44 protein-coding genes (2 of these 44 only partly in view) are annotated in these 57,671 nt (G+C 53.5%); 31 read left to right on the top strand and 13 right to left on the bottom strand.

Going from position 1 to position 57,671, the window contains the following annotated elements:
* Positions 1-643, bottom strand: partial view of an ABC transporter substrate-binding protein gene (locus tag O1V65_RS22560; RefSeq protein ID WP_225741529.1) — the 5' portion only. The gene continues 941 nt to the left of window position 1, outside the view; 643 of the gene's 1,584 nt are visible here — the first part of the coding sequence; the start codon lies at positions 641-643; its stop codon lies beyond the left edge, outside the window.
* A 307-nt stretch (positions 644-950) separates the two neighbouring features.
* On the opposite strand from O1V65_RS22560, the gene O1V65_RS22565 reads away from it, so the two are divergent.
* The 8 genes from O1V65_RS22565 (at position 951) to O1V65_RS22600 (ending at position 13,874) form a co-directional block, all read left to right on the top strand.
* Positions 951-1,946 carry a GntR family transcriptional regulator gene (locus tag O1V65_RS22565; RefSeq protein ID WP_017492007.1) on the top strand — a complete coding sequence of 332 codons (996 nt, stop codon included), beginning with the start codon at positions 951-953 and terminating at the stop codon, positions 1,944-1,946.
* The gene (locus tag O1V65_RS22570; protein WP_017492008.1) at positions 1,933-2,628 is read left to right on the top strand and encodes a creatininase family protein; all 696 of its coding nucleotides are present in this window, start codon (positions 1,933-1,935) and stop codon (positions 2,626-2,628) included. Before O1V65_RS22565 ends, O1V65_RS22570 begins: the two co-directional genes overlap by 14 nt.
* A 62-nt stretch (positions 2,629-2,690) precedes the next feature.
* Positions 2,691-3,770, top strand: coding sequence for a ketopantoate reductase family protein (locus O1V65_RS22575; protein ID WP_017492009.1), 1,080 nt, complete (start codon positions 2,691-2,693; stop codon positions 3,768-3,770).
* Entirely contained in the window at positions 3,770-4,534 is a 765-nt protein-coding gene (locus O1V65_RS22580; RefSeq protein WP_017492010.1) for an SDR family NAD(P)-dependent oxidoreductase, read from the top strand. The genes O1V65_RS22575 and O1V65_RS22580 overlap by 1 nt, the downstream gene beginning before the upstream one ends.
* 254 nt (positions 4,535-4,788) lie before the next feature.
* Positions 4,789-6,090, top strand: coding sequence for an MdtA/MuxA family multidrug efflux RND transporter periplasmic adaptor subunit (locus O1V65_RS22585; protein WP_017492011.1), 1,302 nt, complete (start codon positions 4,789-4,791; stop codon positions 6,088-6,090).
* Complete coding sequence (locus tag O1V65_RS22590; protein ID WP_017492012.1) at positions 6,087-9,317, top strand: efflux RND transporter permease subunit; 3,231 nt, start codon at positions 6,087-6,089, stop codon at positions 9,315-9,317. The genes O1V65_RS22585 and O1V65_RS22590 overlap by 4 nt, the downstream gene beginning before the upstream one ends.
* Positions 9,314-12,439 (top strand): multidrug efflux RND transporter permease subunit, encoded by a 3,126-nt coding sequence (locus tag O1V65_RS22595; RefSeq protein WP_269130055.1) that lies wholly within the window; start codon positions 9,314-9,316, stop codon positions 12,437-12,439. The genes O1V65_RS22590 and O1V65_RS22595 overlap by 4 nt, the downstream gene beginning before the upstream one ends.
* Positions 12,432-13,874: an efflux transporter outer membrane subunit gene (locus O1V65_RS22600; RefSeq protein WP_017492014.1), complete on the top strand. Its 1,443-nt coding sequence runs from the start codon at positions 12,432-12,434 to the stop codon at positions 13,872-13,874. The genes O1V65_RS22595 and O1V65_RS22600 overlap by 8 nt, the downstream gene beginning before the upstream one ends.
* 114 nt (positions 13,875-13,988) lie before the next feature.
* On the opposite strand, the gene O1V65_RS22605 is transcribed toward O1V65_RS22600, so the two are convergent.
* The 3 genes from O1V65_RS22605 to O1V65_RS22615 are packed head-to-tail and all read right to left on the bottom strand — an operon-like array spanning position 13,989 to position 19,687.
* The gene (locus O1V65_RS22605) at positions 13,989-15,401 is read right to left on the bottom strand and encodes an efflux transporter outer membrane subunit (RefSeq protein WP_017492015.1); all 1,413 of its coding nucleotides are present in this window, start codon (positions 15,399-15,401) and stop codon (positions 13,989-13,991) included.
* On the bottom strand, positions 15,394-18,543 hold the full coding sequence (locus tag O1V65_RS22610) for an efflux RND transporter permease subunit (protein ID WP_017492016.1): 3,150 nt from the start codon (positions 18,541-18,543) through the stop codon (positions 15,394-15,396). The genes O1V65_RS22605 and O1V65_RS22610 overlap by 8 nt, the downstream gene beginning before the upstream one ends.
* A gap of 10 nt (positions 18,544-18,553) precedes the next feature.
* Positions 18,554-19,687 (bottom strand): efflux RND transporter periplasmic adaptor subunit, encoded by a 1,134-nt coding sequence (locus tag O1V65_RS22615; protein WP_026110545.1) that lies wholly within the window; start codon positions 19,685-19,687, stop codon positions 18,554-18,556.
* Positions 19,688-20,350: 663 nt separating this feature from the next.
* Here O1V65_RS22615 and O1V65_RS22620 point away from each other — a divergent pair.
* From O1V65_RS22620 to O1V65_RS22630, 3 genes are all read left to right on the top strand, one after another.
* Positions 20,351-21,961, top strand: coding sequence for a PTS transporter subunit EIIC (locus O1V65_RS22620; RefSeq protein ID WP_017492018.1), 1,611 nt, complete (start codon positions 20,351-20,353; stop codon positions 21,959-21,961).
* Positions 21,962-22,084: 123 nt separating this feature from the next.
* Positions 22,085-22,693: a hypothetical protein gene (locus O1V65_RS22625; protein ID WP_084912623.1), complete on the top strand. Its 609-nt coding sequence runs from the start codon at positions 22,085-22,087 to the stop codon at positions 22,691-22,693.
* Between the two features lie 118 nt (positions 22,694-22,811).
* A complete protein-coding gene (locus O1V65_RS22630) occupies positions 22,812-23,777 on the top strand; it encodes a hypothetical protein (RefSeq protein WP_017492020.1) in 966 nt (321 codons plus the stop codon).
* Here O1V65_RS22630 and O1V65_RS22635 read toward each other — a convergent pair.
* Positions 23,755-24,489 (bottom strand): GntR family transcriptional regulator, encoded by a 735-nt coding sequence (locus tag O1V65_RS22635; RefSeq protein ID WP_017492021.1) that lies wholly within the window; start codon positions 24,487-24,489, stop codon positions 23,755-23,757. The genes O1V65_RS22630 and O1V65_RS22635 overlap by 23 nt on opposite strands.
* A 205-nt stretch (positions 24,490-24,694) precedes the next feature.
* Entirely contained in the window at positions 24,695-26,449 is a 1,755-nt protein-coding gene (locus O1V65_RS22640; RefSeq protein WP_084912622.1) for an ABC transporter ATP-binding protein/permease, read from the bottom strand.
* Positions 26,450-26,610: 161 nt separating this feature from the next.
* Here O1V65_RS22640 and O1V65_RS22645 point away from each other — a divergent pair, with 161 nt between their 5' ends.
* The gene (locus tag O1V65_RS22645) at positions 26,611-27,327 is read left to right on the top strand and encodes a tetratricopeptide repeat protein (protein WP_017492023.1); all 717 of its coding nucleotides are present in this window, start codon (positions 26,611-26,613) and stop codon (positions 27,325-27,327) included.
* Positions 27,328-27,427: 100 nt separating this feature from the next.
* On the opposite strand, the gene O1V65_RS22650 is transcribed toward O1V65_RS22645, so the two are convergent.
* Positions 27,428-28,309, bottom strand: coding sequence for an MBL fold metallo-hydrolase (locus tag O1V65_RS22650; protein WP_269130056.1), 882 nt, complete (start codon positions 28,307-28,309; stop codon positions 27,428-27,430).
* A gap of 117 nt (positions 28,310-28,426) precedes the next feature.
* On the opposite strand from O1V65_RS22650, the gene O1V65_RS22655 reads away from it, so the two are divergent.
* A complete protein-coding gene (locus tag O1V65_RS22655) occupies positions 28,427-29,347 on the top strand; it encodes a LysR family transcriptional regulator (protein WP_269130057.1) in 921 nt (306 codons plus the stop codon).
* A gap of 1 nt (position 29,348) precedes the next feature.
* Here O1V65_RS22655 and O1V65_RS22660 read toward each other — a convergent pair whose 3' ends face one another.
* Positions 29,349-30,290 carry a LysR family transcriptional regulator gene (locus tag O1V65_RS22660; RefSeq protein WP_165428890.1) on the bottom strand — a complete coding sequence of 314 codons (942 nt, stop codon included), beginning with the start codon at positions 30,288-30,290 and terminating at the stop codon, positions 29,349-29,351.
* Positions 30,291-30,455: 165 nt separating this feature from the next.
* Between O1V65_RS22660 and lysA the strand changes: the two genes are divergently transcribed.
* Complete coding sequence (lysA, locus tag O1V65_RS22665) at positions 30,456-31,727, top strand: diaminopimelate decarboxylase (RefSeq protein ID WP_017492027.1); 1,272 nt, start codon at positions 30,456-30,458, stop codon at positions 31,725-31,727.
* Between the two features lie 64 nt (positions 31,728-31,791).
* On the opposite strand, the gene O1V65_RS22670 is transcribed toward lysA, so the two are convergent.
* Positions 31,792-32,127: a PTS lactose/cellobiose transporter subunit IIA gene (locus tag O1V65_RS22670; protein ID WP_017492028.1), complete on the bottom strand. Its 336-nt coding sequence runs from the start codon at positions 32,125-32,127 to the stop codon at positions 31,792-31,794.
* 192 nt (positions 32,128-32,319) lie between these two features.
* Here O1V65_RS22670 and O1V65_RS22675 point away from each other — a divergent pair, with 192 nt between their 5' ends.
* The 5 genes from O1V65_RS22675 (at position 32,320) to O1V65_RS22695 (ending at position 36,780) form a co-directional block, all read left to right on the top strand.
* Positions 32,320-33,666 carry a PTS sugar transporter subunit IIC gene (locus tag O1V65_RS22675; RefSeq protein WP_017492029.1) on the top strand — a complete coding sequence of 449 codons (1,347 nt, stop codon included), beginning with the start codon at positions 32,320-32,322 and terminating at the stop codon, positions 33,664-33,666.
* Between the two features lie 20 nt (positions 33,667-33,686).
* Entirely contained in the window at positions 33,687-35,123 is a 1,437-nt protein-coding gene (locus O1V65_RS22680) for a glycoside hydrolase family 1 protein (RefSeq protein ID WP_017492030.1), read from the top strand.
* 14 nt (positions 35,124-35,137) lie between these two features.
* Complete coding sequence (locus O1V65_RS22685; RefSeq protein ID WP_269130058.1) at positions 35,138-35,455, top strand: PTS sugar transporter subunit IIB; 318 nt, start codon at positions 35,138-35,140, stop codon at positions 35,453-35,455.
* Positions 35,456-35,538: 83 nt separating this feature from the next.
* Positions 35,539-36,312 carry an FCD domain-containing protein gene (locus O1V65_RS22690; RefSeq protein ID WP_017492032.1) on the top strand — a complete coding sequence of 258 codons (774 nt, stop codon included), beginning with the start codon at positions 35,539-35,541 and terminating at the stop codon, positions 36,310-36,312.
* A 3-nt stretch (positions 36,313-36,315) separates the two neighbouring features.
* Positions 36,316-36,780 (top strand): GNAT family N-acetyltransferase, encoded by a 465-nt coding sequence (locus O1V65_RS22695; protein WP_017492033.1) that lies wholly within the window; start codon positions 36,316-36,318, stop codon positions 36,778-36,780.
* On the opposite strand, the gene galR is transcribed toward O1V65_RS22695, so the two are convergent.
* A complete protein-coding gene (gene galR, locus O1V65_RS22700) occupies positions 36,777-37,781 on the bottom strand; it encodes an HTH-type transcriptional regulator GalR (protein WP_017492034.1) in 1,005 nt (334 codons plus the stop codon). The two genes, O1V65_RS22695 and galR, sit on opposite strands and share 4 nt — an antisense overlap.
* 338 nt (positions 37,782-38,119) lie before the next feature.
* On the opposite strand from galR, the gene O1V65_RS22705 reads away from it, so the two are divergent.
* The 3 genes from O1V65_RS22705 (at position 38,120) to lplT (ending at position 44,295) form a co-directional block, all read left to right on the top strand.
* The gene (locus tag O1V65_RS22705) at positions 38,120-40,378 is read left to right on the top strand and encodes a molybdopterin guanine dinucleotide-containing S/N-oxide reductase (RefSeq protein ID WP_165428892.1); all 2,259 of its coding nucleotides are present in this window, start codon (positions 38,120-38,122) and stop codon (positions 40,376-40,378) included.
* Between the two features lie 547 nt (positions 40,379-40,925).
* Positions 40,926-43,097 carry a bifunctional acyl-ACP--phospholipid O-acyltransferase/long-chain-fatty-acid--ACP ligase gene (aas, locus tag O1V65_RS22710; protein ID WP_269130059.1) on the top strand — a complete coding sequence of 724 codons (2,172 nt, stop codon included), beginning with the start codon at positions 40,926-40,928 and terminating at the stop codon, positions 43,095-43,097.
* Complete coding sequence (gene lplT / locus O1V65_RS22715) at positions 43,090-44,295, top strand: lysophospholipid transporter LplT (protein WP_269130060.1); 1,206 nt, start codon at positions 43,090-43,092, stop codon at positions 44,293-44,295. Before aas ends, lplT begins: the two co-directional genes overlap by 8 nt.
* A 45-nt stretch (positions 44,296-44,340) precedes the next feature.
* Here lplT and O1V65_RS22720 read toward each other — a convergent pair whose 3' ends face one another.
* The 3 genes from O1V65_RS22720 to mutH all read right to left on the bottom strand — a co-directional run bounded on the left by O1V65_RS22720 (position 44,341) and on the right by mutH (position 46,768).
* Positions 44,341-45,381 (bottom strand): NADP(H)-dependent aldo-keto reductase, encoded by a 1,041-nt coding sequence (locus tag O1V65_RS22720; RefSeq protein WP_017493610.1) that lies wholly within the window; start codon positions 45,379-45,381, stop codon positions 44,341-44,343.
* Positions 45,382-45,760: 379 nt separating this feature from the next.
* Positions 45,761-45,979, bottom strand: coding sequence for a YgdI/YgdR family lipoprotein (locus O1V65_RS22725; protein WP_269130061.1), 219 nt, complete (start codon positions 45,977-45,979; stop codon positions 45,761-45,763).
* A 102-nt stretch (positions 45,980-46,081) separates the two neighbouring features.
* On the bottom strand, positions 46,082-46,768 hold the full coding sequence (gene mutH / locus O1V65_RS22730; protein WP_017493612.1) for a DNA mismatch repair endonuclease MutH: 687 nt from the start codon (positions 46,766-46,768) through the stop codon (positions 46,082-46,084).
* Between the two features lie 697 nt (positions 46,769-47,465).
* Between mutH and rppH the strand changes: the two genes are divergently transcribed.
* The 9 genes from rppH to recC all read left to right on the top strand — a co-directional run.
* Positions 47,466-47,993 carry an RNA pyrophosphohydrolase gene (gene rppH, locus O1V65_RS22735; RefSeq protein ID WP_017493613.1) on the top strand — a complete coding sequence of 176 codons (528 nt, stop codon included), beginning with the start codon at positions 47,466-47,468 and terminating at the stop codon, positions 47,991-47,993.
* A gap of 11 nt (positions 47,994-48,004) precedes the next feature.
* Positions 48,005-50,251, top strand: a complete 2,247-nt coding sequence (gene ptsP / locus O1V65_RS22740; protein WP_084912614.1) for a phosphoenolpyruvate--protein phosphotransferase — start codon at positions 48,005-48,007, stop codon at positions 50,249-50,251.
* 339 nt (positions 50,252-50,590) lie between these two features.
* Positions 50,591-51,460, top strand: coding sequence for a prolipoprotein diacylglyceryl transferase (gene lgt / locus O1V65_RS22745; RefSeq protein WP_017493614.1), 870 nt, complete (start codon positions 50,591-50,593; stop codon positions 51,458-51,460).
* A 6-nt stretch (positions 51,461-51,466) separates the two neighbouring features.
* A complete protein-coding gene (gene thyA / locus O1V65_RS22750) occupies positions 51,467-52,261 on the top strand; it encodes a thymidylate synthase (protein WP_084912613.1) in 795 nt (264 codons plus the stop codon).
* A 260-nt stretch (positions 52,262-52,521) separates the two neighbouring features.
* Positions 52,522-53,013, top strand: a complete 492-nt coding sequence (locus tag O1V65_RS22755; RefSeq protein WP_225741550.1) for a prepilin-type N-terminal cleavage/methylation domain-containing protein — start codon at positions 52,522-52,524, stop codon at positions 53,011-53,013.
* Positions 53,007-53,576 carry a prepilin peptidase-dependent protein gene (locus tag O1V65_RS22760; RefSeq protein WP_017493616.1) on the top strand — a complete coding sequence of 190 codons (570 nt, stop codon included), beginning with the start codon at positions 53,007-53,009 and terminating at the stop codon, positions 53,574-53,576. Before O1V65_RS22755 ends, O1V65_RS22760 begins: the two co-directional genes overlap by 7 nt.
* A complete protein-coding gene (locus O1V65_RS22765; RefSeq protein WP_017493617.1) occupies positions 53,573-54,076 on the top strand; it encodes a YgdB family protein in 504 nt (167 codons plus the stop codon). The genes O1V65_RS22760 and O1V65_RS22765 overlap by 4 nt, the downstream gene beginning before the upstream one ends.
* The gene (locus tag O1V65_RS22770) at positions 54,066-54,419 is read left to right on the top strand and encodes a prepilin-type N-terminal cleavage/methylation domain-containing protein (protein ID WP_017493618.1); all 354 of its coding nucleotides are present in this window, start codon (positions 54,066-54,068) and stop codon (positions 54,417-54,419) included. Before O1V65_RS22765 ends, O1V65_RS22770 begins: the two co-directional genes overlap by 11 nt.
* Positions 54,420-54,525: 106 nt before the next feature.
* Positions 54,526-57,671, top strand: partial view of an exodeoxyribonuclease V subunit gamma gene (gene recC, locus O1V65_RS22775; RefSeq protein ID WP_192504094.1) — the 5' portion only. The gene runs 229 nt beyond the window's last position; the window shows 3,146 of its 3,375 coding nt (coding positions 1-3,146); the start codon lies at positions 54,526-54,528; its stop codon lies off the right edge, out of view.

Below are 57,671 nucleotides of genomic sequence, written 5' to 3' on the forward strand. Positions count from 1 at the left end.
GGTTGCGGACCAGCGTCATGGTGGAATTATGCTGCCACGACTTTAAGACAAACGGGCCGGATCCAATCGGATGTTCGGCGAATGCCGCCGCTTTGTCGTGGTCGGTCGCGCCCGGTTCCGCCTCAAACTGCTTCTCCGGCATGATAGCGGTATTGAACACCGTCAGCGCAGTCAGGATCGCCGGATCGGTATGCGACAGATGGATAACCACAGTATGCGGATCGCTTATCGTAACGTTATCGATTGCGCTGACTAGAAATTGCCACACGCCGTTGCCCGGCTTGGAGGCACGCTCAAGCGACCACTTAACGTCTTCAGCGGTAATCGGTGAGCCATCAGAGAATTTGGTGTTGGGGCGCAGGGTCAAGGTGACGCTTTTACCGTCTTCAGACAGTTTCCACGCCGTTGCCAGGCCTGGCTTGAAGCCTTTGCCGTCGTTGGTCGGTAACAGCAGCGTGTCGTAGAGATTGGATAAGATCCAGATATCGTTATTGCTTTCGTTAAGTACGGGTTCGAGGAAAATACTGTCGCCAAAGCGACCGTAGGTCAGTGTACCGCCGCGCTGTACTACCTCTGCGGCCTGGGCGGAAATCGCGTTGAGCGCGCCCGCGGCCAGTAGTGCAATTAAAGTCAATTTAGGCATAACTTTCATTACCTTGCCTCTCTGTTAGTCAGAATAAAATGTTTGTCAGGAACGACTATGCCGCCCTGAAAAACACCAGGGGCGGAGCCTGCAAAAATGGCGGTGATGATTGTGTTCTAGTTAACTAATACGATAATTGAAGCATTGGTCACAGATTGTCAATAATCAGCGCAAAAAAAATGCAACAAATGAGCTTTTGTTATTAAAGTTGGCGATTTTATCGCTATTTATTTTTTATAACATCTTGCATTGCCGTAAAAAACAGCATTATTGTATTAGCAGACCAGTACACTCATCAAGGCAGAGTATGGAATTCCACCTCGACCGTGACTCTTCAATCCCGCTGGGCGCACAGCTGCGCGGCATGATTGAATATGCGATCACCTTCGGCGCGTTAAAGCCTGGGGAGCAGCTTCCTTCGGTGAGGGAAATGGCCGACATACTCGGCGTCGCACCCATGACTGTGGCGCAGGTCTACCGCGAGCTCAAGGCGGCGGAGCTGGTCTACAGCAAGCCCGGTGCGGGCACGTTTATCGCCGATGCGTCGATGCTGGTGGGGTCTTCGGGGCTGAATCTCGACGAGCTGCATCAACATCTCGACGCGTTGATTAACTGCGGCATCCTGCTCGGTTTCAGCGCTACCGATTTAGGCGCCCTGGTCAGCAATCGCTTCAGCGAAAGGCAGCGGCAGCTGAAGAAGAAAACCGTATTTTTGATTGGTAATTTCATCGATTCGGCAAGGGATTACGCGCATTGCATTGCGGAAACGCTGGGTGAGATTGCAGTAGTAGAAGCCACAACCCTGACCGACCTGAGAAATGACGAACTGCTGCGTCAGCACGTTTCTAGTGCCGATCTGCTGTTAACCTTTGCCCACCGTCGGCGTGAGGTCAGCCAGCTGTTTCCGGGTCAGGCATTGATGAATATTAGTTTTATACCGTCAGAAACCACGCGACGTTCGCTGGCCTCGCTTGAGCCGCTGACCCGCACGCTGGTGGTATCGATTTTTCCAGAGTTTACGTCGCTGATGACTCACGGCGTAGCGCGTTTTGCACCACACGTTACCCAGGTCACCGTGGTCCACCGCGATGACCCTCAGCTTGGCGAATTATTAAAAGAGACCGATGCACTGGTGTACGCCACTGGCGCTCAGGATCTCACCGCTCAGTTGAGTGAAGGGCAGATTTCTTTTGAGTACAGGCATGTTCCTGATGCAGGAGAGATTCAGCGGGTCGTCGTTCCGCTGCTGCAGCAGGAAATTTTACACGCGTCCAACACCGGGGACCGCAATGAAAATCAGTGAAATGAACTGGCAGCAGTTAGAAAGCTATTTAACCACCGACGATCGAGTGATTGTGCCGCTCGGCAGCACCGAGCAACATGCTTTGCTCAGCCTGTCGGTGGACTCGATTTTGGCAGAAAGGGTAGCATCAGAGGCCGCAGAGCCTTATGGTATTCCTGTCTTCCCCGTAATGCCCTTCGGGATGACGCCCGCGTTTAGCGACTATCCCGGCACCATCAGTCTGAGTATGCAAACCTATGTCTGTCTGCTTAACGACATTCTTAACAACCTGAAGCGTCAGGGATTTCGTCGAATTTTGTTCGTCAACGGTCACGGCGGTAACTCGCCTGCGCAGAACATTTTCAGCGAATGGATGGTCAATAATCCGGGCGTGACGGTGCAGCTGCACAACTGGTGGAATGCGCCAAAAACCTGGGAAAAAGTGATGTCCATCGACCCCGTCGCTTCACACGCTTCGTGGATGGAAAACTTCCCGTGGACGCGTTTAGCCGGCGTAACGCAGCCGGACCAGCAAAAGCCGATGGTCGATTTGGTCGCTCTGCGGAAAATGGACCCGACGCGCGCCAGGGCTTACCTCGGAGACGGCAACTACGGCGGTTACTACCAGCGGGCCGATGACGAGATGCTGGCAATCTGGCAAACCGCACTGGCTGAAATCCGCGAGGTTATTGACGCGCTGTAGGCTGCCTTTCATGAATCCACGGCGCGAGACGCGTCAAGGTTTACCTCTCGGAGGAGGAACGCATGTCAGTAGCCACTCAGCTTGAAGAAGAGAGTTACCCTGAACAGCCTCAGGCCTTGGCACCGCTGGTCATTTGGGGCGCGGGCGCCATTGGTGGTGCAATAGGCGCCTCCTTTATCGAGGCCGGACAGCCGGTGATTTTTGTCGATAATGTCGCCGAACATGTCGCCGCTATCAATCTGCACGGTCTGCGAATTACCGGCCCGATGGGCGATAAAACGGTGCATGCGCAGGCGTTTTTACCCGAGCAGCTTGAAGGTTTACATTGCGGTGTGCTGCTGGCGGTCAAGTCACACCACACCGCCGCCGCCATTCATCAGATAGCGCCCCTCCTTGCTCCTGAAGGTTACGTCGTCTCGATGCAAAACGGCCTCAACGAGCGGGTCATTGCCGACGTGATAGGTGCCGAGCGCACCGTTGGCGCATTTCTTAATTTTGGGGCAGACTTCCTCGAACCGGGCGTCATCCACCACGGTGGACGCGGTGCGGTGGTCATCGGCGAACTGGACGGAATCACCCGGCCGCGCACCGAGGCGCTTTACCGCCTCCTTCAACATTTCGACCCTGCCGCTGTTCTGACGCCCAATATCTGGGGATTCCTATGGGCAAAAATGATTTACGGCGCGCTGCTGTTCGCCACTGCGCTCACCGACGACAGTATTGCCGACGTGCTGGCGATGCCGCGCTTTCGCCCAGTATTGACCCAGCTTGCGCGAGAAATCGGTGCAGTAGCGCATGCGCAGAACATCCTCCTGGAGGGCTTCGACGGCTTTGATCCTTCGGCGTTTCTGCCGAATGCTACGCCCGAGCACACCCAACAATCCTTTGACGACATGGTGGCGCACAATCGCCGCTCGGCAAAGTCGCATTCCGGCATCTGGCGTGATTTGGCGGTGCGTAAACGCCAGACCGAAATCGACGCGCAGATTGCTCCGGCTATCGATATCGGCATCGGCTTTAACCTGCCAATGCCGCTGACCACGCGACTGGTGCAGCTTATTCATCGGGTTGAACGCGGTGAACTGCCGCAGACCTTTGAAACGCTGGCGCGGCTTGAACTTCATGAGACGGGAACGCCTTAATGCAAAATCCTTTTGATTATTCGCACCGCACGGTGCTGGTGACCGGCGCGGCGCAAGGGTTTGGGCGTGCGATTTGTCTGGCGTTTGCCCAGCGTGGCGCGCGGGTGATTGCCTGTGATATTCAAAAACATCTTGTCGAGGAGACGGCGGCGCTGTGTGGTGAAACGGCGCTGGCGTATGAGGTCGACATTAGCTCGCCCGAGGCGATTAGCGTGCTGTTTAGCTCCCTTGAGGCGCGCCATCTGAGCGTCGATACATTGGTCAATAATGCGGGCGGTGTGGTGGGACAGCAGGGTCAGCCGCTTGAAGAGGTGACTTTTGCCCAGTGGCAGGCGATTGTCGCGGTTAATCTTAACGGGGCATTTTTGATGTCTCAGGCGGCGGTCGTGGGCATGAAAGCGCACAAGTTCGGCCGCATTATTAATATCTCGAGCCGGGCAGGGCTGGACATCAGCCTGACCGGCATTCAGGCCTACGCCAGCGCCAAGGCGGGACAGATTGGCCTGACGCGTCAGCTGGCGCATGAGCTGGGGCCGTGGAATATTACCGTCAATAATGTCGCACCCGGTTTTATCCGCAGTAATCCGTCAACGGAAAAACAGTGGGAAGCGATGGGCAGCGAAGGTCAGAAACGTCTCATCGACAATATTGCCCTCAAACGCCTCGGCGTGGCGGAAGATATCGCTCATGCGGTGCTCTATTTTGCCTCAGACTGGGCAAACTGGGTCACCGGGCAGATTCTGAGCGTCGACGGCGGAAAATAACTTTTTACGGCTCTCCTAACGTGAGAGCCTCATCAATTATCCCCATAGTTTTTATCCCTTTAATCACAAAACGTTATCATTTACATTGTTGTGTAAAGTATCTGTCTCCACGAATCATCCGGAGATGTTTACTTGCGCAATCTTTACGTTGCCCTAAAAACAGTCTCCCTGTAAATTCTGGATAATGGACCTTTCTGGTTGAACGACCTTTTTCAGCTGTTTTCTTCCCATCACTCGTGCGAACTAAGAAATTTATGCTGCCAACTGCCACATCTCGCTCTAAAAGCCGCAAAACTTTGTGGTTTATTCTCGCTGTAATCGTACTGGCGTTCGTAGCCTGGTTCTTCATTTTTCATAAAAGTGCGTCAAAAGGCGGAGCGCCTGAGGGCAATGCACATCACCGTGGCGGTATGCGCGGCGGAATGAGAGGCGGAATGCCGGGGATGGGAGGAGGCGCAACGCCGGTGCAGGCGGGTGTCGCATCACAGGCTAATGTGCCGGTGTATTTGCGCGCGCTGGGCACCGTTGTCCCGAACGCGTCGGTTACCGTCACCAGCCAGGTGAGTGGTCAGCTGATGAAAGTCTACTTTACCGAAGGGCAAAAAGTCGAAGAAGGCCAGCTGCTGGCGCAGATTGACCCGCGCAGCTACCAGGCGACGCTCGAACAGTATCAGGGCGACCTGGCGCAGAATCAGGCGCTGGCTAAAAGTGCCGAACTGACGCTGGCTCGCTACCGTAAACTTTACGCGCAAGACTCACTGGCGCGTCAGGACCTCGAAACTCAGGAAGCGACTGCCGGGCAGTATAACGGTGCAGTCAAAGCCGATTTGGCGCAGATCAATGCGGCAAAACTTAACCTTGTCTATGCGCGCATTACCGCCCCTGTCAGCGGTCGCGTAGGCCTGCGTCTGGTTGACCCGGGCAATATCGTCAGCAGCAGTTCGACCACCGGGATTGTTACCATCACTCAGACTCAGCCGATTGCCGTGACCTTCAGTGTGCCGCAGAGCAACCTGCAAACCATCATGAAAGCGCTGCACAACGGTCAAAACTTGCCGACTACGGCTTTCGATCAGGACGGCAGCAAGGTGCTCGCACAGGGAAAGTTGCAGTTTATGAGCAACCAGATCGACACCACCACCGGCAGCGTGGAGCTTAAGGCGATATTCGACAATAAGGATGACGCGCTTTATCCGAACCAGTTCGTGAATGCGCGTCTGCAAATTGGTACGCTGGAAAACGCCACGGTAATTCCTTCTGCCGCGCTGCAGTTAAGCTCCGACGGCGACTTCGTTTATGTGGTCAAGCAGGACGGCACGGTCGTGCGGCAGGCGGTAAAAGCCGGTCCTAACTATGGCGATGACCAAATCGCCGTGCTCTCGGGTGTCACGCCGGGGCAGCAGGTGGTGACCACCGGTATTGACCGCCTTAATGACGGCACCAAGGTTCAGGTGGTCTCCGCTGACAGCATCGCGGCCGCCGCAGCCGGGACCAAGAAAACCGATAAAACCGGCGTAGACAAAGCGACTACCGGCAAAGACAGCGGGCCGAAATGAATCCATCACGCCTCTTTATCCTAAGGCCGGTCGCCACCATTCTATTGATGGTGGCCGTGCTGTTGTCAGGGATTTTCGCCTACAACATGCTTTCGACTTCGGCGCTGCCGCAGGTTGACTATCCCACGATTCAGGTTACGACGCTGTATCCGGGCGCAAGCCCTGACGTCATGGCCTCGGGGGTTACCGCACCGCTTGAGCGTCAGCTCGGGCAGATGGCTGGCCTGAGCCAGATGTACTCTACCAGTTCGACCGGCTCTTCGATTATCACCCTGAAGTTCTCGCTGGACCTGTCTCTGGACGTGGCCGAACAAGAGGTTCAGGCGGCCATCAACGCCGCAAACAGCCTGTTGCCGAGTGACTTGCCGAATCCGCCGACCTATAAAAAGGTCAACCCGGCCGACAGCGCCGTTATAACGCTGGCGGTCACCTCAGATTCTCTGCCGCTGACCAAGGTGCAGGATCTGGTCAATACCCGTATGGCGCTCAAACTGTCGCAGATTTCAGGCGTGGGTCTGGTCACGTTGGCCGGTGGACACCAGCCTGCGGTGCGCGTTCAGGTGAATCCACAGGCGCTGGCGGCACATAATTTGACGCTGGAGGATATCAACACCCTTATCAGCAACAGCAACGTCAATGGTTCGAAAGGAGGCTTCGACGGCCCGCATCACTCGATTACTATCGATGCTAACGACCAGCTGCGCACCGCCGACGAGTACGGCAACCTGATTGTGTCCTATAACACCAGCAACGGCGCCGCCCTGCGTCTGCGCGATATCGCGACGCTGAGTGAAGCGCCGGAGAACCAGTATCTCTCCGCGTGGGCCAACAACAAACCGGCAATCATCATCAACGTGCAGCGTCAACCGGGTGCCAACGTTATTTCGGTGGTCGATGACATCAAGGCACAGCTGCCTAAACTGCAGGCGGCACTGCCGGACTCTGTCAAAGTCAGCATTATTTCTGACCGCACGCAGACCATTCGTGCCTCAATCAGTGACGTGCAGTTCGAACTGTTGCTGTCGATAGCGCTGGTTGTGATGGTGACCTTCCTGTTCTTGCGCAACGTTGCCGCGACGCTTATCCCGAGCGTCGCCGTCCCCCTCTCGCTGGTTGGCACCTTCGGCGTGATGTACCTGTGCGGATTCAGCCTCAATAACCTGTCGCTGATGGCCTTGACCATCGCGACCGGCTTCGTTATTGATGACGCCATCGTGGTGGTCGAGAATATCTCTCGACGACTCGAAGAGGGCGAAACGCCGATGCAGGCGGCGCTGAAAGGCTCGCAGCAGATTGGTTTTACCATCATCTCACTGACTTTCTCACTGATTGCCGTACTGATCCCACTGCTGTTTATGGGCGACGTGGTCGGTCGTCTGTTCCGCGAGTTTGCGATTACGCTGGCGGTGTCGATTATCGTGTCGATGCTGGTCTCGCTGACGCTGACGCCAATGCTGTGTGCCTACCTTCTTCGTCATATTCCGGAAGAGAAACAGAGCAAGTTTTACCGTAAGGGCGGGCAGGTATTTGACAAACTGATTGCCGGTTACGACCGCATGCTGACCGTGGTGCTTAATCATCAGCGTTTAACGCTGTTGGTCGCGCTGGCGACACTGGTTTTAACCGGTCTGCTGTACCTTATCGTGCCGAAAGGATTCTTCCCGTCGCAGGATACCGGCCTGATTCAGGGGATAACGATGGCCTCGCAGGACGTTTCGTTCAGCGAAATGGGCCGCAGGCAGCAGGCACTGGCTGAAATTATTCTCAAGGATAAAGACGTCGAGAGCGTGGCATCGACCATCGGCGTTGACGGTAATAACACCAGCCTGAACAGCGGTCGCTTGCAGATTAACCTCAAACCGATTGCCGATCGCGACGATCGTGCCCCGGCAGTGATTGCGCGCCTGAAGCAGGAAACGGCCTTGGTTGCGGGCATCCAGCTTTATTTGCAGGCCTCGCAGGACCTGACCGTCGACGACCAGGTTACGCCGAGCCAGTATCAGTTCATGCTCTCGGATACCGACAGCACTAATCTGGTGAGCTGGACGCCTAAACTGCTCGATAAACTCAGCCAACAGCCGGAATTTAACAGTGTGGTCAGTAACCTGCAGCAGCAGGGGCAGGTCGCCTATGTTGATCTCGACCGCGATGCGGCTTCCCGCTACGGCATTACCGCGTCGGACGTCGATACCGCGCTGTACAACGCGTTTGGTCAGCGTCTGGTGTCGACTATCTTTACCCAGGCGAACCAGTATCGCGTCGTGCTGGAAGTCGCGCCGAAGTATCAGCAGTCACCGGATTCGTTTAACGATATTTATCTGGCAGGCAGCAACAGTTCCAGCAGCTCGAGTTCTAGCTCGTCAAACTCCAGCAGCAGCTCAAGTTCGAGCAGTTCAAGCTCTGACAGCAGTTCGAGCACCAGCAGCACCAGTTCGACCACCACCTCTTCGTCAAGTACGCCAACGCCGATGGTGAAGCTGACCTCGATTGCCAGCATTCATATGCGCACCGGCGCACTGTTACAGGCGCGTTTGAACCAGATGCCGGCGGTGACGGTTTCGTTTAACCTCAACGACGGTTACTCAATTGAACAGGCGCAGGAAGCTATCAAGAAGACCAGTGAAGAGATTGGTCTGCCCGAGAGTATCAGCCTGAGTTATCAGGGAGCTGCCGCCTCGTTTGAAAGCGCTACCGGCAACACGCTGTGGCTGATTTTGGCCGCGCTGCTGACGATGTATGTGGTGCTGGGTATCCTGTATGAAAGCTTTATTCACCCGGTCACCATCCTGTCCACGCTGCCGTCGGCGGCGGTGGGAGCGCTGCTTTCACTGCTGTTTGCCAACACCGAGTTCAGCCTGATAGCGCTCATCGGCGTGATATTGCTGATCGGTATCGTGAAAAAGAACGCCATTATGATGATCGACTTTGCGCTGGAGGCGGAACATAAGCAGCATCTGTCGCCACGCGATGCGATTCATCAGGCCTGCCTGCTGCGTTTCCGCCCGATTCTGATGACTACCATGGCGGCGCTGATTGGCGCGCTGCCGCTGATGCTCGCGAGCGGCAGCGGGGCCGAGCTGCGTCAGCCGCTGGGTCTGGTTATCGTCGGTGGGCTTATCTTCAGCCAGGTACTGACGCTGTTCTCTACGCCGGTTATTTATCTGATGTTTGACCGACTGGCTACGCGCTGGCGTCCTGCCCGCCGTAAAGTACAGGAACAGGAATGAATATTTCCCGCTTCTTTATTTTCCGACCGGTGGCTACGCTGCTGGTAACCCTGGCCATCGTGCTGCTGGGGTTGCTGGGCTATAACCTGCTGCCTGTGGCGCCTTTGCCGCAGGTGGATTTCCCGACGGTGATGGTCTCGGCCAGCCTGCCGGGTGCCAGCCCGGAAACCATGGCTGCCACGGTTGCTACACCGCTCGAGAGGGCGTTGGGGACCATCGCGGGCGTCACTGAAATGACCTCGTCAAGCTCGCAGGGTTCGACGCGGATAGTGCTACAGTTTGACCTGGATCGCGACATCAACGGCGCGGCGCGTGACGTGCAGGCGGCTATCAATGCCTCGCGATCTCTGCTTCCCAGCAGCATGCCTTCATTGCCGACCTACCGTAAGGCAAACCCGGCCGATGCGCCGATTATCATGCTGGCGTTGACCTCAGCCACGCGCAGCAACGGCGAGCTGTACGACATTGCGTCGAGTCAATTGCAGCAAAAGATTGCCCAGATTAACGGCGTAGGGCAGGTTTCACTGACCGGGAGTGCTTTGCCCGGTGTGCGCATCGACCTGCGTCCGCAGGCGATCAGTTCTTATGGGATCTCGCTCGATACTATCCGTACCGCGATAGCCGACAGCACCACCAACCTGCCGAAGGGCGTATTGCAGGGCAACGGTCAGTCGTGGATGGTGGAAGGGAACGGTCAGCAGAGCACCGCAGCCCAGTACCGTCGCCTGATTGTGACCTATAAGAACGGCACCGCCATTCGTCTGAGCGATATCGCCAACGTGTATGATTCTGTGGAAGACAAGTACAACGTCGGCTACTTCAACGGCATGCCGTCGGTGATGATTGCGGTTACCCGTCAGGCCGGTGCCAACATGCTTGATACCATCGACGCCATCAAGGCCGCATTGCCAGAGATGGAGCACGAACTGCCGGGAGACGTAAAACTTAACCTCGGACTAGACCGTTCTCCCACCGTCTCTGAGTCACTGCGCGACACAGAGAAAACGCTGCTTGAAGCCACACTGTTGGTAATTGCCGTGGTATTTGTGTTCCTGCGTAATATTCGTGCTGTGTTGATCCCCGCGCTGGCATTGCCGGTTTCACTGATCGGCACCTGCTCCATCATGTACCTGCTGGGTTACAGCCTCGATAACCTGTCGCTGATGGCGTTGATTATCGCAACGGGATTCGTGGTCGATGATGCCATCGTGGTGCTTGAGAACATTACCCGGCATATTGAAGAGGGCTTGAGTCCCGTCAGAGCGGCGATTCGCGGTGCGGGCGAGGTCGGTTTTACCGTGCTTTCAATGACGCTGTCGTTGATCGCGGTATTTATTCCGATTTTGCTAATGGGCAGTATCGTTGGGCGGCTGTTCCGTGAATTTGCCGTCACGTTGTCTATCTCTCTGGTCATCTCGATGCTGGTGTCGCTGACGCTGACGCCAATGCTCTGCGCCCGCTTCCTGCGCCGCAGGCCGCCGGTAGAGAAACGCCAACCCCGTATCTATATGTTGATTGAGCGCTGGCTGAATAAGCTGTTGCAAGCTTACTCGCGCGGATTGAATTGGGTGATGCGTCATCAACTGTTAACGATGTTTGTTCTGTTGCTTACGGTTGCGCTTAACTTCTATCTCTATACCGTGGTTGAGAAAGGCTTCTTCCCGGAGCAGGATACCGGCATGGTGTTTGGGATGCTGCGCGCGGACCAGAACACGTCGTTCCAGTCTATTCAGCCACAGATGATCAACTACGCCAAAATTATCCAGCATGACCCCGATGTCGCGGCGGTAATGAGCTCGGCGGGCAGCGGCGGTTTCGGTTCACGTAATACCGCTAACTTTTTCATACGCCTGAAAGATTTTGATCAGCGCAAATCCACGGCCAACCAGATTGCCAACCGCATCATGATGGAAACCTCCAAGTTGCCCGGTTCGCAGCTGTTCCTGATGGCGGCACAGGATTTACGTATCGGTGGCCGTAGCGCGAATGCGGAATATCAGTACAGCCTACAGGCTGACGATCTAAACCTGCTGCGCGAGTGGGGGCCGAAAGTGAAGGCCGCGCTGACGGCACTGCCAGAGCTGACGGGCGTCGACTCTGATGCCCAGACAGGCGGTCAGGAAGTGATGCTAAACATCGACCGCGATAAAGCGACGCGCCTTGGTGTGAACGTTAAAACCATTGACGCAATGCTCAATAACGCCTTTGCGCAGCGTCAGGTGGCGACCATCTACAAGACGCTGAACCAGTATCACGTGGTGATGTACCTGACGCCGGACTTTACCAGCGATCCTGACGTATTGAAACAGATGTATGTGATAACCAGCGGTGGAAACCAGGTCCCACTCTCGGCGTTTGCTACCTTTAGTAGCGCCAATGCGCCTCTGTCAGTGGCGCATCAGGGGCAGATGGCGACCACTACGCTGGCGTTTAACCTGGCCGACGGCGTGTCCATTGAGCAGGCGCAGGCCGCCATCAAGACGGCGATGGCGCAAATTGCTCTGCCGGATACCATTCAGGCGGGTTATGCGGGCACGGCGCAGGCATTCCAGGCGCTGGCACAGCAGATGCCGTGGCTGATTCTGGCTGCGCTGGCCGCGGTGTATATTGTGCTCGGCATGCTGTATGAGAGCTATATCCACCCGCTGACTATCCTTTCTACGCTGCCTTCTGCGGGGCTCGGTGCGCTGTTGCTGATGCTGATAACCAATACGCAGCTTACGGTGATAGCCCTCATCGGTATCCTGCTGTTGATAGGTATCGTGAAGAAGAACGCGATTATGATGATCGACTTCGCGCTGGACGCCGAGCGTAGGCTGGGGCTCACGCCGCAGCAGGCGATCGTTCAGGCCTGTCTGATGCGATTCCGTCCGATCATGATGACTACGCTGGCGGCGTTTTTTGGTGCTCTGCCTCTGGCGCTGGGCAGCGGGGGGGACGCCGACTTGCGCAGCCCGCTCGGGTTGGCGATTGCGGGGGGGCTGGCATTGAGTCAGGTTCTGACGCTGTTCACCACGCCGGTGGTGTATTTGTATATGGATAGAAGCAGTCGTGCGACCAAGCGTTTGTGGGCGCGTATTCGTCCGCACCACACGCCAACTGGGGCGCAGGATCATGAATAATAGTTATCTCAATAAAGTGAAGCCGGTGATGACAAGTCCTAAAGCAGGTTCAATAGCGTTTCGTCTGGCTCCGCTGGCGCTGGCATTGATGGTCGTCGGCTGTGCCGTCGGCCCTGATTATCATCGTCCTGCGGTTACCATGCCGACCGAGTTCAAAGAGGCCAAAGGCTGGACCGCGGCCGCGCCGAAAGAGAATCAGACCAAGGGTGACTGGTGGGCGGTTTATCAGGACCCCCAGCTCTCCTCTCTGATGAGTCAGGTGCAGATTTCCAACCAGAACGTTGCTCAGTACGCCGCGCAGTACCGTGAGGCGCAGGCATTGGTGACGCAGGCGAGGGCGGAGCTGTTCCCACAGGTGACGGCAACGGTCGACAGTACCCGCAGCGGCACGGCGACAACCACCAGCAATCAGCACTCCGCCGAGCTTGGGGCAAGCTGGGAGCTCGACATCTGGGGCAAGCTGCGCCGCACCGAGGAAGAGCAGAAGGCCAATGCGCAGGCCAGCGCGGCAGACCTAGCCAACGCCACCTTGAGCGCACAGTCTGAGCTGGCGCAGGACTACTTTCAGCTGCGCGTGATGGATGCACAAATTGCGCTGTATGAGCAGAGTATTCAGGCCTATCAGCGCTATTTGACCGTGATTCAGAATCAGTATACCGGCGGCAACACCTCGCGTGCGACGCTGGCGCAGGCGCAGACGCAGCTTGAAAGCACTAAGGCCTCGGCGCTGCAGCTCCAGTGGGAACGTGCGCAGCTCGAGCACGCTATCGCTATTCTTATCGGCAGGCCTCCGGCGCAGTTCAGCCTGGCGGCCGAGCCTATCAAGTTCACGCTGCCGGCCATTCCGGCTGGGTTGCCTTCTCAGCTGTTGCAGCGTCGTCCAGACATTGCGGCGGCCGAGCGCACCATGGCGTCGGCCAACGCTGCCGTGGGCGTGGCGACCGCTGCCTATTATCCTGACATCACCCTGAGCGCATCGGGTGGTTTCAGCAGCTCGGTGCTACACAACCTGTTCTCACTGCCAAACCGCGTCTGGTCACTGGGACCTGAGCTCAGCCAGACGGTGCTCGATTTCGGCGCTACGCGCGGCAAGGTGGCTGAGGCTGCGGCGACTTACGATGCGGACGTCGCGTCTTATCGTCAGACCGTGCTGACCGCCATGGGAGAAGTTGAGGATTATCTGGTTGAACTGCGCGTGATTGACAGCCAGATGGTGGCGCAGAAGAACGCCGCGGACTCTGCCAAGGAGTCTGCGCGGGTGACCTACAATCAGTATCAGGCGGGGATGATCGATTATCTTGACGTTGCCACTACGGAAAACACCAGCCTGACGCAGCAGCAAAGCGTTCTGTCGTTGCTCAGTACGCAGATGGTCACCAGCGTGAAACTCATCGCCGCGCTAGGCGGTGGATGGCAAGCCCCGGACGAGAAATAATCCCGATAAAAAACGCCCGCCGAGGCTGGCGTTTAGCGCTCAGGGGAAATAAAAAAAGGCCGCAACGTTATCCGTTGCGGCCTTTTTTACAGGCTTAACAGCCAAGTGGAAGGATTATTTCTTCCAACCGCCGCCCAGTGCCTTGAACAGCGTGATGTCGGAGTTCAACTGAGCCAGCTTGACCGAAATCAGCGTCTGCTGCGCTGCGTACAGGGAACGCTGTGCAACCAGCACGCTCAGGTAGTTGTCTACGCCGCCTTTGAAGCGCTGCTGCGACAGGTCGTAGTTGCGCTGGTTGGCGTCGGTAGCCTGTTGAACAGATTTCAACTGGTTGCTGTAGGTTGCCTGACCTGCCAGACCGTCAGAAACCTCTTTGAAGGCCGTCTGAATCGCTTTCTCATAGTTAGCGATCTCGATTTTCTTCTCGGTTTTTGCGATATCCAGGTTCGCGCTGTTCACGCCGCCGTCAAAGATAGGAATACTGATTGACGGGCCGAATGACCAAGCGCCTGTGCCGCCCCTGAACAGATTGCTCAGGCTTCCGCTCTCGGTACCGGCAGAACCGGTCAGAGAGATGCGCGGGAAGAAGGCGGCACGTGCTGCACCGATGTTGGCGTTAGCCGCTTTCAGCGTATGCTCGGCTGCGATGATGTCCGGACGACGCGTCAACAAGTCTGAAGGCAGACCTGCTGGCGTTTGCGGGAAGTTCCAGTTGTCTTTCAGGCTAGCATTTTGCAGCAGGTTGACTGGGATCTCGGTACCGACCAGCAGAGTCAGGGCGTTTACGTCCTGACGAACCTGACGGGTGTACTGGGCGATATCAGCCTGTGCACTGCGTACGGTGGTTTCTGCCTGCGCCAGGTCCTGCGAGTTACTCACGCCCTGATCGAAGCTACGCTTGGTCAGGTTGTAAGAATCGGTCTGGCTTTTGGCCGTATCGATAGCCAGCTTCAGCAAGTCGTTATCCGCCGCCAGGCTCAGATAGCCTTCTGCCACTTCCGACACCAGCGTGATTTGCGTTGCACGCTGAGTCGCTGCCGTAGCCAGGTAGGTCTCGAGACCCTGGTCACGCAGGCTGCGTACGCGGCCAAACAGGTCGAGCTCGTAGGCGCTGACGCCCACGCCCGCCGAGTAATCACGGTAGGTTACCGGACCGGTAGACTGCGTTGAGTATAGGCCGCCCGGCAGGTGCGTTGCGGTTTCACCGCCCGTTGCATCCAGCGTCGGCAGCAGGGCTGCACGGTCAATCTGGAAGGTTGCACGCGCCGTTTCAACGTTTAATGCCGCGACCCGAAGGTCGCGGTTGTTTGCCAGAGCTAAAGTAATCACCTGCTTCATATCAGGCTGATTAAAGAACTGACTCCAGCCGATATCCTGTACCTTCCCAGCGTCAACGCCTTTGCTGGTCGTCCAGTCACTGGCAACCGGCAACGCCGGTCGCTCGTACTTGGGCTCCATGGTACAGCCGGCTAATATAGTCAGTGTCAGCGCCGAGAAGAGGGGCAGCGCAAAACGTGGTTTATTCATGGTTCGAAACCTCAGTATCTAAAAGCGGCTTATCTTGTTTTTTTGACTTACGGGTAAATAGGTTGACCACGACCACGTAGAACATAGGAACAAAGAAAATCGCCAGGAATGTTGCTGTTATCATCCCACCGACTACCGCAGTACCGATTGAGTGCTGGCTACCAGAACCTGCGCCATGCGAAATGGTCAGCGGTATTACACCCAGGATAAACGCCATCGAGGTCATAATAATTGGCCTGATACGCAGTTTAGCTGCTTCGATTGCTGCTTCGGTGATCGACCTTCCCTCTTTTTCGTGTAGCTCTTTGGCAAACTCAACAATAAGTATGGCGTTTTTAGCCGCCAGACCCACCGTCGTCAATAGGCCTACCTGGAAGAAGACGTCGTTGGACAATCCACGGAGTAGTACTGCACCGATAGTACCCAGTATACCCAATGGGACCACTAGGATGACAGAGAATGGAATTGACCAACTCTCATATAGTGCTGCCAGACACAAGAACACCACGATAATTGACAGTGTATACAGCGCAGGGGTTTGAGAACCTGCCGCCTGTTCTTCGTATGACAAACCGTGCCATGCAATCTTGAAGCCTGGTGGCAGTTTTTTGGCAATATCGAGCACCGCCTGAGTTGCATCACCCGAGCTGTAACCCGGTGCTGGTGAACCCAGGATCTCTACGGAGGAGACGCCGTTGAAGCGTTCGAAACGAGGAGAGCCGTATACCCATTTGCCTTTACCAAAGGCTGACCATGGCACCATCTGACCCGCGCTGTTGCGGAAGTACCATTTGTTCAGATCTTCAGGCGTGACGCGCGAAGCTGAACGACCCTGCATGTACACTTTCTTAACGCGGTCATTGAACATGAACTGGTTAATGTAGGTTGAACCCCACACCGCAGACAGCGTGGCGTTGATGTCGCTCAGGCTCAGGCCAAGCGCCTGTGCACGTTCGTCATCAATTTCCAGCTGGTACTGAGGTTCATCTTCCATGCCGTTAGGACGTGTCGCCATCAGGCGTTTGTCTTGTGAAGCCATGCCAAGGAACTGGTTACGTGCGGCCATCAATGCTGCGTGACCCTGCGCGTTGGTATCTTCGAGATAGAAGTCGAAACCGGTGGCGTTACCCAACTCCAGAACGGCTGGCGGCACGAAGGCGAACACCTTGGCGTCTTTCAGCGTAGCGAAGTGAGCCATCGCGCGGTTGGCAATCGACTGCACGCTGTTTTGCGTACCCGGTCGGTCATCCCAGCTCTTCAGAGAAACGAAGCCGATACCGACGTTCTGACCACGACCGGCGAAGCTGAAGCCGTTGGCGGTAAACACGGAAACGATGTTGGCTTTCTCGTTCTTCTGGAAGTAATCACGCACGTCGTCCAACACCGCCTGAGTACGTTCGGCAGAGGCGTTGGCTGGCAACGTCGCCTGTACGAACAGGATGCCCTGGTCTTCGTCCGGCAGGAAGGTCGTTGGAACGCGAGTAAACATGTAACCCATCACCACAACGATAACCAGATAAATACACATGAACAGGCGACGACGGGAAATAACGCCCGCAACGCTTGAGGTGTATTTAGCCGCGCCTTTATCAAAGTTACGGTTAAACCAGCCGGCAAAACCGGTGGTTTTATGGTCTTCAGAACCTTGTTTAATAATGGTGGCACACAGCGCCGGAGTAAAGATAAGCGCCATCAGTACCGACAGGGCCATCGCCGAAACGATAGTTATCGAGAACTGACGATAGATAATACCGGTTGAACCCGCGAAGAAGGCCATCGGGATCAATACGGCAGACAGCACCAGGGCAATACCGAACAGCGCGCCTTGAATCTGCGACATCGACTTGATGGTCGCTTCCTTCGGCGGCAGTTTTTCCTCATGCATGATACGTTCGACGTTCTCGACCACCACGATGGCGTCATCCACCAACAGGCCGATGGCGAGTACCATCCCGAACATCGTCAGGGTGTTTATCGAGAAGCCAAATGCATTAAGCAGACCGAAAGTACCCAACAGAACAACGGGCACAACCAACGTGGTTACCAGCGTTGCGCGCAGGTTTTGCAGGAACAGCAACATCACGAAGAAGACCAGGATGATCGCTTCAATCAGGGTTTTCACCACTTCATGAATCGATGCACTCACCACCGGTGAGGTCTGGTATGGATACACAACTTCTACGCCTTGCGGCAGTGATGACTTCAGGTTGTCGATCGTCGCTTTAACCGCGTTAGCGGTATCCAGCACGTTTGCACCGGTTGCCAGACGCAGGGCAATACCTGTCGCCGGGCTGCCGTTGTAAGCCCCCGCAATCGAGTAGCTTTCAGGGCCGAGATCAATGTTAGCAATGTCTTTCAGGCGAACCTGAGAGCCGTCCGCATTCACTTTCAGCAGCACGTTTTGGAACTGTTTAACGCTGGTAAAACGAGTTTTACCGATGATGGTGGCGTTAAGTTTTGAATCTTTAATCGTTGGCAGACCGCCGAGTGAACCCGAAGAAACCTGAACGTTCTGTGCAGAAATCGCGGTAGTCACATCGCTTGGAACCAGCGAGTACTTATACATCTTGGCCGGATCCAGCCAGATACGCATCGCGTATTCTGAGCCGAATACCTGGAAGTCACCCACGCCTTTAGTACGAACGATAGGGTCTTCCAGCTTGGTCACCAACAGGTTACCCAGGTCGGAGTTGCTCATCTTGCCGTCGGTAGACGCTAGACCGACAACCAGCATGAAGTTCTGCTGATATTTGGCAACGCGGATACCCTGGTCGACCACTTCGCTAGGAAGCTGGGATTCGGCCAGTGAAACCTTGTTCTGAACCTGAACCTGCGCGATGTCCGGATCGGTACCCTGATCGAAGGTCACGATGATGGTGGCACTACCGTCGCTGGCACTTTGCGATTCGATGTAGCGCAGGCCATCAAGACCATTCAGCTGTTGTTCGATAACCTGAACCACAGTGTTCTGGGTCGTCTCTGCGGAGGCACCTGGATAGGTTACGGCAACAGAGATGGCTGGCGGCGCAATGTTTGGGTACTGGTTAACAGGCAATTTCATTATCGATAGCGCACCGGCTATCATAATGACAATCGCGACCACCCAGGCAAATATCGGGCGGTTAATAAAGAAAGTAGACATCTGTGTTCCTCTATTGCGCGGATGGGTCAGTCATTGACAGATTTGCGTCCACTTTAGGTTCGGCGGCCTTGCGTTCGCTGCCGTTAACTTTGGCTCCTGGGCGAACGTTTTGCAGTCCGTCAGTGATGACTTTATCGCCTGCACTCAAGCCTGAAGTGACCAACCAGTTACCAGACATCATTGGACCTGTGGTGATGTCACGCTCTTCAACGGTGTTATTTGCGTTAACAATGTAGACGTAAGGCTTGCCTTTGTTGTTGTGCATAATAGCTTCCTGAGGCGCCAGAATACCGTTCTGGTCAACCGCCTGACTCAGCGTTGCGTGAACAAACATTCCCGGCAGCAGGACATCATCCGGGTTAGGGAATGACGCACGCAGCGTAACGGAACCTGTTCCTTCGTCCACGGTGACTTCGGAGAATTCCAGTTTACCTGGCAAGCTGTATTGGCTACCGTCTTCAAGAGTCAGCTGAACTTTGGCCGCGTTAGCACCGGCTGACGCCAGTTTGCCTTCCGCGAGGGCGCGACGCAGGTTAAGCAAATTGATAGAAGATTCGCTCACGTCAACATAGATTGGGTTCAACTGGCTGATTGTCGCCAGATCGGTCGTCTGACCGCTGGTTACCAGTGCACCTTCGGTAACCGAAGAACGACCGATGTGACCGGTAATTGGCGCATAAACCTTGGTGTATTGCAGGTTAACGCGTGCGGTCTCGAGATCGGCAGCGGCTTCGCCGGTGGCGGCGACAGCATCGTCATAAACCTGACGGCTGACGGCATTGGAAGAGACCAGACCTTTGTAGCGGGATGAGGTCGCAGCAGCGCTTTTATAAGTCGCAAGCGCTTTATCATATGCGGCCTGATAAGTTGCAGGGTCAATCTGATAAAGCTGTTGACCGGCTTTGACTTCGCTACCTTCAACAAAGGTACGCTTCAGGATGACGCCGCTGACCTGAGGGCGAACTTCGGCGGTTTTCACTGCATCGGTTCTACCAGGCAGACTGGTTGTCAAGGTAACGGGTTTTGATTGTAGGGTGACATATTCAACAGCAGGAGCTGGAGCAGCGGCTTGCGGGGCCGAACTTGACCCGTCACAAGCGGAAAGCAGTAGCACAGTACTGACAGAAAGAACCTTCAGGCGCATAGAATTCACTCTCTTAGGGGGGTTGAGAACAATCATTCTCAATAAGTCCCCCACTATACGAGAGGAGACCCATTCACTCTGTAAGCATTTGGTTGTTAGATATTGCTAAATGTTTCAAAAATTCATGACTATAAAAGTCAAACGCATCAGTGACTTTTGTGTACAAAGGCGTCTTTTTGGGTTTAAAAACTAATAGTTGGCTAGTAGTAACATTGTAAACTGCTTGGGTGGTACTTCACGGAAGGAAATTCTGTTTTAAAAAATTTGCACATATTCAAAAAAGTATGATCTTGATCAAAGTGAGACATACTTTTTAACAGTGACTTTACTCTAAATCTCTGCGGATATCAGATGAATGCCGTTAACGTAGCAGGCGAGAGCGAGCAGTTCTCACATTTGCATTGTTGCAGCCGAGGGTTTAAACCCGGTATATCGCAACCCAACGCCCACTGTCCGATGTGGGCTTTTTTTCGTCCCAATTTCGAACAAAATCTCATTGTCATAATCCTGATAACACTAGAGCTACATTGTAGCCTCATTTCGATTTGTTAACAAACTGTGATCTTATTCATAGTCCTGAACGCTTTGTCTATACAGCTATACATTATCCGCCTTTACTCAAGGTTGAGTGTTTTTTGAGCTCTGCCATTGAGGGAAAAGCAGATGATAAATCTGGGAAGCAAAATTCATGATTTAGGCAAGGCGCTAATGACGCCTATCTCCGTTATTGCTGCGGCGGGTATCTTTCTTGGGCTGGCTTCGGCATTACAGAACCCGAACGTGACGGGAGATACCTTCACCCATGTCAGGATGCTACAACTGGTCATCGGCTTCATTCGACAGGTTTCCAGTGCGCTATTTGCAAACCTGCCGGTGTTTTTTGCCGTCGCCACAGCGATGGGACTCGCCAATGCAGAGAAGGCGACCGCCGCCTTTTCCGCAGTGATCGGTTTCATCGGCATGCACGTCGGCATTAACTACAGCCTGTTAGCGCAAAATATTACCCCTGAAACGACCCGCGTCGCATACCTTACCGCACAGGGTATGCCCAACAGCCAGGCGCTTATCTATGCGTCTGAATTCACCAACATGCTCGGCATCTTTACCTACAACATGAGCGTGCTCGGTGGGGTGCTGGTCGGGCTTATCACTATGTTCCTGCACAACCGTTTCTACACCATCGTATTGCCCACCGCGGTGGCCTTTTTCGGCGGAAGGCGTTTTGTGCCGATCGTGACCATTGTCGTTTTGCCGGTGGTCGGTGTGCTGGTGTCGCTGGTATGGCCATCTATTGCTCTTGGGATTCAGTGGGTCGGTGAGCTGATTGGCCGCACGGGCGAGGTGGGGACCTTTATCTATGCCACCTCGGAGCGTCTGCTTATTCCAACCGGTCTGCATCATATTATCAATGAAACGGTTCGCTTCACTCCGCTTGGCGGCGTCGCCACCGTCGATAATCAAAGCGTGGTCGGCGCGCTGAATATTTTTAATGCCTCCCTGTCTCACCCGGGGGCCGTTAGCGATGAAGTGACACGTCAGGCAACACGCTTCCTGGCGCAGGGTAAAATCCCGGTGATGATGTTTGGTTTGCCCGCCGCCGCGCTTGCCATGTACCAATGCGCCAAGCCTGAGCATAAGGCGCGCGTCAAAGCCCTGATGTTGGCGGGGGCGTTGGCCTCTTTCACTACCGGTATCACCGAGCCGCTGGAGTTTTGCTTTATCTTCGTCTCACCGGTGCTTTATTTGCTGCACGCAGTGTTGACCGGGATTTCTTTTGTGCTGATGCAACTGCTGCAAGTGATGATCGGTAATGTGCAGGGTGGGGCGATCGACTGGGTGATTTTCGGCATCCTCGGTGGCACAAAAACCCACTGGTGGTATCCGCTTATTCTGGGACTTTTCTACGCGCCGCTTTATTACTTCTCGTTCCGTTGGGTCATTACCCGCATGCAGGTCAAGACGCCGGGCCGTGAGGATGAAAGTGAGGATATGCCATCGTCATCGGTGCCTTCCACCGCTACCGCGCAGACCGGCAGCGAGAAAACCACTAACATCATCAAGGGCCTCGGCGGGGAAGGCAACATCGACAGCGTCGATTGCTGCTTTACGCGACTGAGAGTGAAAGTCAAAGATATGTCGCAGGTGGTGGATAAAACGCTAATGACCACTGGCGCGATGGGCGTTAAGCGCGTGACGCAAAACGACGTGCACGTTATTTATGGTCCACAGGTCGAAAAAATTGCCAATGATGTGAAGATCGAGCTCGCGAGTTAATTGTTTCGTTAATTAAGTTTAATATAAACCGCTCATAAATTAGCTTGAGCGGTTTTTTTTGTTTTTAGGTAGTGGTAGTCGGAGTAATATTGGGAAACTCAATGGAAATATAAAGGACGTATTATGCAAGCCAGAGGAATTAGTGTTGCGATACGCAACATTATCAAGGAGTGCACGCCGAGAAAAAACATCAGTAAAAATTGTGGATTAATAATTAGTAATTTAACTCATTCCAGCAAGTGTATTTCGTCAAATATTAAGACCTTGCAAAATAATTTCTTGCCAATATTTCATGATAATGAAAAGGTTTTCCAGCAGCTGCGCGAAAAGTTTCAAAACCTCAATCCCGCTGTCCGAACTCAGGGAACTGATGCAGAGAAGCTGTCGGTAAATACCTTGAGGCCTGTGCTGATGATGGGGATTTTCGGTATAGCGTATAGGCGGTCGCTTTCTGAGGATAATAAAGTCAACTGGACCAAACCCGTCTTTACGCCTCGTCAGCTTGAGGAGAGCATTGTGCACCGACAGCCGATGCCTCGCTTCAAAATTTACGACGAAACAATGTTTAACGCCAGGCTTGATAGCCGTAAAGCCGCAGAGTCTGGTGAAAATGACGGCCAACGGTCAATTATTCTAAAAAGGGGCCATGTCGCTGAACGGGTGAAAATTTTTTCTGATCTCTCTCAGCCCGTGACGGCAGCCATGAAAGATAATGCGCAAGCGGGCAAGTAATTCAAGATTCCCCTCGGCATATTTTCACCTTTCGTTGATTATCATACCCTGAAATCTAGGTTAGAATTATTTCAGGTTGTTGCTAATATCTGCTCGCCTAAATTTTAAGGGATGTATTATGAAATATCCTCGCATTCTCAGTAATTATAATCAGACGCTATACACTATCTTCGAAAAGGCCGAGCCAGAACTAAAGAAAACGGCTTCGGTTAACATCCTCGGTGCAAGCAATCAGGGCAGCGATCGTACCTTGTTAAGTAATTCAGCGGTAAAAAAATTAGAGCAAAAGTCTCATCAAAGCTTTGACGAAATTTATGCAGAAATTGAAAACTCGATGAACAAGTTTAAAAAAAAGTCTGATATCTCCGCCTCGATAGTTATTGTTCAAGAGTGCATCGGTAAATTAAAAGACTCGACCGTTAGAATACTGAAAAAGATCGAGGAGACTAAGGCACGGAATGCTCATCCTGATCAACTCCTGACGCCAAACAGGCCCAGCCTGTTTACGGATAAAATTTTTCCAAATGGCACTACGCTGACGCGATTTAGTGATATCGGAAAATCACCGAGTGACGTGGCCGTGGCGAAGGCTAACGATCGCGAGATGATGGTGACGCGTAAAAAGGCCACGCGCAATCATAAGGTCTTTGCGCTGAAAACGCTGGAAACCGAGCCTCTATCGAATGCCTCCGAGAGCCGTTTAGGGACTGGCAGAATGGCAAGTCTGGTTAATTTTTATAATTCATTAGATAACGTCGGTAAGTATGACGGCAAGCCACTGTCAGTGGAGGAACCGCTAAAATCGCCAGTCAGCCCGATAGCGTCAGTTATCGCACAACCCTTACCTCGCTGGGCCGAACGAGAAGGGACTAACACGATTATCGTCGACGACAGTTCTGACGACTCGGACTCCGGCGTATCCGATATTTCTGAACTGCACGCCGAGCGCCTCAACGATTATTACAAGTCGAAACAGATCACCACCAAAAGCCAACATTTCAGGGATATCTTTAATCGGGGGATGACAGTTTCATTGCTTAACAGGGGATTCAATTATCCCGTCAGGATTGCGCCCGTATGCTAAAACTATAATAACGTTGATTATAATAAATATCGGCGACCTCAAAAGGGGTCGCATCAGCAAAGTAGGCGACGGAGCGAGCGTGTAAAATGGGCTCGTCGCGCGACAGCTCCAGCGCCTGCCGAATCTCATTGGCCGGTAACTCGGCCGATATCTGTTTGTGGCTGCCGGCGGGCTGAAAGCCTTTGTTACGCAGATAGTCATATTTTGAATGTTTCAGCGCCTCACGCGTCAGACAGGGAAAAGGCTCATACAGCATCCAGCCTTTCTCATAGACGAAAGGTCTGGCATCAAGCAGACGGAGCCGAATGATAAAATAGACCAGCGTTTCAGCACTGATATTGAGCTGTGTGGCAATATCCGCCCCCGCAGGCATTTTACGAAATTCCAGTATCCGGTTCTCGAGGGTCTGATTAAGCTCTTTGGCAATATCGCTGGCAGTAAAGTGACGGTCCAGAGGCAGGACTGTTTTTTGTTTGCTGTCTGGGTTGATGACGAAAGTGCCTCGGCCACGAAAGCGCACGACGCGACCTTGCCTGACGAGATAATCGACCGCCTTGCGCGCCGTCATCCTGGAAACGCCATAGATTTCACACAGGGCCGCCTCGGTTGGAATGGGGTCGCCTGGCTTAATCTCGTTAGCGTTGAGTTTTTCAGTAAGATGCTGTTCTATCTGTAGGTAAAACGGTATGAGCGAATTTTTATCAATGTTCATCAGCCCTCCTGAATCGTCCGTTAATTGTATGGTGAGCTATACAATTTGAACAAAACGGATAACGCATTCTGTGGCCTGGCGCTCAATAAATGCACATCGGCGGTGACCGAAAGGGGAAGCGGCTAGCGGACTAACATCAGGTGGCATTGCGGGGTAAAACGCCCCCGGCGCGGACTACTGCGCGGGGGCTGAGGCTGATACCTGTTTAGGCAGGCAGCGTGTCTTCATGCAGTCTGGAACGCATCAGGCTGCATTGGCCGTCGTCCTGTAGCTGGAAGCGCCAGCACTGCTCGTGGTATTTCGCCACGCTGTTGCGGTGCGCCACGCTAAGCACAGTCGTCTGCGGCAGTTTTTCCAGCAACAGGCTGTACATGCGCTGCTCCGTCTCGTCGTCCAGCGCACTGGTTGCTTCATCCAGATAGAGAATTTCCGGTTTGATAAGCATCGCGCGGGCAAAGGCCAGACGCTGTTGCTCACCCGGCGAGAGGCGCTGGCTCCAGTTGGAATAGTGATCCAGCACCGGCTGCAAATAGCTCAGATTACACCACTCAAGCACCTCGCAGAGTCGCTCGTCAGTATATTCCAGGCTGCTTTCTTCCGGATAGGTGAGGGCTTCACGCAGTGATCCAATCGGAATGTAGCTGCGCTGAGGCAAGAACAGCTGCTTCTTGTTGGCGGCAGTGTTGATTTCTCCCGTACCGTAAGGCCATACGCCGGCAATTGCACGTAGCAGCGTCGATTTACCGCAGCCTGATGGGCCCGCAACCAGCACGCGCGCCCCCGTCGCCAGAGAGGCAGAAACAGAGGAGAACAGCGGATTGCCGTTTGGCAAAGTCACCGTCAGGTTGTTCAACTGCAAATCGTCGTCTTTGGCATCGCCTAGCAGAATATTGCGAGGCTGGGTGTTGACCTGATCGATAGCGGCATTGAAGCCAGCAAGACGGTTAACGCAGGCTTTCCAGCTCGCTAGGTCGTTGAAAGCGTTGATAAACCACGACAGTGAGTCCTGCACCTGCCCAAACGCCGAGGAAATTTGCATCAGCAGGCCCATCTGAATGGCGCCGGAGAAGTAGCGCGGTGCGGCCACCAGAATAGGGAAGATAATGGCAAACTGGCCGTAGAACGAACTGGCGAAGTTGAGGCGTCGGGTGGTGCGCATCGATGACCACCAGTTGGAGCGGATGGCCTCGAAGTTGTCGGCCAGCTGCTTCTTCTCGCTTTTCTCACCGTGGTACAGCGCGATAGCGTCGCTGTTTTCTCGGATGCGAATCAGACCAAAACGGAAGTTTGCTTCGAACCATTCCTGGTTAAAGCTCAGCTTGACCAATGGGCGGCCTATAAAGCCGATAATTACCGATCCCACCAGCGCGTAGAGCAGGGCAAACCACAGCATGTAGCCGGGGATGGTAATAGCGTGCGACCCTAGCATAAAGCTGATCGGTCCACTGACCGACCACAGAATGGTGACGAACGAGAACAGGGTCACCAGACTGGAAAGCAGGCCGAGCGAAAGCGAAAGCGTACCCGAGGTGAGAGCGCTCAGGTCCGAGGCAATACGCTGATCGGGGTTATCAACCTGATGTTGATGCTCGGTGTAATAGTAGGCGTGATTGGTTAACCATTTATCCATATACTCGTTGGTCATCCAACGCCGCCAGTTCATCTGCAGGCCCTGCGTCAGATACACCTTGTAGATACTGACCACGATGAAAATCAGCGCCAGCCAGGTAAACTTAAACAGCTGTTGCTTGAAGACCGGAAAATTTTTATTCTGCAGTGCATCGTAAAACACGCGATTCCATTCATTAAACTGCACGCTAAGGTAGACAGACCCCAGCGAAAGAATGATGATTGCGGCCAACATGCTCCAGGCTTTCCACTTCTCTTCGGACCGCCAATAGGGCTTAATCAACTGCCAGACTGCACGCCACCGTGCCGTTTTCCCAGGTTTTTTAGTCATAAATAGCCATATAAAATAGTAATAAGTGGTGGTTCCTAATCATCCCAGAATGAGTGACAGTGTGCGAGAGGGCAATGCCCGACTTGTAAGGATGTTTTTCGTCCACCGCAGTTCTATACCTTTGCCACAGTGAATTTGTCAGCGATACAAAGGGGAGATCGATGAAATTTTGGTTGCCTGCGTGCTTGTTAGCAGGCTGGTTTATTTGCTCCAACGTTTGGGCAAAAATTGATGAACCAGATATTAAGGCCGACTGCCTCAAGACCGGGCTTTATGCGTCTTCAGGCAAAGTCGCTTACCAGCAGGGCGATTACGCCAAGGCGCAAAATCTGTTCCGCGATCAGGTCGCCTGGAGCGAGTTCTGCCACTTACCCGCGAGTTCAACGGCAACGGCCTATAATAATATTGCTTTAACCTACATGCATCAGAAGCAGTATGGCAAGGCCAAAGCCTGGTTAAGTTTGGCACCGCAGGACGCAAAAACGCAGTTTAACCTTGAGAAAATTCAGAGCAACCTTGACGCCAATCCGCCGTCAAACGCCCCGGCAGGGCTGTACTGGCAATATGCCGGAGAGGGAAGTTGGAATACGGTCGAGGTGAAGCCTGAGGAAAGTCAGTACGTGATTCAATTCAGCGGCATGTACATGGGGGCGATGTCGCTCTACTACGGGCCGAACACCGGTAATTTCTCAACGGTCACCGCGATAAAAAACAATCAGGCGGTTTATCACTCGGTAGATGACGCCAGTGCCGCTGGCACCGACTGCACCGTTAATCTGGATTTCGCAGGACAGAACCTGACGTTAAAAAGCGTCGGAGACTGTGGATTTGGCGACAACGTGATGGCGTCGGGGAAATTTATGAAAGTAGAGGATTAGGGGCCACGGCCCCAGACCCGCCAACGAGGGCTTAAGGCCAAGTCCTCTATGAGCAGATTGACCCCGAACTTAAGCCCGGTTTGCAATCAAAAGCTATTGTCTAGTTTGGCCATTTCATCTCGCCTTTCAGCACCTTGGCCGTCAGCTCCAGCGATCCTTCCTCTTTCAACTGCGGGTAATGTGTTTTCATAGCGGCGATGAGCTGTGCGGAGTCTTTCGCTTTTGGCAGTTCGGCCTCAAGCGTCTGCAAATACTGGCGAGTGAAGTTTACCGACGCAATATTTTGCGGTGCGCCAGGCAGGAAATGCCCCGGTATGACGATTTTCGGGTGCAGCGCAGCAATCTGATCCAGCGAGGTGAGCCATTTCTGACGCAGTTCCTTGGTCTGGCTGTCGGCAACCCAAACGTGCATATTGTTACCGTCCACCAGCACGCCGCCCACCACCGCTTTTAACGACGGGATCCAGACGAAAGTCTTCTCCGGCATCACGCCTTTGATCTCCAGCTCATGCCCTTCGAGTGAAAGCCTGTCGCCCTTCAGTACTTCAGGCACGATGACGCTTCTGGGTGCATTTTCGCCTAATTTTGGCCCCCAAAACGCTAATTTCCCGTCTTTATTGGCCTTTATCTCGTCAACCGTCGCCTGCGTCGCGACGATTTTTGCCTCGGGAAACGCCGCATGCAGGATGCTCAGCCCGAAGTAAAAGTCTGGATCGGATTGGCTGATATAAATGGTGGTCAGCTTCTTGCCGGTTGCCTTGATTTTATCGACCAGCTTTTGTGCGTCATTACGCTGAAACTGTGCATCGATCAGCATAAGGTCATTTTTTCCGCTGATTATTTCAGATGAAACGGCAAACAGGCTGTGTGCTCCCGGGTTGTAAACGTCAAGCGTCAGCGGAGCAGAAGGCTCGGCGGCACGCGCGGTCAAATTGCCGCCAAGCAGGACGGCAGCGGTCAGGGTGAGTGTCAGTAAACGCATGATGTTTCCTCAGAGGTTTATTATGTGTGGCTATCGATAAAGATTATAAGTTGCACGGATCGCGAGAAAAACCGGATACTACGCAACTGTTTGTTGCATAAATCGGACGAATAACACATGGACAGAATCATGGCTGCACAGGTTTTTGTGGCTATCGTCGAGCGCGGATCGATGATCAACGCCGCTGAAGCGTTGAATATGTCGCGTGCGATGGTGACCCGCTATCTTTCGGAGATGGAGAAGTGGTCGGGCGCTCGCCTGCTGCATCGCACCACGCGTAAGCTTAGCCTGACCGACGCCGGTGAGAGCACGCTGTTGCGTTGCCGCAAGCTGTTGCAACTCTCGGTGGAGATGGAAAGTGTGGCCGAGTCGGGTGACGAAGCGCTGCGGGGGTTGCTGCGCCTGAGCTGTTCGCAGTCGTTTGGACAAGGAGCGGTGGTGATCGCGGTCGCCGAGTTTTTACGTCGCCATCCGCAGTTAAATATCGACCTGCAACTTGAAAGCCGGGCGGTGAATCTGGTGGAGGACCGTATCGATTTGGCGCTGCGCATTACCAATGATCTCGATCCGAATCTGATTGCGCGTCCACTGTCGCACTGTGACTCGGTGGTTTGCGCTTCACCGGCCTATTTGGCGACCCACGGCACGCCGCGCAAACCTGACGATCTGGCGTTGCATAACTGCCTGACCTACACCTATTTCGGTAAAAGCCTGTGGAGTTTTGAGCGCGACGGTAAAAAATCCAGCGTACCGGTGAGCGGTAATCTGAGCGCTAACGAATCATTGGTGCTGCTGACCGGCGCGGTAGAAGGCGTTGGGATTGTGATGCAGCCGGTCTATTCCGCGGCGGCACTGATTGCCAGCGGACAGCTGGTTCGCCTTCTGCCCGAATGGCAGCCACAGTCGATGGGGATTTTTGCTATCTATTCGACCCGCAGGCAGATGCCGGTCGCGCTGCGGGCGCTGCTTGATTTTCTGGTGGAGTGGTTTGCCGCTAACCCACGCTGGATAAAGCAGGACGTGCAACTTTTGCGCTGAGTCAGTGGCGGAGCGCGGCGGCGAGACGCTGCGGTAATAACGCAGCCTGCCGGTGGCAGTGCTCGATAAAGGTATCCACCAGCGCCGAGGCCGGGCGATGCAGCGGGCGAATCAGGCTGACGGTGAAGGGGACTTGCTCGCTGAACGGGCGGGCGACGATGCGACCTGCGCCTTGATGCGGCGGTCGGGCATATTCCAGCGCGGTAAGCGGATTAACAATCGACACGCCGATCCCTTGCGCCACCATGCTGCACACCGACGCTGCGCTGTGCGTTTCCATCACCATGCGTCGTTGAACACCTTGTTCCGCGAACAGCGCGTCGAGCAGCTGGCGATAGTTGTCGGTGGCCGACAGGCTGATAAAGTTGAGTCCGCTGAAGTCCTGCGCAGTGATGACCGGCTTGGCCGCCAGCGGATGACTGACCGGCAGCACGCAGACCTCATTAAGCGTCAGCAGCGTTTGGCGCTGTGTGCCGGCCGGCGTGTGGGGGTTCTCGGTAATGCCTAAATCGTGGCGCTGCGCCGACAGCCACTCTTCCAACAGCGGTGACTCCTGCGGCACGATGTTGAAGCTGGCTTCGGGATATTGTTCCAAAAACGGCTGGCATACGGCGGGCAACAGCGACTGGCTAAACACCGGCAAACATACCACCGACAGCTGCGCCTGCTCGAACTGGCGAATGCCCACCGCAGCGTTAATAATTCTATCGAGGCCGTAATAGGATCGTTGCACCTCTTCAAACAGCCGCAGCCCCTGCGCAGTAGGATAAAGTCGCCCGCGAAGACGTTCAAACAGCTGCAATTTTAATAGCTTTTCACAGCGAGCCAGCTCACGGCTCACCGTTGGCTGAGAGGTCTGCAACAGCGCCGCCGCTTCGGTAAGGTTTCCCGTGGTCATTACTGCATGAAAAATTTCGATATGACGTAATGAGATGGCGGGCATGGTGGGTCACTCCTGGGCTGTATTGTCCCATATCATAAATGAATAGACTGCCGCTAAATAGATATTTTAACCCCGAAAAATAGGACGGCATAATGCCGGATAATTGATAAATCCTCAGACAACGAGCAGGCCGCTATTGCAGCGTTCGGCTTAACGGAGAACCTAATGCCTTTTGCACTGAATAATAATGAAAATGCGCTCAACAGCGCGAATCTGCTAAGCGCCGTCAAAGCGTTTGGAAGCCCAGTGTGGGTCTATGATGCGCAGGTTATTGAGCAGCGTATCAGCCAACTTCGCCAGTTCGACGTTATTCGTTTTGCGCAAAAGGCCAGCTCTAATACCCATATTCTGCGTCTGATGCGCGAGCAGGGCGTAAAAGTGGACTCCGTATCACTCGGTGAAATCGAGCGTGCGCTGGTGGCCGGTTTTAAACCGGGATACCAGCCGGGCGAACACAGTGAAATCGTATTTACCGCTGACGTGCTGGACCCGGCAACGCTTGCGAGAGTGACCGAGCTGTCTATTCCGGTGAATGCCGGTTCTATCGATATGTTGGAGCAGATTGGCCAGCAGAAGCCGGGCCATCCGGTTTGGCTGCGCGTTAACCCGGGCTTCGGTCACGGGCACAGCCAAAAAACCAATACCGGCGGCGAGAACAGCAAGCACGGTATCTGGTTTGGTGACCTGCCGCTGGCGCTGGAGAAAATTCGTGCCTACCAGCTTAAACTGGTGGGTATTCATATGCATATCGGGTCTGGCGTTGATTATCAACACCTTGAGCAGGTTTGCGACACCATGGTTCGTCAGGTGATTGAGTTGGGCCACGACATTGAAGCCATCTCGGCCGGGGGCGGGTTGTCGATTCCTTACCAGTTTGGCGGCGAATCTATCGATACCGACCACTACTACGGTCTGTGGAACCGCGCGCGTGAGCAGATTGCCGCGCATCTGGGACACCCTGTCAGCCTCGAAATCGAACCGGGCCGTTTCCTGGTGGCCGAGTCTGGCGTGCTGGTCGCGCAGATTCGCGCTGTTAAATCGATGGGCAGCCGTCATTACGTGTTGGTGGATGCAGGCTTCAGTGATTTGATGCGCCCGTCGATGTACGGCAGCTATCACCATATCTCCGTGCTGCCAGCCGACGGTCGCGACCTGAGCGAGCAGCCGCAGCGCGAATCTGTTATCGCCGGGCCGCTGTGTGAGTCCGGCGACGTATTCACCCAGCAGGCGGGCGGCGGTGTGGAAACGCGGGTTCTGCCAGAGGCCGATATCAACGATTACCTGGTATTCCACGACACCGGAGCCTACGGCGCGTCGATGTCTTCAAACTACAACAGCCGTCCGCTGATAGCCGAAGTGCTGTTTGAAAACGGCGTGCCGCGTTTGATTCGTCGTCGTCAGACTATTGAAGAGCTGCTGGCGCTCGAGAATATCTGATTGCTTCACGCGTCACGTTAACGTCAGCCGCGGCATCCAACATGTCGCGGCTTTTTTACACCCATTAATCGCCAACTTTCGCCGTTTGGCCGAACATCTCCTTTCTTAATAGCACAATTTCTTCGGCAAGGTCGCGGCAAAGCATCGCCGTCATCAGATGATCCTGAGCGTGCACCATAATAAGCGTCATGGGGATCTTGCCCGATCCTTCGTCTACTCCAATCAGCTGGGTCTGCACCTTATGCGCCTCGCGCGCCGCCAGCTGTGAGGCTTCAAGCTGTTGTGCCGCCTCCTGCCAGTCCTGCTGACGGGCGCTTTGAATCGCCATCATTGCGCACGAGCGGGCTTCACCCGCATTGATTAACAGCTCCATTACCGTTTGCTCAAGGTCAAAGCTCATAGTGAAATCCATATTGGCATACCAAAATTGGCGTAATTCATCATATTGGAATTCCAATATTCGCTTCTGAGAATGCGATCACAGAAAATAAGCCAGACTAAGGTATTTTTTGGCATACCAAATAGCGATAAAAAACCACTTTCTGTGCCCACAACACTTGCTGTGCTTACAACAATACGCAGAGGTAATGCCATGTCCTACAAAGACCGGTTTATTGATTCCCTCGGGGGCTTCGCGAATACCTTTAATAGCCTGAGATATATTATGGCGATTAAAGCGTCGTTTATCACACTGATGCCGGTCATTATCGTCGGCGCATTTTCAGTGCTTATTTCCAATATGGTGATGGATCCGAAAAACGGCCTCGCGCATTTCGAAAGCTTTGCCTTTCTCGCCACGCTCAAGCCGATCATGACCAGCATTAACTACGCCACGCTGAGCTTTCTGACTATCGGCGCGGTATTTTTGATTGGTATCGAGCTGGGCAAGATTAATGGATCGCGCTCGCTGTTTCCGGGCCTACTGGCCGTGATCTGCTTTATCTCCGTGACACCAACGACTCTCGACATGATGGTCAACGGCCATATGCAAGAGGTGAAAGACGTTCTGGCGAAACAGTTCTCGGATACCAAAAGTCTGTTCCTCGGAATGTTTATTGCCATTCTTTCCGTCGAGGTTTATTCCAGGCTTGAATCCTTTGACCGGCTGCGAATTAAAATGCCGGAAAGTGTACCGCCTAACGTTTCCGCCTCTTTCTCGGCGCTGATTCCTGCCATTATTACCGTGGTGCTCATCGCTACCTTCGGTTTCGTTTTCCATCGTCTGACCGGGATTTACCTCTACGACGCCGTCTATCAGGTTATTCAGCGCCCGCTGGAGTCGGTGATGCAAAGCCTGCCGGGGATCCTGCTGCTGATGTTTGTGGCGCAGCTGTTCTGGGTTATCGGCATTCACGGCAATCAGATGATCAAGCCTATCCGTGAGCCGCTGCTGCTCGGGGCCATCATGGTCAATATGACGGCGTTTGAGCAGGGCAAAGAAGTGCCAAATATTATCACCATGCCTTTCTGGGACGTTTACATGAGCATCGGGGGATCGGGCTGTACCATTGGCCTTCTGCTGGCGGTGCTGATGGCCACGCGCCGCAAAGAAATGAAAGAGATTGGCAAGCTTTCACTGGGCCCAAGCTTCTTCAATATCAATGAGCCAGTTATCTTCGGGATGCCGGTGATGCTCAATCCCATTCTGGCGATTCCTTTCATTATTACCCCGCTTATCACAGGCACCGTGGGGTATTTCGCGACAAGTCTGGGTTTCGCCGGGCGCGCCGTCGTGATGGTGCCTTGGACCACACCACCGGTAATTAACGCCTGGCTTTCAACGGCGGGCTCAATGGGCGCCGTGGTGACGCAGCTGATATGCATCGTGATTGCTACCGCCGTGTACTTCCCGTTTGTAAAAGTGGCCTCGCGCCGCGCCGAGCAGGCCCAGAAAGAGGCTTTGCAAAATCAATCCGCTGCCGTACAGCGACCGGTCTGACTTTAAAATGGAGATAAGTCATGAGTAAAGTTTCGATCAACATTCCTGAAGATTTTATCCTTGGCGCAGCCGCGTCGGCGTGGCAGACGGAGGGCTGGAGTGGCAAAAAAGCCGGTCAGGACTCCTACCTTGACCTGTGGTACAAAAACGATCGCCACGTCTGGCACAACGGTTATGGTCCGGCGAAGGCCACCGACTTTTATAATCGATACAAGGAAGACGTGGCGCTGATGAAGGCCAGCGGCCTCACGCATTATCGCACCTCTATCAACTGGGCGCGGTTTTTCACCGACTATGAAAACGGCATCGTCGATGAGGAGTACGCCCGCTATCTCGACAATCTGTTGGATGAGATGAAGCGCGAAGGTATCGAACCGATGCTGTGTCTTGAGCACTACGAGCTACCTGCCTATCTGATTGAAAAATATGATGGATGGAGCTCTAAGAAGGTGGTTGAATTGTTCGTGCTTTATGCCGAAAAAGCCTTCGAACGCTTTGCCGACAAGGTGGCGCGATGGTTCACCTTCAATGAACCGGTGGTGGTGCAAACCCGCGTCTACCTTGACGCGATTCGCTGGCCCTATGAGCAGAACACCAGCAAATGGATGCAGTGGAATCATCACAAGGTGCTGGCAACCGCCAAAGTGGTTTCGCTGTTTCGTAAAAGAGGCTATGACGCTCACGGCACGATTGGCGTCATTCTTAACCCAGAGGTGACGTATCCGCGTTCATCGGCAGCACATGACCGTCAGGCGGCGCACCTTTATGACCTTTTCTACAACCGCGTATTTTTAGACCCGTTAATCAAGGGCGAATACCCCCGCGAACTGCTCGACTTACTGGCCAAACACCAGATTCACTTCGCCTATTCCGAACAGGAGCTGGCGATTATTCGTGACAATACCGTTGATGAGGTCGGTATTAATCTTTATTACCCGCACCGAGTGAAAGCACCCAGTCGGGAATGGAATAAAGAAACGCCTTTCCATCCAGCTTATTACTATGAGCACTTTGAACTGCCCGGAAGGCGCATGAATAAGTCTCGCGGCTGGGAAATTTATCCAAAAATTGTTTATGACATGGCGATGCGGATGAAGACCGAATACGGCAATACGCCGTGGTTTATTTCCGAAAACGGCATGGGGATTGAGGATGAAGGGCGTTTTCGCAGTCAGGAAACCGGCGAGATACAGGACGATTACCGTATCGAGTTTATCGGCGAACATATTTACTGGGCGCTTAAGGCACGTGAAGAGGGCGCAAACTGCCTCGGCTATATGCTTTGGGCGTTTACCGACAATGTCTCGCCGATGAATGCCTTCAAGAATCGCTACGGGCTGATAGAGATTGATTTGGACCATGACCGTCAGCGCCGCCGCAAGAAATCCTCGCACTGGTTCAGCGCACTTGCCGCTGAGCGCAGGCTGTCGTTAACCCTGGATGATGAAGACAAATAACCCGGAGATTACTGATGAAACGTATCGTTTTAGCCTGCTCAGCGGGAATGTCGACCTCGCTAGTGGTCACCAGAATGGAAAAAGAAGCGGCCGCACGCGGGCTTGAATACAAAATCTATGCTATTGCGGAGCAGAACCTGCGTGATGAGCTTGAGGCTTACGCACAGGACGTCACTGCGGTGCTGCTCGGACCGCAGGTGCGCTTTAAACTGGCAGAAAATAAAAAGCTTACCGACCACTACCAGATCCCTATCGCTGTAATTGATTCTGTGGCCTACGGCACCTTAAATGGTGTAAAGGTACTCGATCAGGCGCTGGGTTTGGTAGACTAGGCCACAAAGAGGGCCGTCACTCGGCGAGAGGCGGCCCATCACGGGGCACATTTTGCGGTTTCTGCCGCTGGTAAGGTGAGAAAGTGGATAAGGCCGTGGTTTCGCAGGAAAGAAAGCAATATCAGGAAATAGGTCATGACCTGCGCGAAAAGATTAAACAGGGACATTTTGCCGTTGGCAGCCGGATGCCTCCTGAACGGAATATGGCGGAAACCTATGGCGTGAGCCGCACTATCGTGCGTGAAGCGCTGCTGATGCTTGAGCTTGAAGGCATCGTTGATATTCGTCAGGGGTCGGGCGTTTACGTGGTGCGTATTCCGCGAGAGGAAGAGGGGCAAGACGATTCGCTGTATCAGGGACAGATTGGGCCTTTTGAAATTTTGCAGGCGCGTCAACTGCTTGAAAGTAACATCGCTGCCTTTGCTGCCAAGATGGCGACGAAATCCGACATCGAAAATCTGCGTCGTACGCTGGAGCAGGAGCAGATTGCCATCGTCGCCAACGACGAAAGCGGCGACAACGACAGGCTGTTTCACCTGTTGATAGCCGGGGCAACGCAGAATCAGATGCTGCTCGATTCGGTGAAGAATATCTGGGCGCACCGGGATTCAAGCCCGTTGTGGAAACAGCTGCACAGCCATATTGCCACGCGGGGTTATCGTCTCAAGTGGCTTGCCGATCATCAAAACATTCTTGCCGCACTGCGACGCCGCGACGTCATGGGCTCCTATCAGGCAATGTGGCAGCACATGGAAAACGTTAAAAATACCTTGATGGAGCTGTCGGACGTCGATGCCCCGGAGTTTGACGGCTATCTGTTTGAGTCGGTGCCTATTTTTCAAGGCAAGTTGGTATAGCCGATGGTCACCGTCGTTAATTTGCACCTTTATCCGCAGCATCGCGAGCAGGTCATAGACTGGTTGTGGCAGGCCTTTGATGCTGATAATACGCGGGAATTTTTTGCCAGCGTGGTTGACAGCAGCCTGCGCGGTGCAGATTTGCCGCTGACCTTTATCGCGCTGGATGGCGACCAACTGGTTGGCACGGTGGGGCTGTGGCGCTGCGATTTGATAAGCCGTCAGGATCTCTCGCCGTGGCTGGCGGCCTTGTATGTCGATGAAGGTTGGCGTTCGCGCGGGCTAGGCCAAAAATTGCAGCATTTTGTGGCCGAGTACAGCCGTTCCGCGGGATTTGAACAGCTGTATCTATGGTCAACTTTCTCGGGATACTACGAGCGTTTCGGCTGGGACTATATCGGTAATGCGCTTGATTATCCGAATAAATCCGTGCGCCTCTATCACCAACATATCGCCCCTGCGCGTTAACTGTTAGGCACGCTCACCGAGTGACGGCGCACCAGCGTCGGGCTAAACATATTGGTGGTTTCAGGCAGCGGTAGTCCCTTGGCCAATGCCAGAGCGAGCTGTGCGGCCTGATTCGCCATCGCCACGACCGGATAACGAATGGTGGTCAGCCTCGGGCGCAGGTAGCGCGAAATCAGCACGTCATCAAAGCCAATCAACGAAATCTCGCCTGGGACATCAATCCCGTTATCGCTCAGCACCGAGAGCGCTCCGGCCGCCATCGGATCGTTATAGCATGTCACGGCGGTGAAGTTTTTGCCGTGCCCCAGCAGTTCGGTAATCGCCTGCTCGCCGCCCACTTCGTCCGGTTCAGCCGAGACAATCAGCCGCTCATCGACCGGGATCCCGTGCTCTTCAAGCGCATCGAGATAGCCCTGTAAACGGTCGCGTGCATCGGAAATATCATGGTTGGAGCAGAGGATGGCGATACGCTGATGCCCGGCCTGAATAAGATGGCGGGTTGCCAGCCAGGCGCCATAGCGGTCGTCGAGCGCCACACAGCGGTGTTCAAATTCGGGCAGCGTGCGGTTGATAAGCACCATGCCGGGGATCTGCTTCATCAGCGCCGACAGCTCGTCTTCCGCAAGCATCTTGGCATGTACCACCAGTGCGGCGCAGCGGTGGCGGATCAGTTGCTCGATAGCCTGTCGTTCTTTATCAACGTTATGGTAACCGTTACCAATCAGCAAAAAGTTGCCGGTGGAGTAGGCCACCTGTTCGACGGCTTTAACCATCGCCCCGAAGAAGGGGTCGGATACATCGGACACGATAAGGCCCAATGTTTCAGTAGATTGTTGCGCGAGTGCGCGGGCATTGGCGTTGGGATGATACTGCAAATGCTGCATCGCGCTCATCACGGCATCACGCGAGCTCTCGCTGGCTTTAGGGGAGTGGTTAATCACGCGTGAAACTGTTGCTACAGAAACACCCGCCAGTCGTGCGACATCCTTAATCGTAGCCATTTTGCCTATCCAACGTATTGAGGAGTAAACGTTTACATGGTTCAGTTTTGCGGAAAAACCCGGTCTCTGCAAGGGACGTAGATCGCAACTTCGCAAGCAAGCGCATTGAGACGGCGAATAATACTCGCCGTAAATCGATAAATTAAGCCTTTTAAGTTCCTGCACCCCGCTTTCAGCGATAAATGACTTAATTACACGCTCTTATCTTCAATTGTGCTTTGAGTCCGAGGAGCAGGATTGCTATTTTGTTAGCAATAATACTCGCTCAAGCCCGCGTGTGATGGGCGTTTGAGCGCGACTGCCTTATTTCTTTTGAAAACATCTGCACAGAGAGAATCATGTCTATAAAACGCTATCCTCAGCTTGCCCACTGGGGGGCTTATACGGCTGTGGTTGAAAACGGCCGCCTTATCCGCTGTGAACCTTATTCTGCGGATGCCGATCCCTCACCGATGCTTGATTCCATTCCCGCGCTGCTCTATTCCGACAAACGCATTCGCAAGCCGGCCATACGTCGCTCCTGGCTGCAAAAAAGAGAAAACAGCGACCGAACTCTGCGCGGTCGTGAGGACTTCGTGGAGGTTGACTGGGAGCTAGCCTTGGATCTGGTTGCGGAAGAGAACCGCCGCGTGCGCGACCGCTACGGTGCTGCGGGCATTTTCAACGGTTCTTACGGCTGGTCTTCTGCCGGGCGTTTACACCACGCTCGCTCATTGGTGCGCCGCTTCTATTTCACCGGCGGTGGCGGGGTGGATCAGCAGGGGAACTACAGCTGGGGATCCGCGCAGTTCTTCCTGCCTTACGTGATTGGTACCTATACGCCACTGACCGGCCGCGTGACGACGTGGCCCAGCGTGGTTGAACATTGCGATATTCTGCTGGCTTTCGGCGGCCTGGCGCTGAAAAACGCGCAGGTGGCCTCGGGCGGTGCAGTGGAGCATACCTTGAAGCCCGCGCTAGAGCAGCTTGCCAAAAAAGGCACGCCGATCGTCAATATCAGTCCGATGCGTGACGACTGCCCTGAATTCGTCAATGCGGAATGGATCCCGATCCGGCCAAATACCGATGCCGCGCTGATGATGGCCGTGGCCTATGAAATTCAACGTAGAGAAGCACAGGATCACGCGTTTCTTGCCACGTACTGCGTCGGTTATCCGCAGTTGGCAGCCTATCTTAACGGCAGCAAAGATGGCGTAGAGAAAACCCCCGACTGGGCCAGCGCCATCACCGGCGTTCCGGCTGAACGCATTGCACGTCTGGCTACGCAGCTGATCGGCAAGCGCAGCTTTATTACCTGTTCTTACTCGGTACAGCGTGCCCACCGCGGCGAACAGCCTTACTGGATGATGATTGCGCTTTCGGCGATGCTGGGGCAGGTGGGCCTGCCGGGGGGAGGATTCTCGTTTGGGCACGGCTCGATGAACAGCGTCGGTAATCCGCGTTTCGATACGCCGGGCCCGGCGGTGAGTACCGGTCCGAATCCGTCTGGCCTGTCTATTCCTGTGGCACGTATTAGCGATATGTTGCTTAATCCGGGCGAGTCTTACGAGTTTCAGGGCGAAACGCTGACCTATCCTGATATTCATCTGGTGCACTGGGCGGGCGGTAATCCTTTCCACCATCATCAACAGCTTAACCGGCTGGTTGAGGGCTGGCAGAAGCCGGATACGGTGATCGTGCAGGACAACGTCTGGACTTCGGCGGCAAGTATGGCTGACATCGTATTACCTGCCACGACCTCACTTGAACGTAACGACATCGGCGGTTCATCGCGCGATCGCTTTGTGCTGGCGATGCATCAGGCGGTTGCGCCGCAGCATCAGGCCCGTAACGACTACGATATTTTTGCCGATCTGGCCGAGCGTCTGGGGTACCGGGAAGCCTATACCCAGGGGCGTGATGAAGACGCGTGGCTGCGCCAGATTTATAAGCAGTGTGGGCAGGCGCAACAGGGAACTGAGATCGAATGGCCGGATTTCGAGACGTTCTGGGAACGCGGCTTTGTTGAATTACCCAAGCCTGAAAAAGATTATGTGTTCTTTGAGTCGTTCCGTAAGCGTCCCCGTGCTAATCCGCTGGGTACGCAGAGCGGCAAGATTGAGCTGTTCAGCCAGAAAATCGCCGACTACCAATATGAGGACTTTGCGCCCCACCCAGAGTGGCAGCCGCCGGTCGAATGGCTGGGATCTGAGACCGCCAAACGCTGGCCGCTGCACCTGATTTCAATTCAGCCCAAGGACCGCCTGCACAGTCAGCTTGACCAGACGCCGCTTGCGCAAAACAACAAGACCTCCGGCAAAGAAACATTGTTTATGCACCCTGAGGACGCCGCAACGCGCAATCTTAAAGACGGTGACGTTGTAAAAGTCAGCAACGAGCGCGGCAGCTGTCTGGCAGGCGTGTCGCTCAATGACGGCATTACGCGCAGCGTAGTACTGATGGCGACCGGTGCTTGGTTCAATCCGGGATTTGGCAAAAAATGGCACGAAACCGAGCAGGCGGGTAACCCAAACGTACTGACGCTGGACATCGGGACATCACGTCTGACGCAGGGTCCGAACGCCATGAGCTGCCTGGTAGAAGTATCGGCTATTTGATTCTCACCGCTGGTTACACTTTGCGGACTAATGTTGCGATTGCCCGCTGGTGGCCGTAAGGTCCCAGCGGCTACATTAGCAGTCCCAGAGGTATTGATTGGTGAATCATCGACATACATTGTGTGTTGGTACCGATTGAATTTGCACCAACCTACGCGGATGCGTAGGTTTTTTTTCGTCTGTAGTTTAGGATTTAACTTAGTTATCACATCTTAAAAACCTCTGCCTTACATTCGTTGTGTCAATTTTACAGTTGGTTGCAGTTTGCGCAGAACTCTTGCGATTGAAAGGTAGTGCAACGCGCTGATGTTCTCTAATGTTGGTGGTCCCAGAGGTATTGATTGGTGAATCATCCAACATGCTTTGCATGTTGAAACCGATTAAAATTGCACCAACCTACGCAGATGCGTAGGTTTTTTTTTGCCTGAGATTACGCCCTGATTTTTTTCTGAGAGTTCCTTACCTGTCGTCAAGTAAAGCTCCGTTATGATAACCTCGAAAATTACCTGTTCTCATTCGGATAGGTGCAAATTTAGAGGAGAACGGAATGCTCTATCGGTTGTTACATTCATTTTTTCGCGCCCTGTTTAAGGTCATATTTCGCGTTACCGTAACGCCGGATAAAGCTCAGTTGACCTATCCAAGAATGCTACTGACCCCCAATCATGTCTCGTTTATCGACGCGATGCTGCTGGTCCTGTTCCTGCCGATTAAACCGGTCTTTGCCGTTTACTCCACGATTACCGAACGTTGGTATATGCAGTGGCTTAAGGATTACATCGACTTTGTGCCGCTGGATCCCACCAAACCGATGGCAATCAAACGTCTGGTGCGTGAAATCGAGAAGGGACGTCCGGTCGTGGTATTTCCTGAAGGGCGCATTACGGTGACCGGCTCGCTGATGAAAATATACGACGGTGCCGCCTTTGTGGCCGCTAAATCGCAGGCGACAGTTATCCCTATTCGGATCGACGGCGCTGAGTTCTCGATTTTTAGTCGCCTGTTCGGCAGCTTCAAACTGCGCTGGTTCCCGAAAATATCCATCAACATTCTACCGCCGCAGAACGTCTTGATGCCTGATGCACCGCGTGCGCGAGAAAGACGCCTGCTGGCCGGACAACGGCTGCATGCCATCATGATGGAAGCGCGTATGGCGACGCGTCCGACGGAAACGCTCTACCAGGCGCTGCTCTCGGCGCAGACCCGCTATGGTCGCCGCAAGCCGTGCATCGCCGACATTTCGTTCAACGAAGACACCTATCAGGGGTTGCTGAAGAAATCGCTCGGCGTCAGCCGTATTCTGCAACGCTTCACCCGTGAGGGGGAGCACGTCGGTATGCTGCTGCCCAATGCCACCATCACGGCGGCCGCCATTTTTGGTGCATCGATGCGAAATCGTATCCCCGCGCTGCTCAACTACACCTCTGGCGCTAAGGGAATCAAAAGTGCCGTCAAGGCGGCACAGATTGAGACCATCGTGACCTCAAGGCAGTTTTTGGAAAAGGGCAAGCTGACCCATCTGCCTGAGCAAGTGACCGGGGTGAAATGGGTATACCTTGAAGACCTCAAGGATACGGTCACCAAAGAAGACAAACTGTGGATCCTGTTCCATTTGATTTTCCCGCAGCGCGCGATGCTCTATCAACAACCCGACGATGCGGCGCTGGTGCTTTTTACTTCAGGTTCTGAAGGCAATCCCAAGGGCGTGGTACATTCGCATGCCAGCCTGATAGCCAACGTAGAGCAAATCCGTACCGTAGCCGACTTCACTCCACGTGACCGCTTTATGTCGGCGCTGCCGCTGTTTCACGCCTTTGGTCTCACCGTCGGGCTGTTTACGCCGCTGATGACCGGCGCGCGCGTGTTTCTCTATCCAAGCCCGTTGCATTACCGAATTGTGCCCGAGCTGGTGTATGACCAAAACTGCACCGTGCTGTTTGGTACGTCGACCTTCTTGGGTAACTACGCCCGCTTTGCGCATCCCTATGATTTCGCTCGTGTGCGCTATGTGGTTGCCGGTGCTGAAAAGCTTTCCGAGGGCACCAAAGAGGTGTGGCAGAACAAATTTGGTCTGCGCATTCTTGAAGGCTACGGCGTAACCGAGTGCGCACCGGTGGTGGCCATTAACGTACCGATGGCGGCACGGGTCAATACCGTGGGCAAGATTCTGCCAGGCATGGAATCTCGCCTGCTGGCGGTTCCGGGGATCGACAAGGGCGGACGCCTTCAGCTGCGCGGGCCTAATATCATGAAAGGGTATTTACGCGTCGAGAATCCGGGCGTACTCGAACTGCCTGCGGCAGAGAATGCGCAGGGTGAGATTGAGGCGGGCTGGTACGACACCGGCGATATCGTCACGTTGGACGCCGAGGGCTATTGCGCGATTCGTGGTCGAGTCAAACGCTTTGCCAAGCTGGCCGGCGAAATGGTGTCGCTAGAGAGCGTCGAGCAGATTGCGATTCAGGCCTCTCCCGACGCCCAGCACGCTGCCACGTCGCGCACAGACAGCGCCAAAGGTGAGGCGTTAGTGCTGTTTACCACCGACGAAACGCTATCGCGCGACAGGCTATTTAAAAGCGCCCGCGAGCTGGGGATCCCCGAGATTGCTGTGCCGCGTGACATTCGCGTGGTGAAAGCGCTGCCGCTGTTGGGCAGCGGAAAACCTGATTTTGTGACCCTGCGCGAGATGGCAGAACAACCGGAGAGCAAAAATGAGTAAGCCCCTGGGGAGCCGATTTCCCCTGATGTCACGCGGGATGACGGCCGTGATTGTTGCGCAGTTCTTATCGGCCTTTGGCGATAATGCGCTGCTGTTTGCCACGCTGGCATTGATTAAACAGGAGCTCTATCCCGAATGGAGCCAGCCAGTGCTGCAAATGGCGTTTGTGGCGGCCTATATTATTCTGGCGCCCTTCGTCGGGCAGTTTGCCGACAGCTTTGCCAAAGGTCGTGTGATGATGTTTGCCAACGGCCTTAAACTGCTGGGTGCGCTGGTTATCTGCTTCGGGTTCAACCCGTTCCTGGGCTACGGGCTGGTGGGGGTTGGCGCAGCGGCCTATTCACCGGCCAAGTACGGCATCCTTGGCGAAATTACCTCCGGTGACAAGCTGGTGAAAGCCAATGGCCTGATGGAGTCTTCAACCATCGCGGCTATCCTGTTGGGTTCTGTCGCCGGTGGAGCCTTAGCCGACTGGTACATCACCGCCGCCTTGATGATTTGCGGACTTGCCTATGCGGCGGCCGTTGCGGCCAACGTCTTCATTCCGAAAATGACGGCGGCAAGGCCGGGCCAGTCGTGGAACCCTCGTCGCATGTCTTCGACATTTTTCCATGCCTGCCGTATTTTGTGGGGCAATGCGGATACGCGTTTCTCGCTGGTGGGTACCAGCCTGTTTTGGGGCGCGGGCGTGACGCTGCGTTTCCTGCTGGTTCTCTGGGTGCCGGTGGCATTGGGTATCAGCGACAACACCACGCCGACGCTGCTTAACGCGATGGTTGCGGTGGGCATCGTGCTCGGTGCTGGTGCCGCGGCGAAGCTCATTACGTTGAAAACGGTTAAACGTTGCCTGCCTGCGGGGATCGGGATCGGTGTCGTGGTCGTGCTGTTCACGCTGCAACACAGCATGTTGAACGCTTATCTTCTTCTGGCGCTTATCGGCGTTCTGGGCGGCTTCTTTGTCGTGCCGTTGAATGCGTTGTTGCAGCATCTTGGCAAAGAAACGGTTGGCACAGGTAACGCGATTGCGGTGCAGAATTTGGGTGAAAACACCGCCATGCTGCTGATGCTGGGGCTCTATTCGCTGGTAGTGATGCTCGGTGCGCCAGTATTGGCAATAGGCGTTGGCTTCGGGGTGGTGTTTGCGCTGGCGATTGCCGGACTCTGGCTGTGGCAGATTAAGCAAAAACGCAAAATCTAGAGTTAAAAAAGGGCGCCAGGCGCCCTTTTTTGCAACCAAACGCGTCTATGGAGCGGGAATAGTGAAGCGCTTATGAATCTCTTCCAGCGCATTAATCACTTCCTCGTCCAGGGTCAGGTCCTGACTGTCGATATTAATCTTCAACTGTTCCAGCGTCGTTGCGCCCAGCAGGGTGCTGGCCACAAACGGCTGTTGACGAACAAACGCCAGCGCCATCTGTGAAGGATCCAGATTCAGTTTTTTCGCCAGACCCACGTACTCTGCCACCGCCGCCTCTGACTGAGCAGAGGAGTAGCGCGTAAAGCGGCTGAACAGCGTATTACGCGCTCCCGCTGGTTTTGCTCCATTCAAATATTTACCGCTTAGCGTACCAAACGCCAGGCTCGAGTAAGCCAGAAGCTCAACGCCTTCATGCTGACTTATCTCGGCTAATCCCACCTCAAAGCTGCGGTTCAGCAGGCTGTAAGGGTTTTGAATAGAGACGATGCGTGGCAGGTCGTGTTTTTCAGCCAGCTGCAGATAGCGCATCACGCCCCAAGGGGTCTCATTCGATACGCCGATGTAGCGAATCTTACCGGCACGAACCTGTTCGTTTAGCGCTTCCAGCGTTTCGAGCAGTGTGACCGGTGAGTTATCCGGACTGTAGGTATAACCCAGTTTGCCGAAGAAATTGGTCGGGCGCTGCGGCCAGTGAAGTTGATACAGGTCGAGGTAGTCGGTATTAAGACGCTTCAAACTGGCGTCGAGTGCTGCGCGGATGTTCTTGCGATCCAGCACTTGTCCTGGGCGAATCGACGCATCGTTACCGCGTGATGGACCGGCAACCTTACTCGCCAGAATAATCTTCTCACGGTTGCCGCGGGCTTTTATCCAGCTGCCGATATAGCTTTCGGTCAGACCCTGGGTTTCTGGACGTGGAGGCACAGGGTACATCTCGGCGGTATCAATCAGGTTGATCCCGGCCGCGAGGGCATAATCAAGCTGCTGGTGAGCCTCGGCTTCACTGTTTTGTTCACCAAAGGTCATGGTGCCCAATCCCAGTACGCTCACTTCTAAAGAACTATGGGGTATACGGTGATATTGCATTGCCTGTCTTCCTTAGTGTCAGATAATGTCTGGCTGGCGCTTGAATGTTTTGGAGTCGGGCAGCACCCATACGGACGATGCCTTTTTATAGCCAAAAAAGCGCTTAGCGAAGCAGCCACGTAAGATTGACTATATACAAGCGACGCCGGAGGGGGAAGAGCAAAGGGGGAAAGCGCTCGTTTTGCTACGTGCAGTAGAGGGTTCATAAAGCTTAGGCTGGGGAATGTTATTTACTGCCTCACAAATGGGCCATAAATTTGCGCACAATGTGGTGAAAGTTCAATGTGGTGAAAGTTGATGATTAACGCTCAAGGAAAATACCGGCAATTGGAATAGCCGGTATTAATATTTTGATGCGGCAAACTCAAACGCGTTGATATCAGCGTTTCATGACCTCTGTCACCTGATCATTATTGATTTGCCTTTCATTACCTTGCGCGTCTTCATAGCTCAGCAATCCTGTACTCTTATCAAGTTCAGGCTTGCTGCTGGTCAATATCATGCTTCCGTCTTTTGTTGCCATTACGTAGTCGCTAGAACAACCCGCCAAGGCAAACGCCAGAGCAAATGCGCTGATGAGCTTAAATGAAGTTTTCATTGATAAACCCTTTGATTTGGTCTGAAAAGACCTTCCTATTAAGATTAGCAAATAATAAGCGCTAGCCAACTGTAATAGCCATTTTGGCAACCAGGAATAACCCTATAATAGGAAATGTCTGGCGAGTAGCTGCCGCGTAAAGCTTTTCTTTAAATAGAAACCGCGAGGCAATGTCATGATAGGTTGACCCTTTTCTCCGATTGCCTCGGTCCTTGCCTTATTGTTGGCCGCCTTTGGCCTGAGCTGTAATACCTCGCCGTGGCGGGCGGTAATGCTCTCGACTTTTCCCAGAACGATAAGATCCATTAATTCTTCCCAATCCTGACGTAGCTGTTCGTCCTCCTCATCGGATGGACTCCACAGCAGCGGGCTACCGATACGGCGTACTGAAAGCGGAATTTGGCGCTCTCCTTCAACGGGTATCCACAGAACTCGGGCAAGCTTGTGTCGCACATGGCTGCTCTCCCAGGTGACGCCGCTGTTGCCTGTCAGGGGCGCAACACACACAAAGGTGGTTTCTAAAGGTTTGCCCATTGCGTCGATAGGGATTGTTTTAAGTTCTATGCCGATTTCGGGAAAATCCTGCTCCGGTTTACTCCCGGCGCTGGCACCAAGATAAACCTCAAGAAGCATGCCAACCCAGCCTTTCTCGCGTTTCAAATCGGGTGGAATAGCAAGATTTGCCCGTTCTGCCAGTTCGCCCAGCGTGTACCCGGCCAGTGACTCGGCACGCGCTAACAGCGCTTGTTCATCCTCAGGCGGTGTCAGGGCGGGCAAAGGGATCGACATAAAAAAGTCTCGCTCTCGTCTGATTAAAAAATGTACTCACGTTTGCGCGCAGAAAAAATTAAATCTGCGAGCTGTGATTAACCTGAATAATAGCATGATTTGACGTGGGTTTTTTCTGCCACTTGCCCGATTATTATCCCCAACTTAACGAGTTGATCACCTGTTGACGGGCACAATGAACAGGATCTTCCACCTGGTTATCCACAGATTTGTGGGATAACCCACAGTTATGAGTAGCACTGTTTCGATTTACAGGCTTGACGAGGGGGGTTTTATAAGGTTTTGTCCCATATATAACCTGAAACTGACAAAACTCTGTGGATAAAATCAACATTGTGCGATCTTTCGCCACTTTAGGATCTCTGCTCATTTATGCTGGGGGTAAGCGTAGGTGAAACCCAGTGGATATCACAATATTGTCATGTTTTATATGAACTTTATTTTAAATTTTATCAGCCAAATACTGAGGTCAAAATTAGTTTTACCCGTCTTACTCTTATGTTCTTCACATATCTATCCACAGAAAAAGTGAATAAAATTGCTGAAAAATGACAAAGGCTGTTTATAACTTCGATATTTTGGGTAAGTTATCCCGTCAACCCCCTTTTGAACAGAGTTATAACCAGTGGTTTACCGCCTGTTGGTAGTATGAAACAATCAGAGTATCTATGCATTTTAAGCTTATTGAGGTAGTCCGGTGATCGATGATGATGGCTACCGCCCGAATGTTGGTATCGTAATCTGTGACAAGCAGGGGCAAGTATTATGGGCCCGTCGTTATGGGCAGCACTCCTGGCAGTTTCCACAAGGGGGAATCAACCCCGGAGAAACGGCTGAGCAGGCCATGTATCGTGAACTGTTTGAAGAAGTGGGACTAAGTAGAAAAGACGTCCGTATTCTGGCTTCGACTCGCAACTGGTTACGCTATAAATTGCCAAAACGTTTGGTGCGTTGGGACACAAAGCCGGTCTGTATCGGCCAAAAGCAAAAATGGTTCCTGTTACAACTCATGTGTAATGATGCAGACATCAATATGCAACGCAGCAGTACGCCTGAATTTGATGGGTGGCGCTGGGTGAGTTTTTGGTATCCGGTTCGTCAGGTTGTTTCATTTAAACGTGACGTTTATCGTCGGGTAATGAAAGAGTTTTCCACAACTGTGATGCCAATGCAGGAAGTACCCGTTAACCGTACAACCCCTGCTTATCGTCGGAAAAGAGGCTAAGTCACGAATAAATGCTCACGCGGTTGCGAGAAATAGTTGAAAAGGTAGCGATGGCGTCCAGCCTGAATGATGCGCTGGATGTTTTGGTTAATGAAACCTGTCTGGCGATGGACACCGAAGTGTGTTCAATTTATCTCGCTGATAACGATCGCCGTTGTTACTACCTTATGGCGACGCGAGGCTTGAAAAAGCCTCGCGGGCGCACTATTGCTCTTGCTTTTGATGAGGGTGTCGTCGGGCTGGTAGGCCGCCTGGCAGAACCCATCAACCTTGCCGATGCGCAGAGCCATCCGAGTTTTAAATATATTCCTCAGGTTAAAGAGGACTTATTCCGTTCTTTCCTGGGTGTACCGGTTATCCACCGACGCCAACTGCTGGGCGTGCTGGTTATTCAGCAGCGTGAGCACCGCCAGTTTGATGAAAGTGAAGAGTCTTTCATGGTCACGCTGGCCACGCAAATGGCCGCAATTCTTTCTCAGGCGCAGCTTAACGTTCTCTACGGGCGATTTCGACAGACTCGCGTTAAGGCGCTGCCAGCCTCGCCGGGCGTGGCGATTGGTACCGGTTGGCAGGACAGTAATCAGCCGTCACTCGATAACGTTTATATGGCTTCAACGCTCGATCCTGTTCGCGAGCGTGAGCGTCTCACCCGAGCTCTGGAAGACGCGGGGGCCGAGTTCCGACGTTTCAGTAAACGCTTCACCGCCAGTGCACAGAAAGAAAGTGCGGCGATTTTCGATCTCTATTCGCACCTGTTAAACGACGCAAGGCTCAAGCGCGAGCTCTTCGCCGAAATTGACCAAGGTGCCGTGGCTGAGTGGGCCGTCAAAAAGGTGGTCGAGAAGTTTGCTGCCCAGTTTGCCAGCCTGCAGGATACCTATCTTCGCGAGCGCGGCAGCGATCTGCGAGCGCTCGGACAGCGTCTGGTCTTCCATCTCGACGATACCGCACAGGGCGACACACAGTGGCCCGAAAACTTTATTCTTGTCGCCGATGAGCTGACGGCAACCTTGTTGGCGGAAGTCCCACAGGAACGTCTGAAGGGTGTTGTTGTGCGAGACGGTGCCGCCAACTCGCATGCGGCCATTCTTGTGCGTGCCATGGGCGTGCCGACGGTTATGGGCGCCGATATTCAGCCTTCCCTTTTAAATCAGCGACAGCTCATCGTTGACGGTTATCGCGGCGAACTGCTTATCGACCCTGAGCCGGTTCTCGTAACTGAATACCGCCGCCTTATCAGCGAAGAAATGGAGCTGAGCGAAAAGGCTGAAAGCGAAGTTGAGCAGCCAGCCAAAATGCAAAGCGGCGAGCAGGTCTTAGTCATGCTCAACGCGGGCCTTAGCGCTGACCACGAAAAACTGTTTGGTGGCCGGGTTGACGGCATCGGCCTGTATCGCACTGAAATTCCCTTTATGCTGCAAAGCGGCTTCCCTTCTGAAGAAGAGCAGGTTGCGCAATATCAGGGCATGCTACAGCTTTTCCCGGCTAAGCCTGTGACGCTGCGTACGCTGGACATTGGTTCAGATAAGCAGCTGCCTTATATGCCTATCAGCGAGGAAAACCCTTGCCTGGGTTGGCGCGGTATCCGCATCACCCTCGATCAGCCTGAGATTTTCCTGATACAGGTCAGGGCCATGCTGCGTGCAAACGCTGCTACGGGCAATCTGGGTATCTTGCTGCCGATGATAACCAGCCTCGAAGAGATTGATGAGGCGCGTCGCCTTATTGACCGTGCAGGCCGTGAGGTAGAGGAAGCGCTAGGCTATGCACAGCCTAAGCCGCGTATCGGCATCATGATCGAAGTTCCTTCGATGATCTTCATGTTGCCTCTGCTCGCTGGACGCGTTGATTTTATCTCTGTCGGCACTAATGACCTGACGCAGTACCTGTTGGCCGTCGACCGCAATAACACCCGCGTTGCTGGTCTTTATGACAGCCTTCATCCAGCCATGCTGCGCGTGCTCAGCCAGATAGCACGAGACGCTGCCAGTGCAGGCATTGAACTCAGCCTGTGCGGTGAGATGGCCGGTGACCCGATGGGGGCTTTGCTGCTTGTCGGTATGGGCTATCGTAACATCAGCATGAACGGGCGCAGCGTCGCCCGCGTAAAATACCTGCTACGCAAAATTGATATCTCCGATGCACAAGAGTTGGCGGAGCGTGTTATGCAGGCACAGTTCACCAGCGAGGTTCGCCATATGACATCGGCGTTTATGGAACGTCGAGGGCTTGGCGGTCTTATCCGCGGCGGTAAATAACGGTTAAATAGACGCTTTTCGCCGCAAAAAAGTCTCGTTTTTTTATTAAGTTGCAGCATGACGAGACTTTTTTTTACAGATCTTTTCCCCCGGCGTTGAACCAGACTTCCCCTCTCTTATGCTATGATTTGCCCCTCTGGCCTTAAGTCGTTCATCTTGATACCAATCGTACTTGAAGCTGCAGCTGTGTTGGCTATGCATGTTTACCTCGGTCATTTGCCCGAGTGAGCTTTCGGGAATCGCTTCTCTGCTGCCTTGCTGTAACCTCAACTGCTTTAGCTATCGCATTGATTGAACTCACTTTCAGGCCCACAACAACTTTTCAATTTGTGGTGATAGATGAGTAACAGCTATCTGGCGTTTCCCAAGTTTGATCCGGTCATTTTCTCTCTCGGACCGATTTCACTTCACTGGTACGGCTTGATGTATCTGGTAGGTTTTGTCTTTGCCATGTGGCTTGCCGTTCGTCGCGCAAACAAACCTGGCAGCGGATGGAAAAAAGAAGAAGTCGAAAACTTGCTGTATGCAGGCTTTCTAGGCGTCTTTGTCGGCGGCCGCGTAGGCTACGTCCTGTTCTATAACTTGCCTTTGTTCCTCGATAACCCACTGTATCTCTTCAAAGTCTGGGACGGCGGTATGTCATTCCACGGCGGTCTGATCGGGGTTATTATCGTCATGCTGTGGTTTGCACGTCGCACCAAGCGCACGTTCTTCCAGGTTTCCGACTTCATTGCTCCGCTGATTCCGTTTGGTCTGGGTGCAGGACGTCTGGGCAACTTTATCAACGGTGAACTCTGGGGTCGTGTCACTACCGATGTGCCTTGGGCAATGCTTTTCCCTGGCTCACACGATGAAGACGTTGCGATTGCCGCCGCCGATCCAAAATGGCAGCCGCTGCTGAACCAATACGGTGTTCTGCCTCGTCATCCTTCACAAATCTATGAACTGTTGCTTGAAGGCGTGGTGCTGTTTATCATCCTCAACCTATTTATTCGCAAACCGCGCCCAATGGGCAGTGTCTCGGGCCTGTTCCTGATTTTCTACGGTGCATTCCGTATCATCGTTGAACACTTCCGCCAGCCGGACGCTCAGCTCGGTTTGTTCGACGGTTTCATCAGCATGGGGCAAATTCTCTCCATACCTATGATCGTATTTGGTATCATTATGGTCGTCTGGGCCTACCGTCGCCCGCAGAAACAATTGTCTTGAGGTAATATGAAACAGTATCTGGAATTAATGCAGCGAGTGCTTGATGAAGGCACGCCTAAAGGCGACCGTACCGGCACGGGTACATTGTCGATTTTTGGTCATCAGATGCGTTTCAATTTGCAAGAAGGTTTTCCGCTGGTCACCACCAAGCGCTGCCATTTGCGTTCTATCATTCACGAACTGCTGTGGTTCCTGAAAGGTGATACCAATATTGCCTATCTGCGTGACAACAATGTCACCATCTGGGACGAGTGGGCCGATGAAGACGGTTCACTGGGTCCGGTTTACGGCAAACAATGGCGTGCATGGGGTACACCGGACGGCAAGCAGATCGACCAGCTTGCCAACGTGGTTAACCAGCTCAAGCAGGACCCTAATTCCAGACGCATTATTGTTTCGGCCTGGAACGTTGGTGAGCTCGACCAGATGGCGTTGGCACCTTGCCACGCTTTCTTCCAGTTCTATGTGGCAGACGGCAAGCTCTCTTGCCAACTGTATCAACGTTCATGCGACGTATTCCTCGGCTTGCCGTTTAACATCGCTAGCTACGCTTTGTTGGTACATATGATGGCGCAGCAGTGCGATCTTGAAGTCGGCGATTTTGTCTGGACCGGGGGGGATACCCACCTGTACAGCAACCACATGGAACAGACTCATCTGCAGCTGAGCCGTGAACCTCGTGCACTGCCTAAATTAATCATCAAACGTAAGCCAGCCTCTCTGTTTGACTATAATTTTGAAGACTTTGAAATCGAAGGTTATGATCCGCATCCTGCTATTAAAGCGCCGGTTGCTGTCTAAACCTTTTGTTTAGTCCCTAAGTGCATAAAGCGCTCGGCTGTTAGTCGGGCGTTTTTTTATCCTGCCTTCAGCTTTTCCTCTCTGCTTTTTTACTCTCTTTATTGCGTTTACCAACGCTTTTATCTGCCCGAATGTGTTTGGTGGAACCGCTATTCCAATGCGTTTGCAACCTTGTGCAAAAAAGAACTTTGTTTGGAATAGACGCCGATGGTAATGGCAATGCGCCTTTTCTGCTGCCGATATTTCCTTACACTCGCCGCATGAAAATACGACTCGCGGAAGGAGAGCAGGGAATGACCCTGATTGAAGTCATGATAGTTCTGGCACTGGTTGCCTCGATGAGCCTCTGGTCTTTGCACGGCTGGCGCGAGTATCAGCAGCAGCTACAGCTCGAGCAGCAGGCGCAAAGACTGCGGCTTTATCTTACGGGACTTCAGTCGATTGCCTATTCCCATAATCAGACCCAATTGCTGTGGGTCATTGATGGCCTTTCAGGATGTGTGGGAGCGGGTAAACGGCCCGCCAGCTGTCTGGTGGCTGAGGACCGTTATTTTCAAACAACGGCGCCGAACATTAGTGTGCGTGCCTATTCAGAGAAAATAATGGGTTTCTATGGGCTACGTAATATGGCTCAGGGCGGGCACATCAATGTGAGTAATGCTGCGGGTACTCTGAGGGTCGTTTTATCTGCTCGGGGGCGCCTCAGATTGTGCAGCTTTGGGAAACCCATGTCTGGCTTTCCGAAATGTTAAACGAAAAGGGTTTCACACTGCCTGAGGTGATGTTAGCAATGGGTATCGGCAGCATGCTCATTATGGGGGCGATGCAGTTTTTGCCGATGCTGAGGCAACGCACACAGCAGCTAAGCCAACATTACCAGCTCGATCAACTTCTGCGGCAGACTGCCCGAACTTTGCAAAAGGACTTTAGGCGTAGCGGTTTTTGCGCCGGAACCTGTAGCGGTAAGTCGATAGTTATAGGTCAAGCCAGCGGGGAGGCTAAAAACTCCTGCATTGTCGTCGCCTATGATCTCAATCGCAACGGTCGATGGGAGCCGGTGGGACATGCTGAGTCAGAGTATTTTGGTTTTCGGCTACGCAGCGGCATGCTGGAAAGTCAGCGTGGCGTTAATGGCTGCAACGCGATTGGATGGGAGCGCATGCTTGACCCATCAGAGGTGAGTTTTAGTCAGTTTCAGGTTGCAACTACGCTTGGTGAAGGAGGGGATCCGCTCATTATTTTGAATATGGCGGCAAACTGGAAAAAGAATCCGGCGATTAGTACCCGCCTTGATACGTGGGTAAAAGTGCAATGAACAAGCCTGAGCCTGAAGCACACCACTCGCAGCAAGGCAGCGCACTGATACTGGCTATCATGATGATGATGGCATTTGGCCTAATGGGGTTAAATATGGTGAATCAGCATCTTAATGCTGCACTGGCACTCACTCGCAGCGAAAAAAGTTTTCTTCAGTCTTGGGAGCTTGCCGTCTCCTCATTAAATTGGGGGCTTAACAGGCGCTGGGTCTTACAACCTGTCGAAGGGTGGCAGTGTGCGCAATCAGTGACCGAAAACGTCAGTCTTCCTGGAGAGATAAGCGCCACTCTGCGTAGCTGCATAAGAAATGCTGAACGTGATGAGCTGTATTTACTGCGGGGTGAAGGAAAAATTCAGCCTGACTCTGTGCCGGTCTTGCTTTACCAACTGGTGACCCTCAAGACAGTTGATGCCACTGAAAGCCGGGTTATACCGATACAAAACGGCTGGCTGGACTTTTGCCCTTTAAAGGATGAGAGGAAATGTGATGACCCATAATCAAAGGCTCCACCCACAGGCAGGTCTCAGTCTGCCTGAAACGATGCTCGCAACCTTGCTGCTGTCGGTTTCTGTCCTGGGATTACTGAATTATTATCAATCCCTTACTCAAGGATTCTCAAGACAGTGGCAAGTAAGACAGGCCTGGACAGAGGCCCATGAACAGCTTGAAAGCTTCGCGGTGCTAAACGTGGGTAAAGCACTGGATAAACCGGGATGGAGTGCGCAAATTACCCGCATTCAAACCTCTACAGATTGCCAATGGGTTACGGCACGTGTAGAAACCCCGTTGCACTATACCAGTCGGTTAAGTCGCATGATTTGCAGACCCATTGTTGATTAGCCGCTCGAAATTAACAGATGTTTCCCTGCTTGCTTTGCATTAGGGGAGTCGCTCGGTAAAGTATGAATTAATGCAGTTGTCGTCCGTGGACCTCAAGGAAACCGATATGTTCACCGTCTACCATTCCAATCAGTTGGATCTTTTAAAAATACTGACAACCCGACTGATTGAGGGGCGTCCTTTGGACAATCCTTTTGAGCAGGAAGTCATACTGGTCCAAAGCCCAGGAATGGCACAGTGGCTGCAAATGGAACTCGCTCAGTCTTTTGGTATTGCGGCCAATATTGCTTTCCCACTGCCGGCGACTTTTATTTGGGACATGTTTACCCAGGTTCTACCCGGAATCCCCAAGGAAAGTGCGTTCAGCAAAGATGCGATGACCTGGAAACTGATGTGGCTATTACCAGGCAAACTCTCTGAGCCGGAATTTGCACCGCTGCAAAATTATTTGACCGACGATCGCGATAAAAGAAAAATTCATCAGTTGGCCGCGCGGGTCGCAGACCTTTTTGACCAGTATCTAGTTTATCGCCCTGAATGGCTGAAAACCTGGCAACAAGGCCGTTTAGTTGATGAAGAACTTGACCCCTCGCAGCTGTGGCAGGCTCATCTTTGGCGGGCTCTTTGCGAGTACACCGAAGAGCTAGAGCAACCCGAATGGCATAGGGCCAATCTTTATGAGCGTTTTATTGCGGCCTTGAACAAGGCGGATGTTTGCCCACCTGGCTTGCCAAAAAGGGTTTTCATTTGCGGAATTTCGGCGCTGCCCCCGGTCTATTTACAGGCGCTGCAGGCGCTGGGTAGACATATCGATATCCATCTAATGTTTACCAACCCTTGCCGTTACTATTGGGGAGATATTCAAAATTATGCCTTCCTCGCTCGTTTACAGAGCCGTCGGCGTCGACATTATCTTGAGTCCGGTGAAACATCACTCTTCAGAGATCCCTCGCAGGCCCAACAGTTGTTTAATGAAGAGGGTGAGCAAAACCTCAGTAATCCACTGCTGGCTTCATGGGGCAAGCTGGGCCGCGACCATATGTATTTGCTGTCACAGGTCGATGAGATTCAGGAAGTACATGCCTTTGTCGACGTAGGGGACGAAACGCTGTTGCATGCTATTCAGCAAGATATGTTAGACCTAGAAGACCGCGCCGTTATCGGCATGACGCCCGAAACGCTGAACAGTAGCGAAAGCAAAAGACGGCTGCAGGTGGGGGACGACTCGCTGAGTGTGCATATCTGCCACAGTCCTCAGCGCGAAGTTGAGGTGTTACATGACAATCTGCTGGCAATGATGGAGGCCGACAAACATCTTACACCTAGAGATATTATCGTCATGGTCGCCGACATAGACAGCTACGCACCCTATATTCAAGCCGTGTTCGGCAATGCACCGAGAGAACGCTATTTGCCATTCGCTATCTCAGACCGCAAGGCAAGCCAGTCACACCCAGCCTTGCAGGCCTTTGTTTCCTTACTCGATTTGCCGCAAAGCCGTTTTACCTCAGAGCAGGTTCTGGCATTGCTCGAGGTCCCTGCGCTGGCGACGCGTTTCTCTATTGATGAAGAAGGATTGAGGCTGCTGCGCCAATGGGTGGGCGAATCGGGTATTCGTTGGGGGCTTGACGACGATAACGTTCGCGAGTTGGCGCTTCCGGCCACAGGCCAACACACTTGGCATTTCGGCTTAACACGTATGCTGCTTGGCTATGCGATGGACAGTCGAGCCGGTGACTGGCAGGGCGTATTGCCCTATGACGAATCGACCGGGCTTGCCGCAGAGTTGGCAGGGCATCTGGCTGAGTTACTGATGCAACTCAGCCAATGGCGTATTCGTCTTGCCCAGTCTCGTACGCTGGAGGACTGGTTACCGATATGTCATGAACTTCTGAGCACCTTTTTCTCCCCGGAAGGGGAGACGGAGATTGCTCTGGCGCTTATCGAGCAGCAGTGGCAAAAGGTCCTTAATCAGGGACTGGCGGCGCGTTATCCCGATGATGTTCCGCTCTCTATCTTGCGCGACGAACTGGCATCGCGTTTGGATCAAGAGAGGATCAGCCAACGCTTTCTGGCCGGACCTATCAACTTCTGTACCCTGATGCCTATGCGTTCAATTCCGTTTAAAGTGGTTTGTCTGCTGGGAATGAATGACGGCATCTATCCTCGAACGTTGCCGCCGCTAGGGTTTGACCTGATGGCAAAGCAGATGAAAAGGGGGGACCGTAGCCGTCGAGACGATGACCGCTACCTGTTCCTTGAGGCACTGCTTTCGGCACAGGACAAGCTGTACATCAGTTATATCGGTCGTTCAATTCAGGACAACAGTGAAAGATATCCGTCGGTGTTGGTTAGCGAGCTGCTTGAATACATTGGGCAAAGCTACTGCCTGGAGCAAGATCTTAGTCTTAACGCTGACGAAAGCGAAAAGCGGGTGCGTCAGTATCTCGAACACTGGCATTCACGTACGCCCTTTGACGCCAGCAACTTTGATAGCACCAGTGAAGCAAGGAGCTATGCAGCAGAATGGTTGCCGGCAGCGGGAGGTCAGGGGAAGCCGCTGACGGACTTTACCCAGCCTCTAAGCGACCTGCCACTACACGAGATAACGCTTGATAACCTGCTGCGCTTTTATCGCCACCCGATCAAGGCCTTTTTCCAAATGCGGCTCAACGTCAGCTTTGTCGTGGAGGAGACCGAGTTATCAGACGAAGAGCCCTTTATTCTGGATAATCTCAACCGCTATCAGCTGAATACTCAGCTGCTGAATGCGCTTATTGAAGAACAGGATGCTAGCGTGTTGTTCAATCGCATTAAAGCCTCGGGGGGGCTGCCTTACGGTGCTTTTGGCGAGATTTTCTGGAACAGGCAGTGTGAGGACATGACCGAACTTGCCGAACAGGTCAGGGAAGCACGAACAGAAAGCGGCAGCCTGGAGCTTTCGCTTCCGATTGGCGATATCCAGTTAACGGGCTGGATGCATCAGGTACAAAGTGACGGCCTTCTTCGCTGGCGTCCAGCCGCATTGCTTGCACGCGACGGTCTTCTACTGTGGATTGAGCACGTCGTTTACTGCGCCAATGGAGGTACGGGCGAAAGCCGGATGTTTGGCCGCAGCGGCACGGCTTTCCATTACGCCAACCTGAACCGCGAGGAGGCGATGATGCAGCTACAAACCTTGATAGAGGGTTATAAACAGGGGCTGAACTCGCCGTTAAAACTCCTTGGAAAAAGCGGCTGGGCATGGCTGGA

It is taken from the genome of Rouxiella badensis (assembly GCF_026967515.2).
In the GTDB taxonomy this organism is placed as follows: Bacteria; Pseudomonadota; Gammaproteobacteria; order Enterobacterales; family Enterobacteriaceae; genus Rouxiella; species Rouxiella badensis.

Coding starts and splice junctions, on each gene's coding strand:
- O1V65_RS22600 (WP_017492014.1), top strand. CDS start 12,432: ATGAATAATAGTTATCTCAATAAAGTGAAGCCGGTGATGACAAGTCCT.
- lgt (WP_017493614.1), top strand. CDS start 50,591: ATGAGTAACAGCTATCTGGCGTTTCCCAAGTTTGATCCGGTCATTTTC.
- thyA (WP_084912613.1), top strand. CDS start 51,467: ATGAAACAGTATCTGGAATTAATGCAGCGAGTGCTTGATGAAGGCACG.
- O1V65_RS22705 (WP_165428892.1), top strand. CDS start 38,120: ATGTCTATAAAACGCTATCCTCAGCTTGCCCACTGGGGGGCTTATACG.
- O1V65_RS22695 (WP_017492033.1), top strand. CDS start 36,316: ATGGTCACCGTCGTTAATTTGCACCTTTATCCGCAGCATCGCGAGCAG.
- ptsP (WP_084912614.1), top strand. CDS start 48,005: ATGCTCACGCGGTTGCGAGAAATAGTTGAAAAGGTAGCGATGGCGTCC.
- galR (WP_017492034.1), bottom strand. CDS start 37,781: ATGGCTACGATTAAGGATGTCGCACGACTGGCGGGTGTTTCTGTAGCA.
- O1V65_RS22640 (WP_084912622.1), bottom strand. CDS start 26,449: ATGACTAAAAAACCTGGGAAAACGGCACGGTGGCGTGCAGTCTGGCAG.
- lplT (WP_269130060.1), top strand. CDS start 43,090: ATGAGTAAGCCCCTGGGGAGCCGATTTCCCCTGATGTCACGCGGGATG.
- O1V65_RS22620 (WP_017492018.1), top strand. CDS start 20,351: ATGATAAATCTGGGAAGCAAAATTCATGATTTAGGCAAGGCGCTAATG.
- O1V65_RS22760 (WP_017493616.1), top strand. CDS start 53,007: ATGTTAAACGAAAAGGGTTTCACACTGCCTGAGGTGATGTTAGCAATG.
- O1V65_RS22630 (WP_017492020.1), top strand. CDS start 22,812: ATGAAATATCCTCGCATTCTCAGTAATTATAATCAGACGCTATACACT.
- O1V65_RS22770 (WP_017493618.1), top strand. CDS start 54,066: ATGACCCATAATCAAAGGCTCCACCCACAGGCAGGTCTCAGTCTGCCT.
- aas (WP_269130059.1), top strand. CDS start 40,926: ATGCTCTATCGGTTGTTACATTCATTTTTTCGCGCCCTGTTTAAGGTC.
- O1V65_RS22610 (WP_017492016.1), bottom strand. CDS start 18,543: ATGTCTACTTTCTTTATTAACCGCCCGATATTTGCCTGGGTGGTCGCG.
- O1V65_RS22595 (WP_269130055.1), top strand. CDS start 9,314: ATGAATATTTCCCGCTTCTTTATTTTCCGACCGGTGGCTACGCTGCTG.
- O1V65_RS22575 (WP_017492009.1), top strand. CDS start 2,691: ATGTCAGTAGCCACTCAGCTTGAAGAAGAGAGTTACCCTGAACAGCCT.
- O1V65_RS22625 (WP_084912623.1), top strand. CDS start 22,085: ATGCAAGCCAGAGGAATTAGTGTTGCGATACGCAACATTATCAAGGAG.
- O1V65_RS22670 (WP_017492028.1), bottom strand. CDS start 32,127: ATGAGCTTTGACCTTGAGCAAACGGTAATGGAGCTGTTAATCAATGCG.
- O1V65_RS22570 (WP_017492008.1), top strand. CDS start 1,933: ATGAAAATCAGTGAAATGAACTGGCAGCAGTTAGAAAGCTATTTAACC.
- O1V65_RS22720 (WP_017493610.1), bottom strand. CDS start 45,381: ATGCAATATCACCGTATACCCCATAGTTCTTTAGAAGTGAGCGTACTG.
- O1V65_RS22580 (WP_017492010.1), top strand. CDS start 3,770: ATGCAAAATCCTTTTGATTATTCGCACCGCACGGTGCTGGTGACCGGC.
- O1V65_RS22605 (WP_017492015.1), bottom strand. CDS start 15,401: ATGAATAAACCACGTTTTGCGCTGCCCCTCTTCTCGGCGCTGACACTG.
- O1V65_RS22660 (WP_165428890.1), bottom strand. CDS start 30,290: ATGCCCGCCATCTCATTACGTCATATCGAAATTTTTCATGCAGTAATG.
- O1V65_RS22675 (WP_017492029.1), top strand. CDS start 32,320: ATGTCCTACAAAGACCGGTTTATTGATTCCCTCGGGGGCTTCGCGAAT.
- O1V65_RS22765 (WP_017493617.1), top strand. CDS start 53,573: ATGAACAAGCCTGAGCCTGAAGCACACCACTCGCAGCAAGGCAGCGCA.
- O1V65_RS22585 (WP_017492011.1), top strand. CDS start 4,789: ATGCTGCCAACTGCCACATCTCGCTCTAAAAGCCGCAAAACTTTGTGG.
- O1V65_RS22725 (WP_269130061.1), bottom strand. CDS start 45,979: ATGAAAACTTCATTTAAGCTCATCAGCGCATTTGCTCTGGCGTTTGCC.
- mutH (WP_017493612.1), bottom strand. CDS start 46,768: ATGTCGATCCCTTTGCCCGCCCTGACACCGCCTGAGGATGAACAAGCG.
- O1V65_RS22655 (WP_269130057.1), top strand. CDS start 28,427: ATGGACAGAATCATGGCTGCACAGGTTTTTGTGGCTATCGTCGAGCGC.
- O1V65_RS22565 (WP_017492007.1), top strand. CDS start 951: ATGGAATTCCACCTCGACCGTGACTCTTCAATCCCGCTGGGCGCACAG.
- lysA (WP_017492027.1), top strand. CDS start 30,456: ATGCCTTTTGCACTGAATAATAATGAAAATGCGCTCAACAGCGCGAAT.
- O1V65_RS22590 (WP_017492012.1), top strand. CDS start 6,087: ATGAATCCATCACGCCTCTTTATCCTAAGGCCGGTCGCCACCATTCTA.
- O1V65_RS22650 (WP_269130056.1), bottom strand. CDS start 28,309: ATGCGTTTACTGACACTCACCCTGACCGCTGCCGTCCTGCTTGGCGGC.
- O1V65_RS22645 (WP_017492023.1), top strand. CDS start 26,611: ATGAAATTTTGGTTGCCTGCGTGCTTGTTAGCAGGCTGGTTTATTTGC.
- O1V65_RS22685 (WP_269130058.1), top strand. CDS start 35,138: ATGAAACGTATCGTTTTAGCCTGCTCAGCGGGAATGTCGACCTCGCTA.
- O1V65_RS22615 (WP_026110545.1), bottom strand. CDS start 19,687: ATGCGCCTGAAGGTTCTTTCTGTCAGTACTGTGCTACTGCTTTCCGCT.
- O1V65_RS22680 (WP_017492030.1), top strand. CDS start 33,687: ATGAGTAAAGTTTCGATCAACATTCCTGAAGATTTTATCCTTGGCGCA.
- O1V65_RS22755 (WP_225741550.1), top strand. CDS start 52,522: ATGAAAATACGACTCGCGGAAGGAGAGCAGGGAATGACCCTGATTGAA.
- O1V65_RS22635 (WP_017492021.1), bottom strand. CDS start 24,489: ATGAACATTGATAAAAATTCGCTCATACCGTTTTACCTACAGATAGAA.